We start from the raw sequence: 57671 nt of genomic DNA, 5'->3' as shown, positions 1-57671 counted from the left end.
CTATCCATAGAGGAGAGCGCATAGCTCTGATCGGGCACAATGGGGCTGGGAAATCCACCCTCTTCCTCCTGCTCTCTGGTCTTCAGCAGAGCTGGAGAGGAGAGCTCTATCTTCACGGGGAGATCATCACGCCACAGGAGCGAGTAGCCCTACGCCGTCGAGTCGCTCTTGTCCTACAGAACTCCAACTATCAGCTCTTCACTCCTTCCGTCGAAGATGAACTCTCCTTCGGACTGAAGAACATGGGATTGGAGGGAGAAGCGCTCCACCTGCGCCTTGAGGAGCTCCTCACCGAATACCAGCTCCTTGACCTGCGTCATAAAGCTCCCCATGAGCTCAGCGAAGGGCAGAAGAAATGGGTGGCTCTAGCCGCTGTCCTTGCTACAGATCCCGAGATCATCATCCTCGACGAACCGACAGCAGCACTTGATGCACTCTATACGGAGCGTGTACTGGAGCTCCTTGAGCGTCTCCACGAGCGGGGGAAGACGGTCATCGTCTCCACGCACGACATGGATCTAGGGTATCAGTTCGCAGACCGTGTACTCCTCCTCTCCAAGGGGAAACTCCTAGCTGACCGCCCTGCACTAGAGCTGTGGCAGGATAGAGAGCTACTAGCCTCGGCACACATTCCCCAGCCTTGGGCTCTACGTACGACAAAGCTATCGCAGCATCGCCCTGCGAGCTCCGCTCAAGGAGTGAAGCACTATCACCTCCCCCTCTTCCTCGCAGCAGAAGAGCTCCCCGTCCTATTCATCGGAGGGGGACAAGGTGTCTGGCGCAAGGCTCAGGGGCTCATCGACCGACACATCCCCTTCACTATACTCTCCCCCACCCTTTGTCCCGAGCTAGAGGCTTACGATGGTAAGGGAGTTTTTCGCTGGATACGTCAGCGATATACGGGGGAAGAAGATCTATCTCCTGCCCGAATCATCATCCTAGGGATAGGTGATCCCGAAGAGGAGCGACTGATCGCCGACCGACTAGCCTCGGGAGGGTACCTCTTCTCTGTGCTCAGTGATGCACAGAGGGGAAATATTCAATTCGGAGCTACTGCACACCGAGAGGGGATCACATTCTCTGTCCACAGCGATTACCGCTTACCCGAGATCACCCAGAGCCTGAAGGAGGCTTGGGTCAAAGATTTACCAGCAGGCATCGGAGCTCATCTAGAAGAACTGGCCGCACTAAGAGTCGCCATGCTCGAGGCTCCAGAGGGCGAGGCAAAAGATCGCCTTCGCAAAGCCTACACCGAAAAGAAAGAATCACTACTGCAAGATACGATCCATGATCGGACTCATTAGCATTAACCACAAGACCGCTTCACTATCCCGCCGAGAGCAATTCGCCCTCTGCGAAGAGGAGGCAGTACAACTCATCGATCTCTGGAAGAGAGAAGAGGGGCTCCTCGGAGGGCTCGTACTGTCTACATGCAATCGTCTAGAGATCTACTACGAAACTCCCTCTCGCATCACCTCAGAGCAAGAGACTCGACTCATCCGTAGCCTCTATCGCTTCAAGAAGGTACGCCACCTCGGTGATGAATCCATCTTCGAGACACGTCAGCATCAGGAGGCGATCAAGCACCTCTTTCGTCTGGCCTGTGGGCTCGAGTCCATGGTCCTAGGTGAGACACAGATCCTGGGGCAACTCAAGGAAGCCTTCCGCCTCGCTACGAGCCATAGTCAGAGCACCTCAGTCCTCTCCCGACTCTGTCACAAAGCCTTCGAGACAGCCAAGAAGGTACGTAGCGAATATCTACTCTCTGCTACCCCCATCTCCGCAGGTGCTGCAGCGGTAGACTACCTCCACCATAACGCCTCAGACTTTCTACAGCAGCCAGTGCTCATCCTCGGAGCAGGCCAGATGGCTGAAGCTATAGCTCAGCGCCTACAGGAGCTTCAGCACCCCGAGATCAGCATCTACAATCGCACAGGCTCACGTGCCGAGCTCTTTGCCACGAAGCATCACATCGCTCAGGTCTTCTCTGAGGATAGGCTCTCCGATGCTCTCCGATCAGCGACCATCATCTTCGTAGCTACCTCCTCTCTCACCCCCATCATCACTGAGGAGGTCGTCCCTCATACCCCTCTGGAGACAAGGCACTTCTTCGACATGGCTGTCCCCCGCAATGTCGATCCATCTCTAGAAGAGCTACCAAGCATCCGACTCTACACCATCGATGACCTCAGGGGCCAGCAGTACCTCTCTAGGGAGAAGGCTCATCAGGATGAAGAGATCCAGAGCTACCTCCAGACGATGACTCAAGACTTCATCGCTTGGTGCGACGCTGCCGAGGTTCGTGAAGTGATCGGGCTAGTCCAACAGGTCTCTCACCAGCTTCTCCAGAAGGAGCTCGCTAACCTACCCCACGAGCTGACCGAAGGCGAGCGAGAGCTCGTCTCCCGATGGGATGAGCACCTGCGCACGACCTATACCACAGCCATCGTCTCTGCTCTGCGTGAGCTCAGCGAAGAGACGGGGCTCAAGATCTACTCAGAAGCTACCCTACAGCTATTCTCTCATATCCAAAGCAAACTACCTCAGCATGACGCATAGGACGCTCATCTTAGGCTCTCGAGGAAGCCAACTAGCCCTACGCCAAAGCGAGCTCGTACGAGACGCTCTACTTAGTACCCACCCCGACCTCCAGATCGAGATCAAGATCATCAAGACCAAGGGGGATAAGCTCCAGCACCTCGCTCTAGATGCTTCTGGAGACAAGGGGCTCTTCACTGGGGAGCTAGAGGCCTCTCTCCGTCGAGGTGAGATCGACCTAGCAGTGCATAGCCTCAAGGACCTCCCTGTAGATCCAGCCGAAGGCACATGCCTCGCTGCTTACCTCCCTCGAGCAGTCACCCATGACACCCTCATCGGCCCCTGCCCCCTAGAGTCTCTACCCGAAGGGGCTGTCGTAGGTACCTCGAGTAAGCGTAGAGCCTACCAGATAGCCCTTCACTATCCACACCTACGTACCGAGCCCATCCGAGGCAATGTGGAGACACGCATCGGGAAGGTACACTCTGGGCTCTTCGATGCCACACTCCTTGCCGAAGCTGGTCTCTCCCGCCTAGGGATGAATGAGCTCGAGCGCTACCCCATCGAGGAGGCAGTCATCGTCCCTGCTCCAGGGCAAGCAGCCATCGCTGTACAAACCCGCCAGGATGACACAGAGCTATACAGCCTCCTAGAGAGCATCCATGATGCCAAGACTGAGCGAGAGGTGACGATCGAGCGGAGCCTACTGAAGCGACTAGGTGGTGGCTGTGCCCTTCCTCTAGGCTGTATCTGTCACATCACCGATAGACAAGCGGAGCTCCGAGTCTTCTATGCCAGTAGTTCGGGAGAGAAGCACTACAAGGCCAAGCACACCGTCCCTCTCTCCGAGATTGACCTCCTCCTTGATCGCCTCACCGACGAACTAAGAAGTATCACCACAGCATGAGCACAGTATACCTAGTAGGAGCAGGTCCTGGAGACCCCAAGCTCCTTACCCGTAGAGCCTATGAGCTCATCACCACCTCCGAAGTCATCGTCTATGATGCCCTCGTCTCACCCAGCATCTTAGCCCTCATTCCCGAGGGAACTAAGCTATACCATGTCGGTAAGCGCTATGGAGCCCACTCGCTCAAGCAGCCAGAGATCAATGAGCTACTAATCGAACTAGGAAAAGCCGACCTAGGTAAGGTCGTACGACTCAAGGGCGGAGACCCCTTCGTCTTTGCTCATGGAGGAGAAGAGATGGCAGCCCTTCGGGAAGCTGGCATAGCCTACGAGATCGTGCCTGGGATCACGGCAGGCCTTGCTGCTCCAGCCTACTTCGACATTCCCCTCACCCATCGGGGACTCAGTCGCTCCTTCACCTGCCTCACGGCGCACACTGAGGACGGAGAACTGCCCGACTTCGACTGGACCAGCCTAGCTCGACTCTCGGGGACGCTAGTCTTCTACATGGGAGTAAGGCAAGTGGCTCAGATCAGTGGGGCCCTTATCGCAGCAGGGATGTCCGCCTCTACCCCAGCAGCCCTACTAAGCCGAGGTACGACTCCCCAGCAAACCCTACTGGAGCGCACCCTAGGAGCGTTCACCGATGCATCGGAGGACTTCTCTGCGTACGCTCCTGCACTCTTCATGATCGGTCAAGTTCTGAGATTTGCTGAAGGGCGCACCTCTCGTCCGCTTTCGGGGAAGAAGATCATCGTGACTCGAGCCCGACACCAAGCCTCTGTCCTTCAGGAGGCGCTGGAAGAGAAGGGCGCAGAGGCTTACCTCCTTCCCACCATCCAGCTTACCCCTAATGAGGAAGTCGAGGCCGAACTTGACAGCACGCTCCAGAGCCTATCCAGCTATGACTGGATCCTCTTCACCTCGCCCAATGCCGTAGAGTTCTTCTTCTCGGCGCTTCACCAGCGTGGGAAGGATAGTCGACACCTAGCTCCCTGCAAGATCGGGGCACTAGGCCCTATGACTGCTCAGGCTCTTAGTGCGTATGGGATCACCGCAGACTTCATCCCTCAGGAATACTATGCCAAGGTCTTTGCCGAGGAATTCATCCAGCGAGCGAGGCTTGCCTCTGTCAAGCGTGTTCTCCTGCCCAACTCTGCTCTTGCGGGTGATGATCTCTCGGAGCTCCTCGCCGAAGCGGGTATCTCTTGCCATCGCCTTCCCCTCTATAAGAATATGCCCATCAGCTATACCGCTCGCGAACTAGAGGAGGCACTCGACTCGGCTGATTACCTTACGGCCTGTAGTTCCTCAGCCATCCATCATCTAGTGAACTTGCTACGGGTGCACGAGCTAGAGCACCTGCTGAAGGCGCTCCCTCTAGCTGTCCTCGGAGAGCAGACAGCTGAAGCCGCTCGGAGCTATGGCATTGAGCCAAAGCTCATCGCTGCTCAGCCTAGGATCACTTGTCTCGTAGAGGCTCTTGCGAAGGATGCTGAGCACTAGAGGCCTCACATCCATCATCTAAGAAGCTCCGCTTATTCAACCCGAGGGGGTATCTGCTGGTCAGATACCCCCTCTTTTTATGACTATAAGGTAGAGTAAAGAGCGAGCACTATCAATGAAGGCTCATCACTCTTCTACCCGCTCCACGTAGCATGCTTAGCCGAAGAAATAGGGGGGAGTCTACGGTACAAATTGCCGAAATACGTATAGAAAAGAGTATATTTGTAGGTGCACGACTCGCATAGGCTTCTCCTCCAGAGCGATATGATCTAGAGGAGTCCCTTGTCGAGGCATGCATCCATGCCGAGAGATATAGGCCTCGGCTCAAGCTGACAACAACACTACAGCAAATACACATACATACATGGAACAAGTCGATGTGCTCCTCGGCCTGCAATGGGGAGACGAAGGGAAGGGTAAGATCGTCGATGTCTTGACTCCTTCGTACGATATCATAGCACGCTTCCAAGGGGGGCCTAACGCTGGTCACACCCTAGAGTTCGAGGGGAAGAAGTACATCCTACGATCGATCCCCTCTGGGATCTTCCAAGGTGATAAGGTCAATGTCATAGGTAATGGGGTCGTACTTGATCCCATCCTCTTCGCCGACGAAGCTCGTGCGCTCTCCGAAAGTGGTCATGACCTACGTAAGCGTCTCGTGATCTCACGCAAGGCTCACCTCATCCTACCTACACACCGCTTCATCGATGCCGCCCAAGAGGCGATCAAGGGTGGAGCAAAGATCGGTACCACCGGTAAGGGCATCGGCCCTACCTACACCGACAAGATCGCCCGCACGGGGCTACGTGTCGGAGACATCCACTCTGACTTTGCCCGCAAGTATCAGGAGGCTAAGGAGCGTCATCTGACCCTCCTCGAGGCTTACCACTACCCTGTCGAAGGGCTTGCTGAGCTAGAGGCTAAGTGGATGGAAGCGATTAAGTACCTCGAAGAATTCACCTTTGTCGATAGCGAAGAGTACATCAACGATGCCCTTCGCTCCTCACGTCGTGTACTTGCCGAGGGAGCTCAAGGCTCACTCCTAGACATTGACTTCGGCTCCTATCCCTTCGTCACATCGAGCAACACGGTCTGTGCAGGATGCTGTACGGGGCTGGGTATAGCTCCACGCAGTATCGGCGAGGTTTACGGGATCTTCAAGGCCTACTGCACCCGTGTCGGTGCTGGTCCCTTCCCTACCGAGCTCTTTGATGAGACGGGAGAAAAACTCTGCTCTCTAGGTCATGAATTTGGCTCTGTCACGGGTCGTCGTCGTCGCTGTGGCTGGCTTGACCTCGTAGCCCTTCGCTACACGGTGATGCTCAGTGGGGTCACTCGCTTGATCATGATGAAGAGCGACGTGCTCGACACCTTTGAGACCATCCGCATCTGTACCGACTATGAGATCCGAGGCGAGAAGACGCGTCACTTCCCCTACGAACTCACCGAGGAAGTTCGTCCGGTCTATCAGGAACTCAAGGGCTGGCAGTGCGACACCACCAAGCTCACTGATCCCAAGGACTTCCCTCAAGAACTGAAGGACTACATCGCCTTCGTCGAACGGGAAATCGGAGTACCCATCTCGATCGTCTCTGTCGGTCCCGATAGAGCACAGACCATCGTCCTCCATCCTGAGCTCCTCCCTGAGGGGCACGCTTAGATCCCGATGACCTATCAGGAAGCCATTGAGTATCTCTATGCCAAGACTCCCGTCTTCCAGCAAGTAGGAGGCGCAGCTTACAAGCCTGGTCTAGAGACAACTCATTACCTGGATACACACTACCGCCATCCGCACCACTCCTACCGTACCATCCATGTAGGAGGGACGAATGGCAAGGGCTCAACTTCACACACGATAGCTGCCGTCCTAGAGGCGGCAGGCTATCGGGTGGGGCTCTTCACTTCACCTCATCTCCTCGACTTCCGTGAGCGTATCCGTGTGAACGGAGTGATGATCTCGGAGGACTTCGTATGTCGCTTCGTTGAAGGGGCTGAGGAACTCGTCAAGGAGGTATCACCCTCGTTCTTCGAGCTGACGACCATGATGGCCCTCGTCTACTTCCGTGAGCAGAAGGTCGATTTCGCAGTCATCGAGGTCGGGATGGGAGGAAGGCTCGACAGCACGAATATCATCCAGCCCATCCTCTCGATCATCACGAATATCAGTAAGGATCACACGCAGTACCTCGGAGATACCCTAGCGAAGATCGCCGTAGAGAAAGCAGGCATCATCAAGCCCTCGACACCGATCATCATCGGGCGAGCTGATGAGCCCGAGGTCCTAGAGGTCTTCAGAGAGCGAGCTACTCAACTATCTGCTCCCCTCACCCTCGCTAGCGAAGCAGTGCCTCTGGGCGCTATTCATAGCGAATCCAGGGGGCAGACCTTCGAGGTCACCGATCCTACTCTCATCACATCAGAGCCCCTCTACTTCGAGCTCGGAGGACTGGTACAAGCGGATAACCTGAGGACGATCCTTTCGGCTCTCCGTGTGCTCCGTGAGCAAGGGATAGCGATCCCCGAGGTAGCCATTCGCAAGGGCTTTAGCGAGGTCACCCGCATGACGGGTCTACGTGGCCGCTGGGAGACCCTCTCTGAGCGCCCCACTCTGATCTGTGACACGGCGCACAACGAAGATGGTATCCGCTATGTCGTCCGTCAGCTCGTGTCGCTGGATCGCCCCCTGCACCTCATCTTCGGGATGGTGAGTGACAAGGATGTCCGAGGTGTCCTCTCCCTGCTTCCTCACGAAGCTAAGTACTACTTCACCGCTGCCCGTGTGCCCCGTGCCTTAGCTCCCGAAGAGCTGAGGAAGCTCGCACAAGCCTACGACCTCCATGGGGAAGTCTATCCCTCCATCCGAGAGGCTCTAGCTGCTGCCCAGAGTGCAGCACAGCCCGAGACAGATGTGATCTTCGTCGGGGGGAGCAACTTCCTCATCGCCGATCTTCTAGCAATTCAATCAACTAACAACGATAAGTAACACTATGGAACAAGCAAAGCTGTCACTGCGTGACAAGCCACTCGCCCGCTGGGGTGCGCTGGCACTCATCTCGCTGACGATGTTCTTCGCCTACATGTTCGTAGACGTACTCTCCCCTGTGAAGACGCTCGTCGAGACCGAGCTCGGCTGGGACTCTACCATCTTCGGACTCTATGGCGGGAGTGAATTCTTCCTCAACGTCTTCATTGGTTTCCTCATCCTTGCGGGGATCATCCTCGACAAGATGGGGGTACGCTTCACCGCCCTTCTTGCGGGTAGCATGATGGTCATCGGAGCTCTTATCAAAGTCTATGCTCTGAGCGCTACCTTCCGCAATGGAGGTCCAGGCTACGATGCCATCAACAGCTTCAGTAGCTCCATCCACGGCATCACGGGCTGGAACCTTCCTCCTACAGCACTCTGTGCCTGCCTCGGCTTCATGCTCTTCGGCTGTGGTACTGAGATGGCTGGTGTGACGGTCTCTCGTGCGATCGTCAAGTGGTTCAAGGGCAGATCAATGGCACTCGCTATGGGTATCGAGATGGCTGTAGCACGCCTTGGGGTAGCTGGTGCCCTATGGCTCTCTCCTTGGCTATCTAAGAAGTTCGAAACAGTACAGGCTCCTGTCATCTTCTGCGCCCTGCTCCTTTGCATCGGTCTGATGCTGTATGTCGTCTACTTCTTCATGGATAAGGCTCTGGATAAGGATATCGAAGGTGAAGAAGAGGAAGAAGCAGAAGAACCCTTCAAGTTCTCTGACCTTGGTAAGGTCTTTGGCACAGGTGTCTTCTGGATTGTCGCTATCCTGTGTGCACTCTACTACTCGGCCATTTTCCCCTTCCAGAAGTTCGCAACCGAGATGCTACAGTACAAGGTAGGCTTTGATAACGAATTCGCATCTCGTATCTTCAGTACCTTCCCCTTTGGAGCTGCGCTCGTGACACCTTTACTAGGCTACTATCTCGACCGCAAGGGCAAGGGTGCAACGATGCTCATCATCGGTTCTATTCTGATGATTGTCTGCCACATGACCTTTGCTCTCTTCCCCTTCGTATACGATAGTCTTGGCAGTTCGATTGTCGCTATGACTGCAATAGTCATCCTCGGGATCTCCTTCTCGCTCGTACCCGCTACGCTGTGGCCAGCTGTCCCCAAGCTCATCGACAACAAGGTCCTAGGCTCGGCTTACTCGGCTATCTTCTGGATTCAGAATATCGGTCTGATGTCTGTGCCCATCATCGTAGGTAGCGTCCTTGATTCCTCTAATAAGGGCATACCCGAAGGTCAACCCAAGGACTACACGCTTGCCATGCTTGTCTTTGCTAGCTTCGGTGTCATCGCTCTACTAATGAGCCTCCTCCTCAAGGCTATCGACAAGAAGAAGCAGTACGGTCTTGAGCTCCCTAATGTCCAGAAGTAAGGACTAGACTCATCACTCATCCTGCCGAGGTGCTGATCCCTTCCGAGGGGTCAGCACCTCGGTCTTTTTACCCGTCCCCGCTCCACCGCTTTAGAGTAGCCATAGATACACCTCCCTAGTACCCCATTCATGGGTCGCCTCGGTACCCCATGAATGGGATACCCGATCGACCCATGAATGGGGTCCTTGAGAGGCTCATGAATGGCTACTATTCATCCCCAGACTCCGACCAGCTAGCTTTACGATCACGGAGCATGAAGCCTCCTTAGGGTGAACCGAATAGCTCGGAAGGTTTTCGGGTGAACTCCTTCGAGTCTTCCTTTTCAAGGGGCTTAGCTAGAGACAAGGAGCTAACATGCAGGGCATCTTAGCTTTTTGGAGTATCTTTGTGCACCATTGAATCAGCCTCTAGGGGCTATAGATACAACGAAAGAAATATGGCAGTCGAAATAAGACAGATCTCGGATAAGGCCGATCTGAGGAAGTTCGTCAAGTTCAACCTCAAGCTCTACAAGGGCAATCCGTATCACGTGCCTGGACTCGTAGAGGATGAACTCCTGACGCTGGATCCGACACGCAATCCCGCCTTCAAGTTCTGTGAAGCCGCTTACTTCCTAGCCTACAAGGATGGACGCATCGTCGGGCGTATCGCTGGGATCATCAACCATCGAGCCAACGAGACGTGGAATCAGAATAACGTTCGCTTCGGCTTCGTCGACTTCATCAACGATAACGAAGTCGTCGATGCCCTCTTCAAAGCCGTCATCGACTGGGGTAAGGCTCATGGTAAGGAGATGATCCAAGGGCCTATGGGCTTCTCCGACCTCGATCACGAGGGGATGCTCATCGAAGGCTTTGATCAGCTGGGTACCATGGCTACGATCTATAACTATGCCTACTATCCCAAGCAGATGCAGCGTATGGGCTTCGTCAAGGATCAGGACTGGCAGGAGTACAAGATCACCATCCCCGAAGATATCCCCGAGAAGCACAAGCGTATCGCTGAGATCGTCCGCACGAAGTATGGGCTGAAGACCCTGAAGTTCAAGAACCAGCAGGAGATCCTCCCCTACGCCCACCGTATCTTCGACACGCTGAACCAAGCCTACTCCGTCCTCTACGGTGTCTCAGAGCTCTCACGCGAGCAGATCGACTACTATGTGCGCATGTACATACCTATGCTACGCTATGACTATGTCACGGTCATCGTCCGTGAGGAGGATGACAAGGTCGTAGGCTTCGGGATCACCCTCCCGAACCTCAGTAGAGCCCTTCAAAAGGCTAAGGGTCGCCTCTTCCCCTTCGGATGGGCACACCTACTGCGTGCACTGAAGATGAAGAATCCCATCGTAGACCTCTACCTCATCGGGGTCATCCCAGAGTATCAGAACAAGGGGGTCAATGCCCTGCTCTTCGATGACCTCATCCCCATCTTCCAGAAGAATGGGGTGCGCTATGCCGAGAGCAATCCAGAGCTCGAGACCAACGCTGCCGTACAGATGCAGTGGAACTACTTCGAGCGCAAGCACCACAAGACCCGTCGTGCCTGGATCAAGAAAATAGATTAAACCATGCTTGTCGAATTACTTAAGTCCAAGATTCATAGAGTAACCGTCACCGAGGCTAACCTCTCCTACGTGGGGAGCATCACCATCGATGAAGACCTGATCGAAGCAGCCAACATCCTGCCAGGAGAGAAGGTACAGATCGTCAATAACAACAATGGAGCTCGCCTAGAGACCTACGTCATCGCTGGAGCACGTGGCTCAGGGGTCATCTGCCTCAATGGAGCTGCTGCACGCCTCGTACAGCCCGGTGATACCGTGATCATCATGGCCTACGCGTGGATGAGCTACGAAGAAGCACAGGGCTTCAAGCCTGCTGTCGTCTTCCCCGATACCGAAACAAATAGACTTGTATAAGAGCCCCTATGTTCGAAAACCTAAGTGAACGCCTCGAGCGGTCCTTTAAGATCCTCAAGGGTGAAGGTAAGATCACCGAACTCAACGTCGCCGAGACCCTCAAGGATGTACGCCGTGCCCTCCTAGAGGCCGACGTCAACTACAATGTAGCTAAGAAATTCACCGAAGAGGTCAAGGAGAAGGCCCTAGGACAGAACGTGCTCACCGCCGTACGTCCTGGTGAGCTGATGGTCAAGATCGTCCACGACGAGCTCGCTGAGCTCATGGGCGGGAAGGCTGCCAACCTCAACCTCACAGGCACACCTGCCATCATCCTCATGTCTGGGCTTCAGGGCTCGGGTAAGACCACCTTCTCTGGGAAGCTGGCCAACCTACTGAAGATCAAGCAGGGCAAGAAGCCCCTACTCGTCGCAGGTGACGTATATCGTCCCGCTGCTATCGAGCAGCTACGTGTGCTGGCCGAGCAGCTAGATGTCCCCGTCTTCTTCGACCTAGATAGCAAGGATCCTGTGAGCATCGCTCGCCGTGGGGTCGCCGAAGCTATGGGTAAGGGCTGTGATGTCGTCATCATCGACACCGCAGGGCGACTGGCCGTAGACGAGGAGATGATGCGTGAGATCGAGGAGATCAAGCGTGCGATCCGTCCCTCAGAGACCCTCTTCGTCGTCGACTCCATGACGGGGCAGGATGCTGTGAATACAGCTAAGACCTTCAACGAACGTCTAGACTTCGATGGGGTCGTCCTCACCAAGCTCGATGGGGATACCCGTGGTGGGGCTGCCCTCTCGATCCGTACCGTCGTCGACAAGCCTATTAAGTTCGTCGGGATGGGCGAGAAGATGGACGCTCTGGATGTCTTCCACCCCGAGCGTATGGCTGACCGTATCCTCGGCATGGGTGATATCGTCTCCCTCGTCGAGCGTGCACAGCAGCTCTATGACGAGCGTGAAGCTAAGCGCCTCGAGGAGCGTATCGCCAAGGATCAGTTTGACTTCAATGACTTCCTCGCCCAGATCCATCAGATCAAGAAGATGGGGAACATCAAGGATCTCGCAGCGATGATCCCAGGTGTAGGGAAGGCGCTGAAGGATATCGATATCAAGGATGATGCCTTCAAGAGTATCGAAGCCATCATCTACTCGATGACCCCCGAGGAGCGCTCCAAGCCACATATCCTCGACGGTCACCGCCGTAAGCGCATCGCTCAGGGTAGCGGCACGAGCGTGCAGGATGTCAATAAGCTCCTTACGCAGTTCGCCCAGACACGCAAGATGATGAAGACCCTCCAAGGCTTCAAGGGTGGTAAGATGCCCAAGATGCCTAAGATGCCTCTCATGGGTGGTGGTAAGTTCCGCTAGTCTTTCATTCCTCTCTGCCTCATGATGAGGCTTATATGAGATCATCCCTTGGATAATCATCATCCACGCTCCTCGGAGCCGTCCATGATCCTTATCCAAGGGATGATCTTTTTACCTGCTAGATACTTATACAGATACACGATATGAAGCTATCCAAACTACAGATCGTCTCTGCTCTCTCCCTCCTCTTACTGAGCACCAGCGTCTCAGCAGAGGCACAGAGAGCTAAGCGACTCATCGATGAAGTCAACCCCTTCATCGGCACATCTAACTTCGGGACGACCAACCCTGGGGCCGTCGTACCCAACGGCTTGATGAGCATCACTCCATTCAATGTATCAGGCTCAGCCGAACTCAATAAGTTCGACAAGGATAAGCGTTGGTGGAGTACTCCCTACACCGCTGACAACAAGTTCTTCTCGGGCTTCAGCCATGTCAATCTAAGTGGTGTAGGTTGCCCAGAGCTGGGGAGTATCATCGTATCAGCCTCATCAGGCGATCTCGATGTCGACTATACACACTACGGCTCTGCCATGAGCCACGAGCAGGCACACCCTGGCTACTACAGCGTCGAGCTTGACAAGCACAAGATCAAGGCTGAGGTGACCACTACGCAGCGCACAGCCGTATCTGCTTTCACCTTCGAGCGTGGAGGTAAGAGCAACATCCTCGTGAACCTTGGTCTAGGACTGACCAACGAGAGTGGTGCTACCGTGCGCTTCCTCAATGACTCAACCATCGTCGGCAGTAAGCTCATGGGGACCTTCTGCTACGCTCCTCAGGCAGTCTTCAACCAGTACTTCGCCATCCGCATCAGCCGTCGAGCTCCAGCCTCAGGCTACTGGAAGAAGCAGCCTCCTATGGAGGGTGTAGAGGCCGAGTGGGATAAGGACCAAGGTAAGTACAAGATCTATCCTACCTACCGCAAGGCGATCAGCGGAAATGATGTCGGGGTATGGTTCTCCTTCGACACCAAGCCTGGAGAGACGATCTACGTGCAGACGGGTGTCTCCTTCGTCAGCGAAGAGAATGCCCTGCTGAACCTCACTACCGAGCAGCCTACACTTGACTTCGCCGCCGTCCGTCGTGCCGCAGAGGATAGCTGGGAGAAGGCTCTGAGTGTCGTCGAGGTAGAGGGCGGTACAGCCGATGAGCGTACCATCTTCTATACGGCGCTCTACCACCTCTTGATCCACCCCAATATCCTTCAAGATGTCAATGGACAGTATCCCATGATGGGATCACTAGAGACAGGTACCACAAAGCACGACAGATATACCGTCTATTCGCTGTGGGATACCTACCGCAATGTCCATCCCCTGCTCTCCATCCTCTATCCACGCAAGCAGCTAGCCATGGTAGAGAGCATGCTCGATATGTACAAGGAAGGTGGCTGGCTCCCCAAGTGGGAGCTCTACGGGCAGGAGACCTTCACCATGGAGGGCGATCCCTCGATCATCGTCATCAACGATACGTGGCAGCGTGGTATCCGGGACTTCGACACGAAGCTCGCCTACGAAGCCATGCTCAAGGGGGCTACGACTCCCGGTAAGGACAACAAGCTCCGCCCCGACTTCGATGACTACGCCAGCCGTGGCTATGTACCCTTGAGAGAGAAGTTCGATAACTCCGTCTCTCATGCCCTAGAGTACTACATCGCCGACTGGAATCTCAGCCAGTTCGCCTCTGCTATGGGCAAGAAGAAGGATGCACAGCTCTTCGCTCGCCGTGCCCAAGGCTACAAGCACTACTATGACAAGGAGACGGGGCTTCTCCGCCCCATCCTTCCCAATGGGAAGTTCCTCACCCCCTTCCACCCCACCCTCGGTCGTGACTTCGAGCCTAACCCTGGCTTCCATGAAGGGAACTCTTGGAACTATAGCTTCTATGTCCCTCATGATATCCGTGGGCTTGCTAAGCTCATGGGAGGAGAGCGGAAGTTCGTAGACAAGCTGCAGAGCGTCTTCGACAAGGAGAACTACGATCCAGCTAACGAACCCGACATCGCCTATCCCTATCTCTTCACCTACTTCCCCAAGGAAGCATGGCGCACCCAGCGTATCACGAGCAAGCTCCTCGGGCTATATTACCTGAACGATCCCAGTGGTATCCCAGGCAATGATGATACGGGTGCGATGAGCGCATGGGCTATATTCACGATGCTTGGCTTCTATCCAGACTGCCCAGGATCGATGAGTTATGCCCTCACGACTCCTGTTTTTGATAAAGTTACCCTCCATCTTGATACGAAGTATTACAAGAATTCTACGCTCGTCATTGAGACGAGTCCAGTAGACTCTGAGACCAGCCGTCGTGGTATCTACTTCGATCAATTTAAGATAGGTAACAAGCTCTATAAGAACACCTACCGCATCAATCATGATGAGCTAATGAATGCCGGAAAGGTGACCTTCTTTACCAAGGTTATAGGGGGTACTCCAGAGGTTGTTGCATGCCAATAGAGGTAAGGCTATCAAATGTTTTTTGCAGGAAATGCCTCAGAGCCTTTATGTAAGCAAAAAAATCTGTACATTTGATCGAGAATAAAGGAGAGATCACACCTTACGATCTTCTAGGATCAAAGCCTATACTCTCCCCTTACAGATCAGCACATTGTACAACCCATATAACAAAGCTCATGAACAAGACAGAATTTATCGCTCGCGTAGCAGAGAAGGCAGACCTCACCAAGGTAGATGCTCGTGCTGCTGTAGAAGCCTTTGCTACCGTCGTAGCTGACGAACTAAAGAAGGGAGGCAAGGTTGCTCTCCTTGGTTTCGGGACTTTCTCTGTAACTGACAAGCCAGCTCGCGAAGGGATCAACCCACAGACCAAGAAGAAGATTCAGATCCCAGCTCGCAAGTCCGTTAAGTTTAAGGCTGGTGCAGCACTCAATCTGAATGCTCCTGCTAAGAAGGGCAAGAAGTAATCATCTTCCTCTTTAGGAATTTGTACAAAGAGAGGTCACTTCATCTGGAGATGAAGTGACCTCTCTCCCTATATAGCCTCCCAACACCCTATCCTGTGCGTATAAGGATAGGAGACTTTCCTTAGCCCGATTCTGCGAGCCTTCTCATGCTCCTTATCCCAGCCTCTGAAGGTGGATAGGGAGGTCATCCTTACCGCTCGCCAGATAGCCATCTCAAGCCATTCTACACGGGCTCTACGAGAGGATAAGGAGAGTAGCCTTACACAGATATTTCGACCTATCTCTCTCCCATTATCCAACCTTAGGATGAGGGGAGGGAAGTTTTCCCTTATCCTTATCCAGATGATCATCTCCCCTTTAATCCTTTCTTCATGGTCCACACCTCTATCTCCCCTCTAATCCGTACTTCTATCAACTCTGAAGGAGGACGCATCTCCCTAAAAGAGGGAGACGAAGAGCTGGGCTATATTTCCTTCAGCCTCACCTCTACTGGAGTTGCTGTCGCTGAACATACCTTCGTCCAACCAGAGCATGAAGGCAAGGGATATGCTGCTATGCTTGCTCAAGCCTTCTTCGCACTATGCGCTGAGCGCAGGCTTCAAGTTCGCCCCAGCTGCTCCTACATCAAGGCATACATGCTGCGTCACGCTGAGCTAAAGGCCTACTTAGAGGAATAGCCTACGCCTAGCCAAGAAAGAGCAAGGGCTCATCCAGCTATCTGAGGATCGCTGGATGGGCCCTTTGGCGCTCTACGTGGCGCTCTAACCCAAGGAGGGCTATAGACGATGGAAAGTCGGCCTTGAGCTTACTTAGTCTTCAAGACGAAGCTTAGCTCAATCTCATCATTGATGAACTTGTCTCCGAGCCCCGTGAAGAAGCTCTTCGAGCCATACTTCACATTCCAGTCGGCACGATTGATCGTGAAGGCCTTACTTTTGATCGTATAAGCACCCGTAACATCGTCAAGCGAAACAGACTCAACGGGGATCGTAATGTTCTTCGTCACATCCTTGAGGGTGAGGTTACCCTTCAGCTCTTGTAGCTCACTTAGGCGAATGCCCTCGGCAGGAAGACCCGTCAGTTCAAACTTCACCGCAGGATACTTAGCTACGTCAAAGAAGTCTTCGCTGAGGAGGTGTGTCTTAAGCTTATCTCCCCCTTCTTCGGGCTTCATGTCTTCGACCGTGAGAGCCTCAAGGTCGATCGTGACAGAGCCAGCCCGTAGGATACCATCCTTGAGATCAAGAGCACCCTCGCTTACGGGTAGCTTCCCGTAGTGCTCTCCGCCAGGCTTGAAGCCCTTCCAGGAGAGCGTAGAGGCGGTAGTATCCACTTCGACGGCCCGAGAGGCATCCATAGCACTAGCAGCGACCGAATCAGTAGCTGCGACACCATTCTGTCCCTTAGAGCCGGAGCAGGAGGCGATAAAGAGTCCCGAAGCAAGTATCCCTGCTAGGGCTAAGGTCATATTCTTCTTCATTTCCTTTGTAGATGAAATACTATGATGCTAGGATTTACTCATCTAAGCAGATAGACGGGAGATTGTTGCACTAGTGGGGAGGTATTAGCTGGTACAAATAAAGCAGAGCCTTGGTATCCATCTGATACCAAGGCTCTGCATATTTATGCTCGACTTTAGGGAGTAGCCTCTAGTGTATTAAGCTAAGAAGCTAAGGAGGATACCAGCTGCGACAGCTGATCCGATGACCCCTGCGACATTCGGACCCATGGCGTGCATGAGTAGATAGTTCGTAGGGTCATACTCCAGCCCTAGAGTCTGGGAGATACGAGCGGAGTCAGGCACAGCCGACACCCCAGCATTCCCGATGAGCGGATTGATCTTATTCTCTTTCTTGAGGAAGAGATTGAAGAACTTGACGAAGCATATCCCTGTCACCGTAGCGACGATGAAGGAGAAAGCGCCCAAGCCGAAGATCAGGACAGAGTTCCCAGTAAGGAATTCCGTAGCCTGTGTAGAAGCTCCTACTGTGACCCCGAGAAGGATGGTCACCGTATCGATGAGTGGACCCTTAGCTGTATCTGCCAGACGCTTGGTGACACCGCTCTCACGCAGGAGATTGCCGAAGAAGAGCATCCCAAGGAGAGGCAGAGCAGGGGGAACAAGCATCGTCGTCAAGAGTAGCCCAGCGATAGGGAAGAGGATCTTCTCCGTCTGAGATACCTGACGAGGACGTTTCATGCGCATCACACGCTCCTTCTTCGTCGTCAAGAGACGCATGAAGGGAGGCTGGATCACAGGTACCAGAGCCATGTACGAATAGGCCGACACAGCGATAGCACCTAGGAGGTGAGGAGCTAGACGGTTGGAGAGGAAGATAGCCGTAGGACCATCTGCCCCACCGATGATACCGATAGCACCAGCTTCAGGAGGCGTGAAGCCCAGCTGCAAGGCTGTCATGTAGGCGGCGAAGATACCGAACTGAGCAGCAGCCCCGACAAGCATGAGCTTGGGGTTAGAGATCAGAGCCGTGAAGTCCGTCATAGCCCCGATTCCAAGGAAGATCAAGGGCGGGTACCACCCTTGACGCACTCCTTGGTAGAGGATATTCAGTACGGATCCTTCTTCGTAGATACCTACCTGCAGACCGTTCATCATCGGGATATTGCCAATGAGCATACCGAATCCGATCGGGATCAGCAGGAGGGGCTCAAACTCATATTTGATAGCTAAGAAGATGAAGAGTAGCCCCACCAAGATCATGATAAGATGTCCAGGTGTAGCATTCGCCATTCCGGTGAAGGAATAGAACGTCTGCAGGTTCTCAGCTAAGAAGCCCCAGAAGGAGGACATAAGACTATCCGATGATTACAATATCCGAGCCTTCGAGGATGTTGTCTCCCTTAGCGACCTTGATCGCCGTGATGACCCCATCACACTCAGCGTTGATGTTGTTCTCCATCTTCATAGCTTCGAGGATGGCGACGGTCTGACCAGCCTTCACCTGATCCCCTACTGCTACCTTGATGTCGAGGATGACCCCAGGCAGAGGAGACTGTACGGCGGTACCCTTGCCAGCAGGAGCTGCGGGCTCAGCTGCAGGAGCAGCAGGAGCGATGGGCTGTGGAGCTACAGGAGCTGCGGCAGGAGCAGGTGCTGCTGCGGGAGCAGGCTGTGGGGCTGCGGCAGGCTTAGCGGCAGGGCGAGGAGCGGGAGCGGTATAGCCCTCGGTGAGGATATCTACCTGGTAGGAGACACCATTTACTTCAACGGCAGCCTTGTCGCCTTCGAGATCGATGATAGCGACGCTGTACTCGTTGCCATTGATCTTATACTTGTACTCTTTCATTGTGGATATGGAGTTGTTTGTGATTGCTTATTGTCGAGTGATAGTAGGAAGCTGACGCATCGTCAGACACTTGAGCGTCCAGGGTGATGGAGCGCTACGCTTGAAGGTAAGCACCAGAGACTCTTGGTCGTGAAGGTGCTTGCCTAGCTCTTCATGCAGTGCGTAAGAGATAGCGACGAAGACTTCCTTGAGATTCGTTTCCTGCGACATAGTGTGAGGATATCAATATTAGTGTTTGTATGCCCGTGTCCGAGTCTCCTGGATGCGTGCATTCCACTGGGTGGTGCGACGGCGGATCGTCAGGACATAGCTCTCGTGATCATGCTGTGTCTCGAGCTCTGCACGGAGAGCGAGAGAGATAGCAGCAGCTACTTCGTCGGGTCTCCCTGCTGCGCTCTGCAGAGCCAGAGAGATAGCGACCAAGGCTTCATCCGAAGGCTTCCCTGAGACGCTCGGTGCGGCGGTCTTCACTGCAGCAGGCTGGGTGGCCTTGGGAGCCGACCTCTTCTGGAAGAGGCTGCCTATGAACTGGAAGATGAAGACCAGCATCAGAAGAGCGAGGAAGACGACAAGCACGGCCGTGAGGGTCATGATCCCCCCTGCGGGGTCTCGCTCAGCGAGCTTCTGCACCTTCTCAGAGAGCTGGGGTGCATCCTGAGCCCATGCTCCCATCGGTGCTGCCACGAGAGGCAGACCGAGGAGAAACATGCGTAGTTGGCGAGCGGTATTCATAGCATCGAGTATGAATGACTGTGCACGGCTAAGGATAGACGCTTACAGAGGCAGATTATCGTGCTTCTTGGCGGGATTGATCTGCTTCTTCGTGCGGAGCTGTTCCAGAGCGCGGATGATACGGAAGCGGGTGTTGCGAGGCTCGATGACATCATCCATATAGCCGTACGAAGCGGCATTGTATGGATTAGCGAAGGCCTTGCGGTATTCTTCTTCCTTCTCAGCTGCAGCAGCTGCTGGATCTTCAGCGGCAGCTACGTCCTTAGCGAAGATGACTTCTACAGCGCCAGCAGGGCCCATGACAGCGATTTCAGCTGAAGGCCAAGCAAGGTTGACGTCGGAGCGTAGGTGCTTTGAGCTCATCACGATGTAAGCACCACCGTAAGACTTACGTAGCGTGACGGTGATCTTAGGTACAGTAGCTTCCCCGTAAGCATAGAGGAGCTTAGCACCATGGACGATGACACCATTGTATTCCTGACCCGTACCTGGGAGGAAGCCTGGTACGTCTACGAGGGTAACGAGAGGGATATTGAAGGCATCACAGAAACGGACGAAGCGAGCAGCCTTACGAGAAGCATTGCTGTCGAGGGCACCTGCCATGACCATAGGCTGGTTAGCTACGATACCGACGCTCTGACCATTGAAGCGAGCGAAGCCGATGATGATATTCTTAGCCCAGTCGCGGTGGATCTCGAGGAACTCACCATTGTCGACGATGGTACCGATGACATCATACATATTGTAGCTCTTGTTGGGCTGATCGGGGATGATGGTGTTGAGTACATCATCGACACGATCGACGGCATCCGTAGGCTCGACGCAGGGAGCATCCTCCATGTTGTTCTGGGGGATGAAGGAGAGGAGGTGGCGGATGAGGCGGATACCTTCCTCTTCATTGTCTACTGCGAAGTGAGCGACACCACTCTTAGAGGCGTGTACGCTAGCACCACCGAGCTGCTCCTGAGTCACATCTTCGCCCGTCACAGTCTTGACGACCTTAGGACCGGTGAGGAACATGTAGCTCGTGCCCTTGCTCATGATGTTGAAGTCCGTCAGAGCTGGAGAGTAAACAGCACCACCAGCACAAGGACCGAAGATGGCAGAGATCTGAGGGATGACACCAGAGGCAAGGATGTTGTTCTGGAAGATGTCACCATAGCCGCTCAGAGCGTTGATCCCTTCCTGGATACGTGCACCACCAGAGTCATTGAGACCGATGACAGGAGCACCCATCTTCATAGCCAGCTCCATGACCTTACAGATCTTAGAGGCAAGCATTTCGGAGAGAGCACCACCGAAGACGGTGAAGTCCTGTGCGAAGACATAGACCAGACGACCATCGATCGTACCGGAGCCAGTGACGACACCATCACCGAGGAACTTAGTCTTGTCGATACCGAAGTTCGTCGAGCGGTGCAGGACGAAGGTATCGATCTCATCGAAGCTCCCTTCGTCGAGGAGGAGGGCGATACGTTCACGAGCGGTGAACTTACCCTTCTGGTGCTGGCTGTCAATACGCTTCTGACCACCACCAAGGTGAGCCTTGGCACGAAGCTCTATGAGCTCCTTAATTTTCTCTAGTTGAACACTCATATTGGTTGCTGTTTAGTAGATACTATCTTTTCGTGTTTTGCTATTAAGAAGTCAGAATGGGATAACAGAGGAGCTTCCTTGTCCGACCTCCTAGGGTCGAGGGCTCTTCTATTATCCCATCCATACGTCGATTTACTCGGCGTCTCTATGGTCGCACAGCTCAGTGAGGACCCCGATCGTGCTCTTAGGGTGAAGGAAACCGATGTTGAGACCTTCTGCTCCCTTACGAGACTGCTTGTCGATCAGCTGGACACCCTTGTCTGCGAGCTCTTGAAGTGCTTCGTCTGCATTGGGTACAGCGAAGGCGATGTGATGGATGCCTTCCCCACGCTTCTCGATGAACTTTGCGATAGTGCTTTCAGGAGAGGTAGCTTCGAGCAGTTCGATCTTCGTCTGACCGACCTTGAAGAAGGCTGTCTTCACCTTCTGGTCAGCTACTTCTTCGATGTTGTAGCACTTCAGTCCGAGGATACCTTCGTAATAAGGCAGAGATGCTTCGATACTCTTTACGGCGATGCCAAGATGCTCGATGTGTGAGAGGTTCATAGCTTTTCTTACTTGCTTGATTTGATATGATAGGGGCTGTAGGACGCTCCTCCACCCCATGATTTCTGTACTGCAAATGTAAGAATAATCGCCTTCATTCCCTAACACTCCCAATACACTAGGAAATAAACGGCTTCCGAAGGTATCTCTAGCCCCCGCTAAGCCATTAAATCAGGCGCTAGGAGAAGGCTCTAGCCCCTTCCTCCTAACCTCTAAATCTCCAGCTCTAGGTCGAGAGCAAAGCACCCAACCCTATGTTTCCCGACGAAGAATAGCCATTCATACCTCTCGGAAGTACCCCATTCATGGGTCGCCCGAGTGACCCATGAATGGGGTACCTCTGCGACCCATACATGGGTCTCCTTGATCGGGTATGTATGCGCCCTGCCGAAGAGCTACGAATAAGGCTGCACCGCTTCATGTCAGCGGCACAGCCTTATTCTCTATATGTATGTCATTGGGTGGGCAAGCGATCGAGCCTCTTCCCCACCCTATTCGTCTAGAGCTTCACATCGGTATAGAGCTCTACATCGGAGCGATGGCGGAAGATATAGGTCGCAGGATAGCGATCGGCCTCGGGCATCGAGCTAGCGATAGCACGCAGGATAGGAGCCTTCTTCTGCCCCGTGGCATGGAAGAGGAGCTTCTTCGCCGCCAGGATCGTGGGCCCTGTCATCGCTACACGCTTCTGTCCTCGGGGGCTTACCCCGACAGCGTAGGGCTGATCGGCCTCTAGTAGCTCCATCTGATGGGGGAAGATCGAGGAGGTATGTCCATCATCTCCCAGCCCAAGGATCACCACATCGAAGATGGGATATTCTCCATCAAAGGGGAGTTCCGAGCCGACGAGCCAAGAGTAATCCTTGGCCTCACGCTCGGGATCCTTCTCCCCTGCTATGCGATGGATCTGATCGTGGGGGATGGGGACATGACGAAGGAGTGTCTCCTTGGTCATCCCATAGTTACTCTCGGGATCCGTAGGGGGCACGCACCGCTCATCCACCCAGTAGAGATGCACACGATCCCACTGGACAGAGCTGGCTAGCGGCTCCGAAGCTAGGAGCTCAAAGAGCAATCGGGGGGTCGAGCCTCCCGACACGGCTATATGCACCCACCCCTCACGAGAGGGACGGACGAAGGCTTCTTCGGCGACAGCCCGAGCGACGGCTTCGGGGGTCGAATAGTGACGGTAGATCATAGTTCGCAGTAGAGCTCAGAGTTAGTTAGATTTCGACAGGGGTTGGTCCAGCTATGCTCTCGATCGATGATCGTGTCACTTTGCTTGGGTCCCCAAGTGCCTGCTGGATAGCCGTAGAGCGGGAAGTCCTCTTCCTGCCAAGAGCTGAGGATGGGATCGAAGAAGCGCCAGCTCATCTCGACGGCATCGCTACGGGTGAAGAGCGTGGAATCCCCCAGCATGCAGTCCTCGAGGAGACGGGAGTAGGCATCGCCCGAGGCGATCCCTCCCAGCTGGTCGTAGGTGAAGTTCATAGATACCCGCTTCACCTCAAAGCCTGATCCAGGCACCTTAGCTGCGAACTTCAGGGAGATCCCCTCATTGGGCTGGATGCGGATGATGAGCTGATTGGGGATCGTCTCCCCATCGATCGTGGTGAACATGCGATGTGGGGTTGGTCTGAAGTGCACGACGATCTCCGTGACCTTGGTAGGCATCATCTTCCCCGTACGTATATAGAAGGGAACTCCCTGCCAGCGCCAGTTGTCGATGAAGAGCTTCATCGCTACGAAGGTCTCTGTACGACTGTCTGCGGGGATCTTGTCCTCCTCTCGGTAGGCTCGGTGGTGCTCCCCCTTCCACTGGCTCTCGGTGTACTGACCACGGATGACGCTCCCACGGATCTCCTCCTTCGTCATGGGACGGAAGGACTGATAGACCTTCACGACCTCGTTGCGGAAGAGATCGGCATTGAACTGCACAGGGGGCTCCATCGCCGTGAGGGCGACGAGCTGAGCTAGATGGTTCTGCACCATATCACGCAGAGCACCCGTCTGGTCATAGAAGCCTCCTCGGCTCTCGATGCCCATGTTCTCTACGGCGGTGATCTCGACTCGCTCGATGTAGTTGCGGTTCCAGAGGGGCTCGAAGATACCATTGGCGAAGCGAAGTGCCATGATATCCTGCACTGTCTCCTTCCCGAGGAAGTGGTCGATGCGGTAGAGTTGATGCTCATGGAAGGCCGATCGGTAGATCTCGTTCAACTCTAGGGCTGAGGCTAGGTCGTAGCCAAAGGGCTTCTCGATGACGATGCGACGAATAGCCTGAGCCTCACCGTCAGCACCTACCGCCTCCTCCTTATTCAGCCCGACATGAGCCAGATGCTGGGGGACTACCCCATAGAGCGAAGGAGGAGTAGAGAGATAATAGATGTAATTCCCTGGATTACCGATACGCTCATCCAGTCGAGCGAGCTGCTCCTTGAGCCTAGGATAGTCTGCTACCTCCGATGGATCCATGGAGAGGTAGTGGACGCTCGAGAGGAATTGCTCCGCCAGCGAAGGATCATATTCGCCCTCGGCTAGATAGCGCTGGAGTGAGCCATCGAGGTGCGGACGATAGGTCTCATCGGTATAGTCCGTACGCCCTAGAGCTAGGACAGCGAAGCGCTCGGGGAGCTTCCCCTGCTTGAAGAGCTGATAGAGCGAAGGGATGAGCTTGCGCTTAGTCAAGTCCCCCGAGCCCCCGAAGATCACGAGGATGAGACTCTGGGGCAAGCTCTGAGATGAAGTCTGCTGCATATCTAGATATTCCCTAAGCATTATATGAAGTGGAGGAGGTATCGCTACCTCGACCCGTCCAGTTCTCATGGAAGAACGTCCCTCTGGGCTGGTCTACACGCTCAAAGGTATGCGCCCCGAAGAAGTCTCGCTGAGCTTGAACGAGGTTGGCAGGCAGACGACGAGTCGTCAGCGAAGAGAAGTAGCTCAGAGCCGAGGCGAAGGCGGGCACGGAGCACTCCTGAAGGAAGGCATTAGCCACCGTCTGGCGCCAATCCTGTCGAGCCTCTTCGATCTCCTTGTGGAAGTAAGGCGCGAGGAGGAGGTTCTTCAGCTCGGGCTCAGCTTGGTAGGCAGCTGCGATGTCATTGAGGAAGGAGGAGCGGATGATACAACCATTGCGCCAAATCCGTGCGATCGAGGCAAGGTCGAGCCCCCAGCTATTCGCACGAGAGGCCTCAGAGAGGAGGGAGAAGCCCTGTGCATAGGAGACGATCTTGGAGGCATAGAGCGTGCGCTCGAGGGCGAGTACATCAGCCTCGGTGAAGTCGGACTGCAAGCAAGCCTCACGAGGATAGAGCTCAGAGGCCTCCCGACGAAGCTCCACACCCGAGGAGAGGCTACGCTCGTAGACAGCAGTAGCGATGAGTCCCAGAGGCTCTCCATACTCAAGAGAATTGATGACTGACCACTTCCCCGTACCCTTCTGACCAGCGGCATCGAGGATCTTGTCGATGAGGTAGTCCCCCGAGGGCTCCCGATGACGTAGGATCTCCGAGGTGATCTCTATGAGGTAGCTACTGAGCTTGCCTGCCCCCCATGAGGCGAAGATGGTGGCCATCTCTTCGTTCGACTTATCTGCTATCTGGCTGAGGACTGCATAGGCATCAGCGATGAGCTGCATATCGCCATACTCGATCCCGTTGTGTACCATCTTGACGAAGTGCCCTGAGCCTCCAGCTCCGATCCAAGCACAGCAGGGAGAGCCATCCTCAGCCTTCGCCGCTATCTTCGTGAAGATAGGCTCCAGCGTAGGCCAAGCCTCACGTGCTCCACCAGGCATGATCGCAGGACCATTGAGGGCACCCTCTTCACCGCCCGAGATACCACAGCCGACGAAGTAGATTCCTCGTGATCGGAGGGTAGCCTCCCGTCGCTCAGAGTCCTCCCAATTGGAGTTACCCCCATCGATGATGATGTCTCCGTCCTCTAGGTAAGGTAGGAGTGCATCGATCACGGAGTCTACGGGCTTACCCGCACGGATCATCATCATGATCTTGCGTGGACGCTCGATGCTCTCGACGAAGGGCTTGAGGTCAGTGAAGCCTAGGAAGCGCTTCCCCTCGGCACGCCCCGAGAGGAAATGCTCGACGACGTGTGCCTCTGCACCTTCGGCACGATTATATACGGATACTTGGAAGCCATTGCGCTCCATGTTCAGAGCGAGGTTCTCGCCCATGACAGCGAGACCTATGAGGCCAATGTCTGATTTTCTAGTCATTGATATAGGGAGATGGAAGAGTATGTACTAGGGTCTAGGGAACTCAATAGCTGAGGCTATCCAGCCCTACACTACTCTGATGTGAATTAGCGAAGCAGAAGAGCAAAAAGAGCAAGAATAGCGGGTAGCCCTTGCTTGAGGAGGATGCTCGGACTCGAGCGCATAGCCCCGTAGGTAGCAGCAGTCACGACACAGAGGAGGAAGAAGAGCTGCACACGGAGACTCCAGAGGGGTTCGGCGATCGTCAGCCCCCAGATCAGTCCCGCTGCTAGGAAGCCATTGTATAGACCTTGGTTAGCTGCCAAGCCTCGGGTGGACTCGAAGAGCTCATCGGGGAGCACTCCCTTGAAGACCTTTCGCCCCTTGGTCGTCCATGCAAACATCTCGATCCAGAGGATATACAGATGCTCCAGAGCCACCAGTGCTACTAGGATCGTCGCTACTATAGTCATTCTATTTATACGATTAGTATCGCCCCCTTAGTCTCATCATCACAAGGCTATCAGAGCGAGCATGTTATGTATCGTGAACAAGCCTATCTATCAAAAGGTTTGCTCCGAGCCCTTCGATAGACAGCTCACTACCTAGGGGAAGAGCGAAGATTCAAGGAGGAAGATATTCCTCCATCAAATCATCTTCAGACGAAGCAAGAGGATCCTTATCCCAGCTCTAGAACATTTAGCATTATCTTTGCATTGCAATAAGGGTAGAGGTGAGCTATATGTAGAAACATAGCATCTAAAATCTACCAAAGACTAGAAAATATTCACGAGGATAAAATACAATCTATATCTATCACGTTCTAGGGGTAGAAATAATCTCATTTCATAGAATAATAAAGTTCTTATGGCAAACCTATCACAGCTCATCGATGCACGACGTACCCTAGAAGCTCAAGGGATCTCTATCGCTAATGATGTAGACCGACAGATCAAGAAAGAAGAAGATCGTCTCATACAAGAAGAGCTCTACCGAGCTATGCGAAATGCACTAAGAGATACACTCTCTGTGCTCGATAAGCCTATCACTTTCACTCTAAACTATGATCCAGCTAACCCCAGCACCTATACGATCGAGCATCGTCGTGCAGGAGAGCTAAGTCCAGAAGAAGAGACTGCCAAAAGAGAAGCACTAGAAGCACGTCGCCTCAAGCGTAAAGCTAATGCTCTAGAGCACGCTCTCTCATCCTCCTCGATCACTCGCCTACGTGTCGTCTATGCTGACGGGACTAGCCTCGAGGAGAAGAGTGCAGCAGATACCTTCAGAGCCTTCATCCAGAAGGCTGGTGTAGATAAGGTGCTTGGCCTCGGGCTGAAGCTCAACAAGGAGCCCCTCATCATCGAATCAGACGGCCAAGAGCTAGGCGCTTCGTTCAAGCACCTAGAGGGTAACTATTACCTCCAGACCAGTTCGCCCACAGGGATCAAGAAGAAGTTCATCCAGCGCATCATCGATGGCCTAGGTATCGATGCTCATATCGAGATCGTCCCCATCCTCAAGCCTACGAAGAAAGGAAGCGCTCGAAGCTCTAAGAAGTAGCGTGCACAGCCGTGGGGCTCTAGCCTATACCCTCCGAAGGAGATCCCCACACGCATAGTATATACCTCATAGCCTACACCCTCTCCCAGCCCACGGCTCGGGAGGGGGTGTGTCGTATGAAGGAGGCTGCTATATTTTTCGTACATTCGCTAAAGAGACGAATCAAGAGTATTCGTCCGCATACTCCATCTTCCCTAGAAGAATTGCTTTATGGAACAGACCTTCAACATTCCCTATAAGACGCTCCTCAGGAGCGAACTCACTCCCGAAGAGCACCACCTCGAAGAGCTAGCCGTGCAGGCTGCCAAGAAGGCCTATGCTCCCTATAGTCGCTTCCTCGTCGGGGCTGCCGTACTCCTAGCTAATGGAGAGATCGTCACGGGATCAAACCAAGAGAATGCCGCCTATCCCTCGGGCACTTGTGCTGAACGTACTGCCCTCTTCTGGGCCGGTGCCCAATGGCCCGATGTCCCGGTAGAGAAGCTCCTCATCGTCGCCTTCAACGCCTCAGGTAGAGTCCCCTTCATCTCTCCCTGTGGGAGCTGTCGTCAGGTCATCATGGAGACGGCTACCCGCTTCCATCCCTTCCCCATCCTACTGGCGGGAGACGAGAAGACAGTCGTCTTAGAGGACTGCCGCTATCTGCTCCCCTTCGGCTTCGATGGGAGTAGCCTTTAGACATTAGAGCACTTGATATATCCATAGCTTATGCCTCATAGCCATCACCGAGGTCGCCTCCCCTATATCGAGCGAGATGAGAGCTGGATGTACTTCAATAAGCGCATCCTCCTCGAGGCTGTACGCACGGATCTCCCTCTACTGGAGCGCTTCAATTACCTCGGGATCTACTCCAATAACCTCGATGAGTTCTTCAGAGTACGTGTCGCCTCTCTTCGACGTATCGTAGGCTCTCCCGAAGCTATCCCATCGCACGAGCGCAGGAAGGCTAAGGAGACGCTACGCACCATCATACGGCTCAACAAAGAGTATTCTGAGCTCTTTGATCGGACGTTCGCAGATCTCCTCCGATGTCTCACCGAAGCTCATATCCACATCATCAATGAGCAGCAACTGACGACGGACCAAGAGGATGAAGTCCTCTCCTTCTTCATGGATAAGATCAATGGGATCACGAACCCGATCTTCATCAATAGCCCTACGTTCAGACCCGAGCAGCACCTCAAGGAAGCCCTCTATCTAGTCGTCGTCCTCTGGCATGAGCAGGGAGAGGCAGAGGAGGCACATGATGTAGCCCTGCTCGAAGTGCCGACAAAGGAACTAGGACGCTTCCTTCGCCTCCAAGACAAGGATGGGGAGAGCTACTTGATGTTCCTCGATGATGTGCTCCGCTACTGTCTCCCTTATATCTTCATCGGACGAGAGTATGCCCACTACGAGGCTTATACCTTCAAGTTCACCAAGGATGCAGAGTTTGAGATCGAGCAGGACCTTCGCTCTAGTGTCATCGAGATGGTCTCTCGTGGAGTCAAGCGACGTGGGCGAGGAGAAGCTGTGCGTGTCGTCTATGATGATGCCCTCTCCCCAGAGATCCTGCGTCGCCTGAGTGATATGGCCGAGCTTAACTACCGAGATATGCGTATCGGTGGTGGGCGCTATCACAACATGCGCGATCTGATGACGCTCCCCGACTGCGGACGGTCAGGGCTGCGCTTCCCTAAGCAAGTACCCCTGCAGATGGATGAGTTCCACTATGCTCAGAGCATCATCAGTCAAGTACTCCGCCGTGATCGGTGTATCCACTTCCCTTACTACAGTTTTGATCACTTCCTACGTCTACTCCAAGAGGCTGCCATCAGCGAAGATGTCACAGAGATACGCATCTCACTCTACCGGGTCGCTCAGAACTCCAAGGTCGTCAAGGCCCTAATGACCGCAGCGCAGAATGGTAAGCGAGTCACGGCCGTCGTTGAGCTCCTCGCTCGCTTCGACGAGCAGTCCAATATCAGCTGGGGTAAGAAGATGCAGGACTCAGGGATCAATGTCGTCCTTGGGCATGAGAAGCTCAAGGTACACTCCAAGCTCGTCTACATCGGTACCAAGCGTGGGAACATTGCTTGTATCGGATCGGGGAATCTTCACGAGGGGACAGCTTGCCTCTACACGGACTTGATGCTGATGACTGCTCATAAGGGGATCGTCCGAGATGTGGCTCAGGTCTTTGACTTCATCGAGCGACCCTTCATCAACACGCATTTCCATCATCTCCTTGTTGCCCCTAACGATATGCGTCAGCCACTCTACCAGATGATCAACAAGGAGATCCGTCTGGCACGAGCAGGCAAGGAGGCTTTCATCCGTCTCAAACTGAATCATGTCGTCGATGAGAAGATGGTAGCTAAGCTCTATGAGGCTTCTACCGCTGGGGTCCGTGTGGAGCTGTGCCTAAGAGGTAACTGCTCCCTCATCCCTGGTGTACCTGGCTACAGCGAAGATCTCTTCATCAATGCCATCATCTCCCGCTACCTAGAGCATTCACGTATCTACATCTTCGGCAATGGTGGCGAGCCAAAGTACTACATCGGATCTACCGACTGGATGACCCGCAACCTCGATCGACGCATCGAGGTGATGACCCCCGTCTATGATCCCGATATCCAGAGGGAGCTCGACTTCATCATCTCTGCGGGCCTAAGGGACACCGAGCAGGGCTACTATATCAATGCCGAGGAGGTTCGCCCTCGTAGAGAGGATATAGCCGACAAGACGGAGCTCTTCAACTCACAGCAAGCACTCTACCAATACTACCTAGCTAAGAAGAAAGAAGAAAATCATGGGTAAATCACACTACGCCGGTATAGATATAGGGTCGAACGCAGTACGTCTGCTCATCAAATGCCTCAATGAGCCAGGGAGTGCAGAGCCTCTGTCCAAGGTCCAGCTCGTGCGTGTCCCGCTCCGCCTCGGGGAAGATGCTTTCGTCGAAGGACATATCTCTAAGAAGAAGTCCAAGCAGCTAGTAAGCCTCATGAAGGCCTACCGTGAACTGATGGAGATCTACGAGGTATCTGCCTTCAGAGCATGTGCGACCTCGGCCATGCGAGACGCTGACAACGGCGAAGAGCTCGTGGAGAAGATCTACGAGAAGACCGGTATCAAGATCGAGATCATCGATGGCCGAGAGGAAGCTCAGCTGATCTCCTCTGATCTCATCCGCTCACTCTCTGGGGAGCATGAGGAGACCTTCCTCTATATCGACGTTGGGGGGGGGAGTACAGAGCTCAACCTCGTACGAGGCTCCCAGCTCATCGAGTCCCGTTCGTTCGATATCGGTACGATCCGTCAGCTCAGTGGGATGGTACGGGACGAAGTACGAGACTCCTTCAGAGCCTATGTCCAGCACCTCAAGGAAATCTATGGTACGCTCCGACTCGTTGGTACGGGGGGAAATATCAATAAGCTCCTTCGCCTAGGTGCTCCTTCCGAGCGAGCTAATATCTGCAGTCTTCCCGTCGCAAGCCTCCATGCTGTAGCAGACGAATTGCGCCAATACACTCCCGTGGAGCGCATGCTTATCTTCCGCCTCAAGCCAGACCGTGCAGAGGTCATAGTACCTGCCGCTGACATCTTCCTCCTCGTAGCCGATATCACAGAGGCTTCCGAGATCATAGTCCCCACCAAGGGGCTAGCGGACGGCATCGTCGACTCTATCTGTCCGATACAAGCGTGACCTTCTGCTGAATGCAAGGCTCTCCGAAGTCTAGATCAAGGAGTAAAGTAAAAGCCCCCTTATCCCAAAGCGGATAAGGGGGCTTTACATATATGATGAGTCAGATTAGATGCCTTTGATTAAAGCTAGGAGTCCTGCTCTAGGGCTCGACGGATCTTGGCTGTAAACTCATGGTTCTTCCATCCCCATCGAGGAGCAAGGAGAAGCTCCGGAGGAGACTGCGAGACAAAGCGCTCAAGCACTATATCGGAGCGCAGTCGATGTACGAAGTCCACGATGAGCTCGATATATTCCTCTTCGGTGAAGAGGTGGAAGTCTTCGGGGTTACGCAGATATTCACCTGCCATGATCGTACCACGGATGATCTGTAACTGATGGATCTTGAGCGTCGTGATCGGGAGGGATGAGAGACGCTCTGCATGCTGGAGCATCTCCTCCCTACTCTCCCCTGGGAGCCCTAGGATGAGATGAGCCCCCACCAAGATACCCGCCTCATGTGTGCGCTGGATCGTATCGACACTACACTGCCATGAATGCCCGCGCTGGATACGCTCTAGGCTCCTATCGTAGGTACTCTCCACTCCATACTCTACGAGGAGGAAGGTACGCTTAGCGAGCTCACTGAGGTAATCAAGTAGAGGCTGAGGCATACAGTCGGGACGCGTACCAATGATGAGACCCACGACATCGGGATGGCGAAGAGCTTCCTCGTACTTAGCGATGCAGTCTGCTACCTCTCCATACGTATTCGTGTAGGACTGGAAGTAGGCCAAATAGCGCATCTCTGGATACTTGCGACGGAAGAAGGCTATCCCTTCATCGATCTGCTCAGTGATGCTTTTGAGCTTGACGGCATAGTTAGGGCTGAAGCTCTTGTTATTGCAGTACGTACAGCCCCCCTTACCCATCGAGCCATCTCTCGTAGGACAAGAGAAGCCCGCCGTAAGGGTGATCTTCTGTACCTTCTGCTCTGGGAAGTAGCGCCTAAGGAAGGAAGCAAAGTCAATGTAGGGAAGTGATGGTCCTTGTTCGTTCATCGTCCTTATTTAGCCTTGCCAACAGGTGAATGGATCCAGTCTGGATGCTCGAAGTGCTCGGCTCGCTCTCGACGGATATACTCCTCGACAGTCGAATTGAACTGGAGGGGGAAGAGGCCTTCATGCTCCTCTGCTAGGGCACTCAGTATATCCTCCTGAAGATCAGCGATCGTGTAGTCGGGAGGGAGTGCAGGGCGGAGGTTCGTGACTTGAGAGCGTACGGAGGCAACACGTGAGCTCACTGTGACCGAAGGATCTACAGTGAGGATACGCTCCAGCTCCTCCAGATCGGTATCGAAGAGGAGACAGATATGGTAGAGCATGCGGGAACGACTGACCGCCTCAGCTGCTCCCCCTACCTTCCGACCATCCAGACGAAGATCTCCCCGAGGAGATCGCTCTACAGCTACGCCATGACGGGCTAAAGCTCGCTGCACGGGCTGAGGGAAAGCCTTCAGATCAAAGCCTTGACTCGAATGATCGTTCTTGATCGCCGTGAAGTTCAGATTGCCCAGATCATGATAGACTGTGCCTCCCCCAGAGGTACGGCGAAGGAGTGCGATCTGCTTCTCCTCCAGATAGCGCATATCGAGCTCTGCATCTGCCCACTGATAGCGCCCCATGAAGACCGAGGGGCGATTGATCCAGAGGAAGTAGATCGTATCTAGGGGGCGCAGCTGGCGATAGAGGTAGTCCTCCAGTGCGATGTTGTAGTACGGATCGGTGGAAGGACTGATATAGTAGTAAGCGTTCGTCTTAGCTTGATCTTGTGTCATAGCAAGGAGAGGAGAAGGCTATCCCCTCGGCACATCCATGCCGTGAGGATAGCCTTCGCTTATATCAGGTATAGAGGACTCTTAAGCGTCGATACGAGCGTAAGTAGCGTTGGCTTCGATGAACTCACGGCGAGGAGCTACATCGTCCCCCATGAGCATCGAGAAGATCGCATCAGCTTCGGCAGCATTCTCGATGGTGATCTTACGAAGCGTACGATTCTCTGGGTTCATCGTCGTCTCCCAGAGCTGCTCTTCGTTCATCTCCCCAAGACCCTTGTAGCGCTGCACACGGACACGGTTCTCATCACCACCACCGACACGGTCGATGAAGGCCTGACGCTGCTGCTCTGTCCAGCAGTATTCACGCTCCTTACCACGTGTACAGAGATAGAGAGGCGGCGTAGCGATGTAGACGTAGCCATTCTCGATGAGCGAACGCATGTTGCGGAAGAAGAAGGTCAGGATGAGCGTGGCGATATGGCTACCGTCCACGTCAGCATCGGTCATGATGATCACCTTGTGGTAGCGGAGCTTGGTGAGGTTCAGCGCCATGCTATCTTCCTCAGTGCCGATGGTCACACCCAGGGCGGTGTAGATATTGCGGATCTCTTCGCTCTCGAGGACCTTGTGCTGCATGGCCTTCTCTACGTTGAGGATCTTACCACGCAGGGGCAGGATAGCTTGGAACTCTCGGTCACGGCCCTGCTTAGCGGTACCACCTGCAGAGTCACCCTCGACGAGGAAGAGCTCAGAGAGGACAGGATCCTTAGAGGAGCAGTCTGCGAGCTTACCAGGGAGGCCACCACCAGAGAGGGGCGACTTACGCTGCACCATCTCACGAGCCTTGCGAGCAGCCTGACGTGCGGTAGCAGCAAGGATAACCTTATCGACGATGACCTTGGCTTCCTTGGGATGCTCTTCGAGGTAGATCTCGAGGGCTTCGCTGACAGCGATGTCTACGGCCCCCATGACTTCGTTGTTCCCGAGCTTGGTCTTGGTCTGTCCTTCGAACTGAGGTTCGGCGACCTTGATACTTACGACAGCTGTCAAGCCTTCACGGAAGTCATCCCCCGTGATCTCGACCTTGACCTTGTCGAGGAGCTTGGAGTCGGTAGCATACTTCTTCAGCGTACGAGTAAGCCCACGGCGGAAGCCTGCTAGGTGCGTACCCCCCTCGATGGTGTTGATATTATTGACGTAGCTGTAGACATTCTCATTGTATGAGGTGTTGTAAGTCATCGCTACCTCTACGGGGATGCCTTGCTTCTCGGTGATGATGTGGATGACATCATCGACGAGGTGCTCCTTGGAGCGGTCGATGTACTTGACGAATTCCTCCAGTCCCTTCTCTGAATAGTAGGACTCGACAAGGGGTTCTCCTGCCTCGTTTCGCTGACGCTCATCGATGAGGGAGAGGGTGATACCTGCATTGAGGAAGGCAAGTTCACGAAGGCGAGTAGAGAGGATCTTGAACTGATATTCGGTGACAGCGAAGATCGTATCATCGGGCTTGAAGATGACCGTCGTACCCGTCCGATCCGTTGTGCCGATGGTCAGCAGTTCGGTCGTAGGTACACCTCGGCTGAACTCCTGAGAGTACACCTTGCCGTCACGCTCTACGATGGCCTTGAGATAGGTAGAGAGGGCATTGACACAAGAGACCCCGACACCATGCAGACCACCAGAGACCTTATAGGAGCCTTTATCGAACTTACCCCCAGCGTGCAGGACGGTCAGCACGACTTCCAGCGCACTCTTACCTTCCTTCTCATGAATATCTACAGGGATCCCACGACCATTATCTCGGACTTCGATAGAGTTGTCTTCGTGGATGATGACCTTGACGTCATTACAATAGCCTGCCAGGGCTTCGTCGATCGAGTTATCTACGACTTCGTAGACCAAGTGATGCAGTCCCTTTTCGCCGATATCACCGATATACATGGCAGGGCGCTTACGCACGGCCTCTAGACCTTCTAGGACCTGTATACTACTGGCTGAGTATTCCTTTTCGCTTGCTTGGGCTTGGTCGAATAGCTCTTCGCTCATTATTGTCGCAATATGAAGTTAATAGATAGACAAAGATACGAAAAATGCGCATCCCTTGTACCATCTTTGGCTCTTTGACGAGGGAAAATCTGCTCCGTCTTCGGGGTCAAGAATCCTCCTTTTGGACCGAGGTGCAGAGCCCTTCAGAAAGTGGCTTCACCAGCGGGTTTGAGCGCCTTGCTCCAGAAGGGGCAAAAACGACCTACTGTAGGTCGCCGATAAAACCTACTGTGGGTCGCATCGACGACCTACCGTGGGTCGCTTGACCGACCTACCGTAGGTTCCCCAAAGGGGGTGCAAATGAGCCTGCCGAGAAGGCTCTCCTAATTAGTATCAGGTAGAGGGGATCGAGCAAATCACTACTAGAGGGGATAGCCTCCTTGAGGGGATACCCGTATCTTTGCCCCACTTCATCATTTCCCTTATCAAAGAACCCTATCACGGAATGGTCTATCGCCCCCTTCTGATCCTCTTCGCCCTACTCTGGAGCTTTACCCCAAGTCTTAGCGCTCAAAGCAAGATGCCCGACAGCATCGCCCACGACCACACCCTCGAGGATGTCGTCGTCACAGGGACGCAAACACCCCGCACCCTGAAGAAACTCCCGATCATCACCCAAGTGATCTCTAGGAAGGATCTAGAGCGCCTCAACCCTCGCTCGGCTACAGATGCACTACAGATGAGCATGCCCGGGATCAATGTCACGACCCACGGGGCCCAGTCTCGAGTGACCGTACAAGGCTTCTCGGGAGACCACATCCTCTTCCTCGTTGATGGCGAGCGTCTCACATCGGAGGGGAACGGAGTCGTCGACCTTAACCGCATTGATCTCTCAAGCATCGAGCGCATCGAAGTGGTCCGAGGGGCAGCGTCCGCCCTCTACGGGTCGAACGCTATCGGAGGTGTCATCAACTTCATCACCAAGAGAGCCAGAGCCCCGCACGAATACAACCTCAGCTACGACTACAGTGGCGAAGGGATCAGTAGATACAACGGCTCGGCACAACTGAGACGAGGAGGCTTTAGCTCGCTGACTTCAGCGAACTACACCGACCAGTCCGCTTACCATATCGGCACATCGAGCCTCCGCCGAGAGTCTACGCCCGTTCTAGGGAGCAAGTCACTCAACCTAACACAGACCCTTCGCTACCGCTCGAGCGATCTAAGCAACGAGCTCTATGGCTACCTTCGCTACGGTCACCGAGATCAAGATGGGAATGAAGTGAGTCGCAACCAGTACCGAAGTCATTCCTTCGGGGGAAGGGCTTACCATGCCTTCAGCGACCTGCATAACCTTCGCCTTGACTACAACCACGAGCTTTACCATCGCTATCGGGACAGCATCCATTCGGGCAAGCAAGTACCGATCTTCGACTTCACGGGACAGACCATACGCTTGCAATACAACTACGGAGCGGAGGGAAGATCTCCCGTCCTCGTCAATACCGGTGTGGAGGTACTCCTCGAAGAGCTAAGAGGGGACAAGTTCAGCTCTGCTACGACAAGACACCGAGCTCAGTTCTACACGCTCTATGGGCAGGGAGAGTGGCACATACTCCCCCAGCTCTCCGCCGTCGGGGGCTTCCGCATGGATGTACACTCGACCTTTGGAAGCCACTTCTCTCCTCGAGCCTCCCTACTCTACAGTCTGAAGAATGTTCGCCTACGAGCCTCCTACTCCGAAGGCTTCCGTTCTCCCTCGATCAAAGAGCAGTACATGGACTGGGATCACCTCGGTATGTTCTTCATCAAGGGAACGAAGGGCCTGCGCCCCGAAGTCAGTCGTATGATCAGCCTATCTCCTGAATGGCAAACATCCCACTTCAACCTCACGGGGATCGCTTCCTACAGTTTGATCTACAATCAGATCGGCTCGCTCTTTGTACAGGACGAGAATGCCTACCACTATACGAACATCGGTACTACGACCCGCCTACTGAACCTACAGACGAGCCTACGTGCCCAGCTCCCTTGGGGCTTTGCCTTCAATGGTGATTACAGCTACATACACGACTTCTCTAAGGCGGAGGACCGAGCTAATGGACAGCCCTTTGCCCCTCTTCGCCCACACAACTACACCGCCAACCTCAGCTACGAGCGAAAGGCTAGTTCCTCCCTTCGACTATCGGCGACCTACAGTCTGAGAGGAGCGGGCGGAGTCACACTCAGCGAGTACAATAGCCTCTCCCAAGCCTATACTTATGTCCAGCATGAAGGCTTCCTCCTCAGTCGGATCAGCCTCGCTGGTCAGTACAAGGGTCGACTACGTCTGACTCTCGGGCTCGACAACCTCTTCGATCACCACCCCGACCAAGTCAATATCACGGGAAGCCTCTCTCCTGGGAGGACCTTCTTCGGCTCCATCAGCTACACCCTCTAGGAGGCATCGATCACATCTAGAGTGAGAAGAGACCTTTATCTCTATCTTTGCTCTTGATATGATCGCCTATCCCGCCTCCATACCCCGCCTCTGGGTCTTCAACCCCGGCCACGAGGAAGCGCTTAGCTTCCCCCAGCATCAGCACCTTACGCTCTCCAAGGAGATCCGCTGGATGCGCTACGAGCTAGCTCCACTGCTACGCCTCTTAGCCTCGGGCGAAGATCTCATCTATGCTCCTGCCTCTCCCGAAGGAGCACCAGCACGCCTGCTGAATGCCGAAGGCGAGACCCTCCCCAAGGATGCGATCCTTCCCCCAGAACTACTCGTCACGATCTGGGGTGTAGAAGCTCATATCCTACGAGAACTGAAGAATAGTCCGCTCCTCAGTCGTACCACCCTACATCTCCCGAAGTTCACCGATGCCTATCTCCAGCTCAGCCACCGCAGAGCGAGCGCAGAGCTTCTCCAGTACTTAGCCGACGAACTAGGTTATCCCTCCGGTATTCTCCCTCTTTGGATCGAAGCACAAGAGACAAAGGAGGAGACCCAGCAGCTCCTCCTCGAAGGGATCAGCGAAGTCACCCAGCGAGCCCTTGGTTCGCCTCGGGAGCTCATCGTCAAGCGCCCTTACAGCTCCTCGGGTAGAGGTGTCCAGCCCCTCCCCCTTCCCGTACAAGAGAAGCACTTAGAAGCTCTCGTCGGGAGCTGTATGCGTAGTGGGAGCGTGAGCTTAGAGCCCTACCTCGAAGTCATCGACAACTGGGCCATCGAATACACACGTGATGAAGCGGGGAAGGTTCGCTTCTTCGACCTCTCCCACTTCGATACCTTCCCCTCGGGAAGAGCCTACCGAGGCAACACCCTCGCTTCTCCTATGATGCTCTGGGAAGGGCTCACTCAGCTCATCGGTGAGGAGTCCCTAGAGCGACTCATCGAGGCGCATACTAGGTGGCTCGAAGAGCGCCTCCGAAGCTCAGAATATATCGGCTACATCGGGGTAGACCTCTTCCTCTACCGAGAGAAGGGGCAGCTCTGCCTACACCCTTGCGTCGAGATCAACCTACGGACGACAATGGGTGTCCTAGCCCACTTCGCCTACGAGCAGTATGTACCCGAAGGTAAGACGGGGATCTTCCGCCTAGAGCGAGGGCGAGGCTCGGCTACGGGTGAGCGAGTCATCCCGCTCCTACTGACAGGAGAGGATTCCCGCTTCACCGCCTTCGTAGAGCTCGATAAGTAAGGGCTCCGACCTATAAGCAAGCTCCCCCTTGATCGCCAGTGCACGATCAAGGGGGAGCTTCTTATCTAGTGGACGCTTGAGCCCGTAGCAGAGGCTAGTAGTCGATCTCGACAGCAGCTGGGAAAAGGCGCAGAGGATCGAAGAAGAGCGCACAGCTCGAGGTGAGGTGCTTCCAGTCGGCTTTCACTTCGCCCGAGTAGACCTCCCGACCATTGACTCGTATGTGTACGGGTCTAGAGAGATCAACGAGCTCGGGGCTGAGGTAGACGCGTAGCTTCCCGCCCGTAGCATCGGTGTAGATCTTATCGTAGAGCAGTACCAGACGGAAGCTCGTATAGTAGGCACTGACCTGCTTGTCTTGGTACTTCACCGAGCGGATCTTGAGGTCCACCGTATTGTCCTTGATTTCCTCTTCGTAGTAGATACGATCTGTCCCCTGAGGACGGGTCAGTGGTGCAAGGTTGTAGAAGCCCTTACGATAGAGCCCATCGACAGGGAAGTCCTCCCAGTGGACGCTCTTAGGAAGGGCGGTACGCTGGTGCTGGGCGAGGTAAGGTGTCGTCGGGCCGTAAGGGATCGCATGACCATACTTAGGGATGATGTCGATGAAGTGCTTGTAGTAGCCAGGATGCGCTGCTGCCATCTTCTGAAGAGCATCGCGCGTGTAGCCCGTCAGTTCGTTTCGGTGGAACGTCCTATCATCGGCACCCGTACGCAGGGAGAAGGCGATGTGCTGGAGGTTCTCCACGGGCGCATTGATCAGCGGTTCACCGCCAGCCATAGGGCCTGCCCCAGCCAGATAGTCGGCATAGTACGAGGCTAAGCGCTGGGAGCCATACCCGCCCTCGGAGATCCCGAAGAAGTAGATACGCTGGGGATCAATAGAGCCCGAGAGGAAGGAGAGACGAAGGAGCTTCTCCCAAGCCTCCAGCTTAGAGCGCTGCCACCAGCGGTAGAGCTGGCCACCAGCGGCCTCTTCTCCATTGGGGATCTGAGGAATGAAGTACACCGAGGGGGAGTCTTGGAAGGAGAGGGATAGAGCTAGGCCAGTCTTCCACTCATGCTCCTTGGGCCCCGACCCATGAAGGTAAAGGAAGAGCGGATAGCCAGCACTGGGCTTATCTCCCTTCGCCCCATAGTAGTAGGGCATGATCGCTGGGATGCGGTCGTTCCCATAGCTCTCGGGGCTGAGTACCCAGCTACGAGGGGTAGATCTTTCGGTTAGCGGGGAGAGCGCAGGAAGGCCCGTCTCTTTGGGGTCATTGGACTGAGCCCACAGAGTCCAGATCTCCTTGCGTGCCTGCTCTAGGCTGCTAAGCTCAAGAGCTTTTTCCAGGAGTGCTGGAGCTGTCCCTCCAGAGAGACTAGCCTTGAAGTAGGAGACCACAGCTTGGCTCTCAGAGCCAGCTAGCTTCTTCTCTGGTTCGATGGGCTTATTGTCGGGGCGATCAGGTTTCTGCTCCGTCCCATTAGGTTTCTTGGGCGCTGCTTGGCAACTCGTGATGGAGAGAGCACCGAGGAGGGCAAGAGAGATGAGATACTTCATCAGAGATAAGTATAGTATATGAGGATTGGAGAATGCGATCAATAGACCCCTTTGCAGCGACAGGGCGTAAGACGCTTGTCGTAGAACCACAGCTGTAGATCGATGAGATCGATCTGCTGGCGGGGGCGGGTGGAGGGTGCTAGCTGAACTAATCCCTCTCTGCTCTTAGAGGTCGGCACATAGAGAGCAACTGCTAGCTGAGGAGCTACAGAAGCTCCCCTTTCGAGGAGCCCCTCAAGCAGGCTGGCGGTAGGAACAGCCTCTAGAAGGATCAGGTCATAGGAAGCCGAAGGATCAAGCCCCGCAAGTTTGGGTCGCACCAGAGTGATCTCCTCGGTATATCCCGTACGCTGCATGTAGTCAGGGAGTAGGCTCTCTTCGGGCTCGGAAGTGACGATAAGGATCCGCCTTGCCTCTAGCTCGTGGGCGGTACGGAAGAGGAGTTCTAGCGTCCGAGGGCGATGGATGGGAGGGAGTGTTCTCCCTGCCCGCTTACACTCATCCAACAGAGCTCTTAGTTCCTCGAAGCAGTAGTAAGGCCTCCGATTGCGCACAACACGGGAGATGAAGTGGAAGGCAAAAGGCGAGTGCACACCATCGCCCCGTCGGTTCACGATGAGGCGCTTGGAGTACTGGAGACGGCGGATGACTCCGTGCAGGGAAACAAAGGTCTTCATCACTTAGCGCAGAGGAAGAGTATCCTGAGGGACTTCGAGAAGATAGCGGTAGAGGATACAGCTATAGATAAGCCCCAAGGGGAGCAAAGGGATGAGCCCCAGCCCTAAAGTCACGGAGACTCCCAAAGAGAAAAGAAGGGTAAAGCCCCATACTGGAAGGAGCACATAGAAGTGCCTCGAGGTGCGCTGCCACGAGAGCTTGAAGGATCCCCAGAAGCCTGCTTTCCCATCCAAATACAGCCAAGGCGCAAGTAAGAGGCGCATGGCTAGATAGAATCCAGGGAGAATGAAGAAGAGGAAGCCAAGAGCTATGAGGAGGGAGAGGACGAGTGCTTGGAGCAAGAAGAGAAGTCCCTCTCGGATGCGCCTTCTGATAGGGAGTTCTTCGGGCTCCTCTTCACTAAAGAGACCAAGGATCCGCTTATGAAGGCCATAGGCTAAGAAGAAGTCTAGAAGCCCTACCCCAAAGCCCAAGGCACCGAGAAGCCCAAGCTGCTTGATAGAAGACGTAGCATCTACTCCAGATGCTGATCCAGCCACAATCGCCCCGACCTGTATCCACAAGTAGATCGATAGGCCACAACCCAATAGGAAGATGATCGATGAATAGATGAAAAACTGAGGATGCGAACGAAGGATCGTCCAGGCATGGCTCAACGCTCGTGTATGTCGAAAGCGAGGAAGGGGATACTGCATAGATACTAGGTGCTGACTGGGTAGCTCCCACAGTGGTCACTCCTTGTCAGCGAAGTCAATATTTGAATGACAAATATACATATTCTATAGGGATGATTGAGCTCCTTCTTTTGACCCTTGCCCACTGTGCTCTTGGCATAGAGCTCCGCACCTCAATGCGATCACTAGTGCAGGGGAAATTCAGGCATCCCGCTCCCTACATCGAGGTCAAAGTAGCGATGCAGAGGAAGCACTACTAGCGCCTCCGAGGAGGTACCCGTAGTGCCTCCGAAGAGGTAGCAGTAGCGCCTCTAGGGAAATAAAAGTAGTCCCTCTCATGAACTTTTCGGCTAACCTACCTTTTAGTTATTCCGAGGAGAGAATCTCTGAGACACCCCGTCTTGTAGGGTCCTTTCGCTAACTTTACTTCACGGGAGTCCCGACTTCCACCCTCAGAATAACAACATTAACAACCTAACACAAACAATCATGAAGAGATTCATTTTCGCCGTAGCATGCCTCTTTGCCCTCGGCGTAAGCGCTTCGGCACAAACCCCAGAGAAGAAGGACGTAGTCAAGAAGGAAGCACAGGCGAAGACCGATAGCACCAAGAAGGCCACTTGCTGCTCGGGTAAGACCAAGGAGTGCGACTGCAAGGAAGGCTCCCTCTGCTCTACCCCCGAAGGAGCAAAGAAGTGCAAGGGCAAGCAGGTAGCAGCCGGCAAGGATGCAGCTAAGAGCTGTGACAAGAAGGATGCCAAGGCCTGCGACAAGAAGGAAGCTAAGAAGTGCGAAAAGAAGTGCACTAAGACTTCTGAATCCTGCGAGCAGGGTAACTGCCAGGAGCAGGCAGGCAAGAAGGGCTGCTGCAAGGATAAGAAGAAGTAAGGCCCTAGCCTTAGGAGCTACATCCTAACAAAAGAGGCCCCGCCGTAAGATCAGACTTACGGTGGGGCCTCTTCGCTTGTAGCAGGGCGATGGATTCGCCCTCGTCGGGAACTACTCGTCGACGACGAGGTTATCGATGATGAAGTTCTGGCGCTCGGGGGTATTCTTCCCCATGTAGAACATCAGGAGGCTACTCAGATTGTCCTCCTTGCGTATGCGTATCGGGTCAAGCTTGATATTCTCTTCACTGATCCAGTCCTTGAACTGATCGGGAGAGATCTCCCCAAGCCCCTTGAATCGGGTGACTAGGGCTCGCTTGCCGAGCTTACGCAGGGCTTCCTGCTTCTGTGCCTCGTTGTAGCAGTAGATATTCGTCACCAGTTCCTCCGCAGGCTCAGCCTCTTCCTTCTCCTTCTTCTTACCTCGTCCCTTCTTCTTAGCCGCAGGCGAAGAGGTCATGAAGTTATCCGACTTCTTATGCTCCTTCGGCAGGAAGACACGGAAGAGAGGTGTCTCTAGGATGAAGACGTGACCTCTACGTACCAGCTCGGGGAAGAACTGCAGGAAGAAGGTAATCAGTAGTAGGCGAATGTGCATCCCGTCATCATCGGCATCGGTAGCGATGATGATACGGTTGTAGCGAAGCCCATCTAGGCCATCCTCGATATTGAGTGCAGCTTGTAGGAGGTTGAATTCCTCGTTCTCATAGACGACCTTCTTGCTCTGTCCGTAGCAGTTCAGAGGCTTACCACGAAGGCTGAAGACGGCTTGATATTTGGGGTCACGACAAGTGGTGATCGATCCACTCGCTGAGTTACCCTCGGTGATGAAGAGACTGGTACGTTCGGGCTCTTTGGCTTTAGGGTCATTGAAGTGAATAGTGCAGTCTCGGAGCTTCTTGTTGTGTAGGCTGGCTTTCTTTGCCCGTTCACGAGCAAGTTTGGCGACACCGCTGAGGCTCTTGCGCTCGCGTTCGCTCTCCTGGATCTTCTGCAGCATGATCCCAGCGTCTTCTGGGTGGATGTGCAGATAGTTATCTAGTTCTTTGCCGAGGAAGTCATTGAGGAACTTCTGGATACTTCGCCCATCGGGCTCCATATCCTTCGATCCTAGCTTCGTCTTGGTCTGGCTCTCGAAGACGGGCTCTTCGATCTTGATGCTGATGGCTGCAGCCATCCCGTATCGTATATCACGGTAATCAAAGTTCTTCCCGAAGAAGTCCTTGATAACACGGGCTACCGCTTCCTTGAATGCCGAGAGATGAGTACCTCCTTGGGTCGTGTTCTGTCCATTGACGAAACTGTAGAAGTCTTCCCCTACCTGTGTCGTATGGGTAAGTACGATCTCGACATCGTCTTCCTTGAGGTGGATGAGGGGGTAGAGTGCTTCCTCGGTCATATTCTCCTCTAGGAGGTCGGCTAGGCCTCTCTTGGAGAGGTAGCGTCGTCCATTATAGATGAGGGCAAGACCTGCATTGAGGAACGAGTAGTTCTTCACCATAGTCTCGACGAACTCATCCTTGTACTCGTAGCCACGGAAGAGCTCGCTATCGGGACGGAAGACCACTCGTGTCCCCGAAGGCTCTGTCGAGGGCACTGCCTCCGTCTCCTCAAGGAGCTTGGCATGCGAATAGCGTACTGTCTTCGTCAGGCCTTCACGCCAGACGGTGATCTCGCAGTGAATGGAAAGGGCATTGACCGCCTTGATCCCTACCCCGTTAAGACCAACGGACTTCTTGAAGGCTTTAGAGTCAATCTTCCCCCCCGTATTCATCTTGCTCGTCGCATCGATGAGCTTACCCAAGGGAATGCCTCGGCCATAGTCACGGACCGTCACTTCTCCTTCATGGATCGTGATCTCGACCTTCTTGCCAGCACCCATGACATACTCGTCGATGGAGTTGTCGAGCACCTCTTTGAGCAGGACATATATCCCGTCATCGGCATGAGTACCATCACCGAGCTTCCCGATGTACATCCCCGGGCGGCGACGGATATGCTCATCCCATTCTAGGGTCTTGATATCACTATCGCTATAGTCTACTGTCTTCTGTTCTAAAAGATCCATGAATTGTACGTCCTTCTTGTTTTTGCACACCAAAGATAGTGAAAAGCACCCAGCATTCCTCAGTCTACAAGGCATAATAAGCTCTGAAATAGGCTCATCCTCTTCGGCATCTCTCTTCCCCCACTCCCTCCAAGTAGCATCTAAGAGAAGTAAGGGAAGGTATGCAGGGGAAATAAAAAAGGTAGAGCACGATCGCTCGTGCTCTACCTTGATTATGAAGCGGTATGGACGGGACTCGAACCCGCGACCCCCTGCGTGACAGGCAGGTATTCTAACCAGCTGAACTACCACACCGTTTTGTTCACTGCAAAGGTAGTATAAGTTTCATTACGTTCCAAATAGAACCCCTAGGGAATATCGCAGGTCTCCCCTATAAAAGGTACCCCTAGAGCAAAGTAAGCGCCGACCCTATAGAGCATATGAAAGAGGGAAAAGTATTGATGTATATTTGCATAGCACCTCCTAGGGTAAGAGGAGCCGACCCTCAAGAGCAGGGGGCACCCTCGCCTCAGTAGAGCCAACAAATACGAACTACATATAAGTATGAAGCGACTATTCATCTTGATCCTCTGCCTCTCCCCTATCCTCGGGATCCAGGCACAAAGTCTCTTCGTAGGGAGCTACAACATCCGCTACGACAACCCTGACGATGCTAAGCGAGGCAATGGCTGGGCGCAACGCTGCCCCCTCATCTGTGATCTCATCAACTTCGAAGAACCAGACATCTTTGGCACTCAGGAAGCTAAGGTGCATCAGCTTGGCGACCTAACGAAAGGCCTTCCAGACTATGACTATATCGGAGTCGGTCGTGATGATGGTAAGCAGGCAGGCGAATACTCGGCGATCTTCTACCGGAAGGACCGCCTCACGAAGATCCGCAGTGGCAACTTCTGGCTCAGCGAGACACCTGACCGCCCACAGCTCGGGTGGGATGCCGCCTGCATCCGTATCTGCTCGTGGGGAGAGTTCGTAGACAAGCGTACCCAGCTACGCTTCTACTTCTTCAACCTCCACCTTGATCACGTGGGCAAGACTGCACGCCGTGAGTCAGCCAAGCTCGTCCTTCAGAAGATCCAAGAGATCGCTCCTCCCTGCAGCCCTGTGATACTTACGGGTGACTTCAACGTGGATCAGACAGATGAGATCTTCGCCATCCTATCCACCTCGGGGCTTCAAGATGCGTACACACAGGCTGAGCGACGCTTAGCCCCTAATGGCACCTTCAATGACTTCGATACGGAGCTGAAGACGGAGAGCCGCATCGACCACATCTTCGTCTCTAAAGACTTCCGTGTACGACGCTATGCCATCCTCACCGATAGCTACTGGACAGAGAAGCCTCTGGCAACCACCCAAGGCAGTGGTAATGCTCCCGAGGAACTGAAGCTCAAGAAGCACGTCCGCCGTGCTCCCTCTGACCACTATCCCGTGCTGGCTAAGCTCATCTACCAAGGGAAGTAGCCTTCCCTCACCCTCAATTACATAGAGTTTCATCTAGAGATACCTAAAGTCATGAACTACTGCAATGATGATGTCCGACGACGTGATCGACTCCTCGACGAAGCACGAGCCCTCGAGCTCCTCCAGCAAGAGGAATACGGAGTCCTCTCCATGATCGACGAGGAAGGAGCACCCTATGGCATCCCCATCAACCACATCTGGGACGGAGCAAGCTGTATCTATATCCATTGTGCTCCCGAAGGCAAGAAGCTCCGAGCCCTTGCCAAGAATAGTCTGGTCTCCCTCTGTATCGTAGGACGGGTGAATCTACTTCCTAGTAAGTTCACCACCGAATATGAGAGCGTGATCCTCCGAGGTCATGCTCATATCGACCTATCTGAAGAGGAGCGAAGGCATGCCCTCCACCTGCTCTTGGAGAAGCTCTGCCCCAATGATATGGAGCAGGGGAAGATCTATGTCGAGAAGTCCTTCCACCGCACCGCCATCATCCGGATCGATGTAGAGAGCTTCAGCGGGAAACGCAAGTACGTCCCCCACGGGCACTAGTCCCCGACCCGAGGAACCAGCATACATTGCCTACTCCGAGGAAGCAAGTACCACCTACGTAGCAAGGCAAACAGCTTCCGCCGTACAAGGTAAATAGCCACCACCGAACAAAGCGAGTAGCTCTCCCCTAGCAGGTCAAGTAGCATCCAACAACAAATCCCCCGCCCCTTCATCCAGCGAGATGAGGGGGCGGGGGATTTACTTATGGGAAAACTTCTCCCCTAGAGGTAAAAGAATCACACAGAGCAGGGAGGCAAAGCTTCCCCTCCCATAGCCCCATAAACGAACTTAGCTTGGAAGTCTGCTCTGCGCAGTCTCCAAGCTAAGCGAACGTTGAGGATGTGAACCAGCTGGGGTTCGAACCCAGGACCCCATCCTTAAAAGGGATGTGCTCTACCTACTGAGCTACTAGTTCTACCTAAAAGCATTCAAAGCAGGCGAAGCCCACTCTAAAGCGATGCAAAGATAGTCAAGATATGTGATACTTCCAATACGAGAAGTGATAGCCTCAGTGCACTCGCTGCCCCCACGAGCCTCGGTCGAGACTGCGGTAGCGAATGGCTTCGGCTATATGCTCTCGGCGGATCTGCTCCGATCCCGAGAGATCGGCAATGGTACGAGCGACCTTGAGGATGCGATCATAGGCACGTGCTGAGAGGTCTAGTCGCTCCATGGCTAGGCGAAGCTTCTCCAGCCCCTCAGCATCAGGGCGAGCGAAGAGCTCCATGAGGCGTGGAGTCATCTGAGCATTGCAGTGTACCCCTGGGTAGGGAGCAAAGCGAGCGATCTGGATCTCCCGAGCTCGGAGGACACGCTCCCTGATCTTCTCACTACTCTCTGAGGGCTGTATATCGGAGAGCTTATCGAAGTCTACGGGTACGATCTCTACCTGCAAGTCGATGCGGTCGAGCAGTGGCCCAGAGACCTTACCTAGGTAGCGCTGTACTTGCTGAGGAGTGCATTCGCAGGCATGAGTAGGATGATTGTAGTAGCCACAGGGACAAGGGTTCATAGCAGCTACGAGCATGAAGCTAGCGGGATAGTCCACCGTGTAGCGTGCCCGAGCGACGGTGACTACTCGCTCCTCCAGAGGCTGGCGCATGACCTCAAGGACACCACGACTGAACTCAGGGAGCTCATCGAGGAAGAGCACCCCATTGTGCGCAAGACTGATCTCTCCAGGCTGAGGGTTAGCTCCCCCTCCGACTAGAGCCACAGGAGAGATGGAGTGATGAGGTGAGCGAAAGGGGCGAGCGGTCATCAGGGTGACATCCCGAGCGAGCTTCCCTGCCACCGAATAGATCTTCGTTGTCTCCAGACTCTCCTCGAGCGTGAAGGGAGGCAAGATGCTCGGAAGGCGCTTAGCCATCATGGACTTCCCACTCCCTGGAGGGCCTATCATCAGTAGGTTGTGCCCGCCAGCTGCAGCTACCTCTAGGGCTCGCTTCACTGTCTCTTGTCCCTTGACCTCTGAGAAGTCAAAGAAGTCCTGCCGTAGTCCTCGGTAGAACTCCCCACGGGTATCGACCTCGACCTTCGGAAGGGGCTCTTCACCCGAGAGCATAGCTATCACCTCACGGAGCGACCGTGCTGCATGCACCTCGAGTCGATTGACGACAGCTGCCTCCCGAGCATTAGCCTCGGGGAGGATGAAGCCTCGGAAGCCTTCACTACGCGCTTGTATCGCTATGGGGAGAGCGCCATGAATGGGGCGAACAGATCCATCAAGAGAGAGCTCTCCCATGATCATATAGTGCTCCAAGAGGTCCGCTGGTATCTGCCCATCTGCCGCTAGAAGACCAATAGCCAGAGGGAGGTCATAGGCCGCTCCCTCCTTCCTCAGGTCTGCGGGGCTCATATTGATGACGATGCGCTTCCCGGGGAACTTATATCCCGAACTCTCGATCGCAGAGATGATCCTGTCTTGGCTCTCTTTGATCGCTGTGTCGGGTAGTCCTACAAGCTGGAAGTAGGAGCCCCGTGTACAGTTGACTTCGATCGTGACGGTCTGCGCTTGGATGCTCTGTAGAGCTGCTGCATAGGTCTTGACAAGCATGGTCGTGTGTAGTGTGTAGTAGAGGTAAGGTGGGGAGAGGGGATCAGCGTTTGATCTTGCCTAAGGTATCGATACGGAAGCGTACGGGTTGGTCTTTCCCTTGGACCCCGTAGTCTCGGCGAAGTCTCGTGACAAGGCCTAGACTATCAGAGAAGGCAATCCCTTGGAGGCTATCCCTGCGTAGCTGGGCTCGTACTGTGGAGTCTGATAGCGAAGGATAGAGGAAGACGAACTGCAGGCTGTCGGGGTGAGCCTTCAGCTTCAGCTGCGCTTGCTCCTGCTTAGTGATGCTCTGCATACGCTCGGGGGAGACAAAGACCAACTCCACAGGCTGCTTGCGATAGAGCTCCGAGAGGCTTCGCTCCTTCCCTTGGATGTCTCGGCCTCGGAAGTCATAGGCTTCGGAGAGCTCTGTGAAGGGGGCTTCTTCCTTAGCAGGAGCTTTCTCTCTCTTCCATTCCTTACCATTCCAAGCATAGAGGAGTACTTCGTCCCCCGAGGCATGGACAAAGGAGATCCTGCGGAAGCGTGCTGTATCTGGGCTCAGCGAGATCTTCTCGGAGAAGTGAACTAAGGTATCAGTCTCTTGCATCCCCTCACCTATGTAGGTCACATAGGCTAGGGTATCACTGGGAGCTAACTTACCAAGCTCGATGGTAAGTTTGGGTAGTGAGGAGGAGCAAGAGATGCTACCTACTGAGAGGGCTACGCCTAGGAAGGCGAGTGAAAGGATGGATCTATTGAGCGCCATGAGCGTGGGTCTTGATATCTATGGAGAAGGTACCTACGGGCAGGCCCGTAGCTCCTGTGAGGTTGGCATCGGTGTAGGGGCGGAAGGCATAGCGTAGTAGCCAGAGCGCTTGCCCAGAGAGTGAAGCGGGGAGACGAAGTGTGACAGTCTGACCCTTGATCGTGCCCGTGAGCGGGTAAGTATTCCCCCCTTCGGTGACGAGCTCGAAGCCTCTAAGGTCAGCTCGGTCAGAGGTACGTAGCAGAGAGGTCCCCGAGAAGGAGAGCTGGAGCGCATGAGGCTGTAGGGTGAGGTGCTGTAGCTCAGGGCTACGAGCCTCCAGCGAGCTGTACCCATACTGTCTCGATAGTGCTAGCAGTGCTAGGCGATGCCCGATGGGATACTTAACTCGAGGATGCACATCTGTCTTGAGGCCATGATCTAGAGATACCACCATCTCTACCCCCTCTGCGGGACGGGCTAGGCGACGCTGACTGTCTCGGAAGGCGGGCCAAGAGGGACGATTGAGGGAGGAGAGCTGTACATAATAGAAGGGAAGAGTAGCACCGAAGGTCTTCCTCCAGCTCTCGATGAGGAGGGGGAAGAGCTGTTCGTGCGCCTCTACGTTGTGCGCATTAGACTCCCCTTGATACCAGAGTGCCCCACGGAAGGCAAAGTCCTTGAGCGGGCGTATGCCCGTATCGTAGAGATAAGTGGGAGCATAGGGGTGACGAGCTAGCGGTGTGCTACGAGCCTCTAGATTCTGCCCTGCACGCTCCCTCACCCACGGCATGATGAAGTCATTCGTTCGCCAATGACGGAGGATAGCAGGGAGCTTCATCTCTAGAGTCGCTCGATCGATCCAAGCCTCCGTAGGAGATCCCCCCACAGCGTTGACTACGATCCCGACGGGTATCTTGAGGCTATCCCTCAGCTCACGAGCAAAGTGGTAGGCTATGGCTGAGATATTCGTTCGACTAGGGGTCGCTCCCTCCCAAGAAGTGGGGCGATAGTAGCGAAGCTGATCTAGGGAGTCGAGGAAGCTAAGAGGCCAAGCTGTAGCCGTCGTCTCATGAGCGGGCTGCATGCTGTAGATACGCAGGAGGCTATCGGACTGGATGGGGCGATGCTCCTCATCACTACTCTCCCCGAGGGTGAAGGCCATATTGGACTGTCCTGAGCATAGCCAGACCTCACCGACATAGACCTCATGGAGCTTGATCTTGCGGTGTGATGTACTCACCTCGAGGGTATAGGGGCCTCCTGCCGACTGAGCTGGGAGGGTGATCGTCCACTCCCCTAGCCCGTTTGCCTTAGCCCGACCTCGCCAGCCACGGAAGGAGAGCGAGACCTTCTCCCCAGCATCTGCAGTACCCCTCAGGACGAGGGGACGCTCACGCTGGAGCACCATCCCCTCTGAATAGATCGCAGGGAGCTGTAGTCCGCCATAGTTCCCCGAGACAGCTCGGTAAGCTGTCTCGGCTAGGATGCGAGTCCCAGGAGCTGTAGGGTGCACGGCATCTGGGAAGTAATGAGGGAAGGGATAAAGCGGAGCATGGAAGTCAATAAGCTCGACACCTGCACTCGTAGCTACACGCTCGATGGCCTGCTGGATCTGTAGCTGCCAATCCCGAGTCCCCGACTCGAAGCGATGATGCTCCACACCTATCGGAGTCGTGCGAGCGATGAGGATGCGCACCCGAGGGGAGATGGAGCGTAGCGTGTCGATCAGATGGCGGTAGTCGGGGATGAACTCATCCCGATAGTTGGGCCAATTGCGAGGATCAGTATCGTTCACCCCGAGATGGATCACAGCGATGTCGGGGCGGAAGGCTAAGGCTCGACGATACTCCTCTTGCTCGAAGTAGGGGCGATGCCCACGAGAGAGCAGGGTGGCACCCGACTTCCCGAAGTTCTCTACCTGATACTTAGCTCCGAGGAACTGCTGTAGCAGGACGGGATAGGCCTCCCGATCACGATCTTGGAGCCCATAGCCGTAGGTGATACTATTTCCGATACAAGCTACACGGATGGGAGCTTTCGTTCGCCCCTCCGCAGAGAGGCTCACACCTAAGAGGAGTAAGAGATAGAGATAAAGTCGCTTTCTCATTGTGCTCGGTCTAGTCTTCAGAGTATATGCTGATCATAGAGGCGGACGATACGCTCGGTCAGTGCATCATCGGGATTGGTTTCGGGGGAGTAGGTGGACTTGAGGTTCGCCCCCGTGATGCGAGCGAAGATCTGCCAACTCCAGGCCTTGAAGCTTCCAAGGAAGGCTTGGACCAGCTCGTAGCCTGTCATCCCACACTGGCGATTGATGAGCTTGATGAGGAGCTTGCCTTGCCCTAGGGTGAGGTCCTTCATCTTAGGCTCCATATCTCGCTTGAGCTCGACCTCGACACGCTTCAGATGGGGCTCTTGCTCCTTCTCTGGGAGGGTCTGCATGTACTCGTAGGTCTCGATGATGGTGGCGGCTACGTACTTGGCATAGGGGTAGACCTTCTTGACATCTCGTATGCGTCGCCAGAGTTGCTGGCGCTCCAGGGGGGTGAGTGGTCGTACCGTGCGATGAGCCGAGACGTAGATATTAGCTAGATTGATCTCGATCAAGCTATCGTTGAGCATACGGATCGCTGGGATCGTGTCAGGGGTCTGGGCATGAAGTCCCCCACTGGGGCTACCCAGAGTGAAGAGGACGAGGCCAAGGATCGTGAGGAGTGATGCTCTAAGATTCATAGATCAAGCTCTTGACTAAGTGGTTACCAAGGGCGAGGAGGCTTCTTGGCAGAGTAAGCGCTGGCTAGCCCCCCTGTCGAAGTCTCACGATAGAGACTGGGCAGGTCGTGTCCCGTCTTGCGCATCACCTCGACGACTTGGTCGAAGCTCACTCGATGTCGTCCATCGCTGAAGGTCCCATAGGTATTGGCATCAAGGGCTCGTGCTGCTGCAAAGGCATTGCGCTCGATGCAGGGGATCTGTACCAGCCCACAGACGGGGTCGCAGGTGAGGCCTAGATGGTGCTCGAGGCCCATCTCTGCCGAGTACTCGATCTGGAGGTTGGATCCACCGAAGAGCTGACTAGCAGCCGCTGCGCCCATGGCACAAGCTACCCCCACCTCGCCCTGACACCCTACCTCAGCTCCTGAGATCGAGGCATTGGTGCGTACGACATTGGCGAAGAGCCCCGCCGTGGCTAGTGCTCTCAGGATGCTCTGATCAGGGAACTCTCGGCTGGTCTTCAGATGATAGAGCACAGCGGGGACGACCCCACAGCTTCCGCAGGTAGGGGCGGTGACGACTTGTCCGCCAGAGGCATTGTGCTCACTGACGGCGAGCGCATAGGCATAGACGAGCCCTCTATTCTTGATGCTCGCCGAGCCATAGCCTTCGGCCTTGACCTTGTATAGAGCCGCCTTACGACGCAGCCCCAAGCCTCCTGGGAGCACCCCTTCAGCGGAAAGCCCCGCATGGATAGCACGCTGCATCACCTGCCAGATCTCTGCCAGATAGTCCCAGATCTCCCTACCCTCATAGTGCTCGACATATTCCCAGAAGGTAGCATCCTCTTCGTGGATACGATGCATGATATCGATGATCCGACTATCGGGATAGATGGTAGCGGACTTCTGCTCATTGAACTGCTCATTGGCCAGCGTCCCCCCTCCGATACTAAAGACTGTGTAGGTATCTAGGAGTCGCCCCTCAGCATCGAAGCCCTCGAACTTCATTCCATTGGGGTGAAACGGTAGGGTAATATCGGGCTTCCAGTGGATCTCCGTTGGGGCCACTGGGATAAGAGTCTCAAGGATGGCAACATCAGTCATGTGTCCCTTACCCGTAGCAGCCAAGCTCCCATAGAGCGTGACATCATATCTACGAGCTTCGGGACAGCGGGCACGGAACTGCTCTGCGGCCCGACGTGGACCCATCGTGTGGCTACTGCTGGGGCCACTCCCTATGCGGAATATCTGCTTGATTGTCTCCATTGATGCTATAACGATTCGTGCCGCCTACATAGGTATGCGACACGGGATTGAGGCTACCCTCCTATTCAAAGATACAAAATCCTCAGCCTCGGCGTACATTTCTCGCCATTATCCGCCTTGGGGTAGACATGCCCCTACCCGATCCACTCCAGAGACACCCATGCATGCCTCCCCAGAGGGACCCATACATGGGTCACCCGACCGACCCATTCATGGGGTACTCGAGTGACCCATGAATGGGGTGCTAGGATGAAGGATAATACCCCACCCCAGAGGGCAAATCTAGGCTGAGCACGACGAGGCATTAAACCTTCCCCTCTGCTGGAGCTCTAAGGGACAATAAGTGCCTCTCTGATCGAGCACTTCGCTATCCATCACGATTCACTCACTAAGATCAACGTGCAGAAGATGAAAAAGTCCCTCTTCGTACTGCTTGGTGCCCTCTGCTCCATGGGGCTCTCTGCCAAGACTAAGACCGCCACTCCCCTTAGCTTCGATCGCACCAAGGGGGTGAAGACCCAGCTCACGATGCCCGATGGGCACAGCGTGAGCTACACCGCCTATACCCAGCTCTACTATGTCTCTCACGTAGAGGACTCCACCTATCAGTACCTCAATATCTTCATCCCCGATGGGGCTACGGAGCGTACCCCTATCTTCCTACGCACCTATGTAGGAGGCTACATGGAGAGCCGAGCAGGTGAGCCTCAGGCAGACGATGCCTCTGGACGAGCCTTGGCCGAGGGCTATGTCCTCGTGATCCCAGGTAGCCGTGGGCGTCGATCGACGGTGCCACAGGGCAAGAAGACCCTCTACACGGGTCGAGCACCCAAGGGTCTACTCGACCTCAAGGCCGCCGTACGCTACCTCCGCCACTTCGATAGGGAGATCCCAGGGGACAAGGAGCGTATCATCACTGATGGTACCAGCGCTGGAGGAGCGATGTCCGCCCTGCTCGGTGCTACGGGCAATCATCCGAGCTATGCCCCAGCGCTCAAAGCAATGGGGGCAGCCGAAGAGCGTGATGATGTCTTCGCCTCGGTATGCTACTGCCCTATCATCGACCTAGATCATGCCGACATGGCCTATGAGTGGCTCTACGGGCAGACGGCGAGTAGGCAGTCCCTCAGCGAGGATAAGCGAGCCCTCACGACAGCGCTAGCGAGCCAGTTCCCCGCCTATCAAGCCTCACTTGGGCTGAGCCTCCCTGACGGCACACCTCTGACAGCAGAGACCTACCCCTCCTACCTCAAGAAGCTCCTCATCACGAGTGCTCAGGAGGCCAAGGATGCTGGGGCTACTATCCCCGACAGCATCGGATTCTCCTTCTCCCAGCAGGCCCATGGGCAGGCTCCTATCAACGGCGGTGTCAGCGCACCTCCCACCCCCAACAGAGGTGCAGGCATGCCCCCTCAGGGTATGGGTCCCCGTCAGCGACAGCAGGGAGAGTACATCACCGACCTCGACCTCTCGAAGTACCTCGACTATGTCGTCTCCACCCAGCCACTGAAGGGGGTACCCGCCTTCGACAGCTATGGCATCGATGGTGCGACAGCCAGCGGAGAGAATGGACTCTTCGGAGACGATGCGGGGAGCGATGCTAACTTCACCCCATGGGCTGCGACTCAGACGGGTAGACACCTTAGCCCCGTCCTCAAGGAGCGAGTTCGACTGATGAACCCCATGAACTATATCGGAGACCCCAAGGCCTCTACCGCTCCCCACTGGTACATCCGACACGGAGCGAGAGACCGAGATACAGCCTTCCCAGTCATCATCAACCTAGCTACCAAGCTGGAGAACGTAGGCAAGGAGGTGAACTTCAAGCTCCCTTGGAACCGTCCTCACAGCGGAGACTATGCCCTCGGTGAGCTCTTCGCTTGGATCCGCTCCATCGTCCGATAGCGGGAATCGGACTGCCATATTGTCGTAGAGTCATAGAGTGGCATCCCCTTTGCGTGAAGGGGAGAGATAACACGCATATCCATCATACAAGATCAACTATAGACTCTATGAGTAAGCAAGGTAAGATCGGGGTAACGAGTGAGAATATCTTCCCCGTCATCAAGAAGTTCCTCTACAGTGAGCATGATATCTTCCTTCGGGAACTTGTCTCCAATGCAGTAGATGCTACGCAGAAGCTCCGTGCCCTAGCCTCCGCAGGGGAGTTCAAGGGCGAGCTCGGAGAGCTACAGGTATCTGTCAGCTTCGACCCCGAGCAGAAGACCATCACCGTCAGCGACCGAGGTATAGGGATGACTGCTGATGAGGTAGAGAAGTACATCAACCAGATCGCCTTCTCTGGGGCAGAGGAATTCCTCGACAAGTACAAGGATGACAAGGTAGCCATCATCGGTCACTTCGGCCTAGGCTTCTACTCCTCCTTCATGGTCTCCTCTCGTGTAGAGATCCAGTCCCTCTCCTATCGTGAAGGTGCTGAGCCTATCCACTGGAGCTGTGAGGGTAGCCCCGAATATACCCTTGAGAAGGGCGAGCGCACCGAGCGAGGTACGGACATCATCCTACATATCGACAGCGAGAGCGAAGAGTTCCTAAGCAAGGATCGCCTCTCTACCCTGCTGAACAAGTACTGCAAGTTCCTCCCCGTCCCCATCGTCTTCGGCAAGAAGCAGGAGTGGAAGGACGGTGCCTATGTAGACACCGAAGAGGACAACCAGATCAACGATATTCACCCTACTTGGACGAAGAAGCCCTCCGAGCTCAAGGATGAAGACTACATCGCCTTCTACCACCAGCTCTACCCTCAGACCTTCGAAGAGCCCCTCTTCTGGATCCATCTCAATGTAGACTACCCCTTCAACCTCACGGGGATCCTCTACTTCCCCAAGGTGAAGAACCAGATGGAGCTGCAGCGCAATAAGATCCAGCTCTATGCTAATCAAGTCTTCGTCACCGAGGAGGTCGAGGGTATCGTCCCCGAGTACCTCACCCTCTTACATGGGGTGCTTGACTCGCCAGACATTCCTCTGAACGTCTCTCGCTCCTACCTCCAGAGCGATGCTCAGGTCAAGAAGATCTCCAACCACATCTCTAAGAAGGTCGCAGACCGACTCGATGAACTCTTCCGCAATGAGCGCCCCCTCTTCGAGGAGAAGTGGGAGAGCCTGAAGGTCTTCATCCAGTATGGGATGCTCTCCGATGAAAAGTTCTATGACCGTGCCGTGAAGTTCGACCTCGTGACAGATCTCGAGGGTAAGCACTTCACCCTAGAGGAATACCGTACCCTCACCGAGAGCAACCAGACGGATAAGGATGGTCAGCTCGTCTGGCTCTACACCAACGACCGTGAAGGGCAGTATGCCGCCATCGAGCGTGCTCAGGCGAAGGGCTACTCCGTGCTCCTGCTGGATGGGCCACTCGACGTACATGCCGTCTCTCAGCTAGAGCAGAAGCTCGAGAAGACTCGCTTCGTACGTGTCGACTCCGACTCTATCGAGAAGCTGATCGCCAAGGAAGAGCAGCGTGCCGTAGCACTCTCTGAGACGGAGCAGGGTACACTGAAGGCGATCTTCGAAGGGCGACTACCTCGTGAAGAGAAGCGCAACTACAGCGTGACCCTTGAGGCTCTTGGCTCTGATGCCGATGCTGTACTCATTACCCAAGGTGAGTTCATGCGTCGTATGCAGGAGATGGCTCGCTTGCAGCCTGGAATGAACTTCTATGGCGACCTCCCCGAGGGCTACAATGTCGTACTCAATACCGAGCACCCACTCATCCAGCGCCTCCTCTCTGAGGAGGCAAAGGTGGTCGAACCTAAGCTCACCGCACTACGTGCAGAGCTCAAGGAGCAGACCTCACTCGTAGAAGCTGCTCAGACGGTACAGTCGGCTAAGAAGCCCGAGGAAGTCACCACTGCAGAGCGTGAAGAGCTAGAGGCTCTCCGGAGCAAGAAGTTAGAGATCGAGGGTAAGATCAAGTCCGAACTCCAGAGCTTCGGTGCGAGCGAACTGCTCGTAGGTCAGCTCATCGACCTCGCTCTCCTAGGCAATGGTCTCCTCTCGGGTGAGGCGCTCGCCTCCTTCATCCGCCGTAGCCACCAGCTCCTCTAGTAGGCTACCCTATACGCTTAGGCCGTGCCTCCAGTCTTCCCCGCCCACTCCAGTGGCTTGGGAGCTGGAGGCACGGCCTTCTTTTGGACGCAGGCCTTATCTTTGCCTCTGGGCACATCATATTGAGACCATTGCACGGCATTTCCAAGGTGTACAGGGTTTTAACCATTTCATATATCGTTGACATTTAGTGTCTTCATAGCCAAAACAGTCGTATGGCTATCCCTACCAAACAAACCGAATCCGCTCCGAGCTTCCTGCAAGTCTATACGCAGGTGC

48 protein-coding genes and 2 tRNA genes (1 of these 50 running past the window's edge) are annotated in these 57671 nt (G+C 54.5%); 24 read left to right on the top strand and 26 right to left on the bottom strand.

Annotation, left to right across the window (positions count from 1 at the left end; all coding sequences use genetic code 11):
* The 12 genes from Q0336_RS00490 to Q0336_RS00435 all read left to right on the top strand — a co-directional run.
* A protein-coding gene (locus Q0336_RS00490) for an ATP-binding cassette domain-containing protein (RefSeq protein ID WP_298524179.1) crosses the window boundary here: on the top strand, nt 1–1304 show its 3' portion. The gene continues 769 nt to the left of window position 1, outside the view; only the last 1304 of its 2073 coding nucleotides appear in the window; the start codon falls outside the window, past its left edge; it ends in the stop codon at nt 1302–1304.
* Nucleotides 1288–2559, top strand: a complete 1272-nt coding sequence (gene hemA, locus Q0336_RS00485; RefSeq protein ID WP_298524176.1) for a glutamyl-tRNA reductase — start codon at nt 1288–1290, stop codon at nt 2557–2559. The genes Q0336_RS00490 and hemA overlap by 17 nt, the downstream gene beginning before the upstream one ends.
* The gene (hemC, locus tag Q0336_RS00480) at nt 2549–3445 is read left to right on the top strand and encodes a hydroxymethylbilane synthase (RefSeq protein WP_298524172.1); all 897 of its coding nucleotides are present in this window, start codon (nt 2549–2551) and stop codon (nt 3443–3445) included. Before hemA ends, hemC begins: the two co-directional genes overlap by 11 nt.
* Nucleotides 3442–4950, top strand: a complete 1509-nt coding sequence (gene cobA, locus Q0336_RS00475) for a uroporphyrinogen-III C-methyltransferase (RefSeq protein ID WP_298524169.1) — start codon at nt 3442–3444, stop codon at nt 4948–4950. Before hemC ends, cobA begins: the two co-directional genes overlap by 4 nt.
* Before the next feature lie 364 nt (nt 4951–5314).
* Entirely contained in the window at nt 5315–6610 is a 1296-nt protein-coding gene (locus Q0336_RS00470) for an adenylosuccinate synthase (protein ID WP_298524166.1), read from the top strand.
* Nucleotides 6611–6616: 6 nt separating this feature from the next.
* Nucleotides 6617–7933: a folylpolyglutamate synthase/dihydrofolate synthase family protein gene (locus Q0336_RS00465; RefSeq protein WP_298524165.1), complete on the top strand. Its 1317-nt coding sequence runs from the start codon at nt 6617–6619 to the stop codon at nt 7931–7933.
* A gap of 4 nt (nt 7934–7937) precedes the next feature.
* Entirely contained in the window at nt 7938–9353 is a 1416-nt protein-coding gene (locus Q0336_RS00460) for an MFS transporter (protein ID WP_298524162.1), read from the top strand.
* A gap of 437 nt (nt 9354–9790) precedes the next feature.
* The gene (locus tag Q0336_RS00455; RefSeq protein WP_298524160.1) at nt 9791–10921 is read left to right on the top strand and encodes a GNAT family N-acetyltransferase; all 1131 of its coding nucleotides are present in this window, start codon (nt 9791–9793) and stop codon (nt 10919–10921) included.
* A 3-nt stretch (nt 10922–10924) separates the two neighbouring features.
* Entirely contained in the window at nt 10925–11275 is a 351-nt protein-coding gene (gene panD, locus Q0336_RS00450; protein WP_298524157.1) for an aspartate 1-decarboxylase, read from the top strand.
* Between the two features lie 8 nt (nt 11276–11283).
* A complete protein-coding gene (gene ffh / locus Q0336_RS00445; protein ID WP_298524154.1) occupies nt 11284–12633 on the top strand; it encodes a signal recognition particle protein in 1350 nt (449 codons plus the stop codon).
* 143 nt (nt 12634–12776) lie between these two features.
* On the top strand, nt 12777–15095 hold the full coding sequence (locus Q0336_RS00440; RefSeq protein ID WP_298524151.1) for a GH92 family glycosyl hydrolase: 2319 nt from the start codon (nt 12777–12779) through the stop codon (nt 15093–15095).
* 125 nt (nt 15096–15220) lie between these two features.
* Nucleotides 15221–15562, top strand: a complete 342-nt coding sequence (locus tag Q0336_RS00435) for an HU family DNA-binding protein (RefSeq protein WP_298524227.1) — start codon at nt 15221–15223, stop codon at nt 15560–15562.
* 68 nt (nt 15563–15630) lie between these two features.
* Here Q0336_RS00435 and Q0336_RS00430 read toward each other — a convergent pair whose 3' ends face one another.
* The gene (locus Q0336_RS00430; protein WP_298524148.1) at nt 15631–15942 is read right to left on the bottom strand and encodes a hypothetical protein; all 312 of its coding nucleotides are present in this window, start codon (nt 15940–15942) and stop codon (nt 15631–15633) included.
* On the opposite strand from Q0336_RS00430, the gene Q0336_RS00425 reads away from it, so the two are divergent.
* The gene (locus Q0336_RS00425; protein WP_298524145.1) at nt 15934–16239 is read left to right on the top strand and encodes a GNAT family N-acetyltransferase; all 306 of its coding nucleotides are present in this window, start codon (nt 15934–15936) and stop codon (nt 16237–16239) included. The genes Q0336_RS00430 and Q0336_RS00425 overlap by 9 nt on opposite strands.
* A 128-nt stretch (nt 16240–16367) precedes the next feature.
* Here the strand turns inward: Q0336_RS00425 and Q0336_RS00420 are convergent, their stop codons facing one another.
* The 11 genes from Q0336_RS00420 to Q0336_RS00370 all read right to left on the bottom strand — a co-directional run bounded on the left by Q0336_RS00420 (nt 16368) and on the right by Q0336_RS00370 (nt 26433).
* The gene (locus tag Q0336_RS00420) at nt 16368–17042 is read right to left on the bottom strand and encodes a YceI family protein (RefSeq protein ID WP_298524142.1); all 675 of its coding nucleotides are present in this window, start codon (nt 17040–17042) and stop codon (nt 16368–16370) included.
* Between the two features lie 177 nt (nt 17043–17219).
* A complete protein-coding gene (locus Q0336_RS00415; protein ID WP_298524139.1) occupies nt 17220–18374 on the bottom strand; it encodes a sodium ion-translocating decarboxylase subunit beta in 1155 nt (384 codons plus the stop codon).
* Nucleotides 18375–18378: 4 nt separating this feature from the next.
* The gene (locus tag Q0336_RS00410; protein WP_298524137.1) at nt 18379–18870 is read right to left on the bottom strand and encodes an acetyl-CoA carboxylase biotin carboxyl carrier protein subunit; all 492 of its coding nucleotides are present in this window, start codon (nt 18868–18870) and stop codon (nt 18379–18381) included.
* A 27-nt stretch (nt 18871–18897) separates the two neighbouring features.
* Entirely contained in the window at nt 18898–19080 is a 183-nt protein-coding gene (locus Q0336_RS00405; protein WP_298524134.1) for a hypothetical protein, read from the bottom strand.
* A gap of 18 nt (nt 19081–19098) precedes the next feature.
* Nucleotides 19099–19602, bottom strand: a complete 504-nt coding sequence (locus Q0336_RS00400; protein WP_298524131.1) for an OadG family protein — start codon at nt 19600–19602, stop codon at nt 19099–19101.
* A gap of 42 nt (nt 19603–19644) precedes the next feature.
* Nucleotides 19645–21198: an acyl-CoA carboxylase subunit beta gene (locus Q0336_RS00395; RefSeq protein WP_298524128.1), complete on the bottom strand. Its 1554-nt coding sequence runs from the start codon at nt 21196–21198 to the stop codon at nt 19645–19647.
* A gap of 132 nt (nt 21199–21330) precedes the next feature.
* A complete protein-coding gene (gene mce / locus Q0336_RS00390; RefSeq protein WP_298524125.1) occupies nt 21331–21744 on the bottom strand; it encodes a methylmalonyl-CoA epimerase in 414 nt (137 codons plus the stop codon).
* 499 nt (nt 21745–22243) lie between these two features.
* On the bottom strand, nt 22244–22942 hold the full coding sequence (pgl, locus tag Q0336_RS00385) for a 6-phosphogluconolactonase (protein ID WP_298524122.1): 699 nt from the start codon (nt 22940–22942) through the stop codon (nt 22244–22246).
* Entirely contained in the window at nt 22939–24501 is a 1563-nt protein-coding gene (zwf, locus tag Q0336_RS00380; protein ID WP_298524120.1) for a glucose-6-phosphate dehydrogenase, read from the bottom strand. The genes pgl and zwf overlap by 4 nt, the downstream gene beginning before the upstream one ends.
* 13 nt (nt 24502–24514) lie before the next feature.
* Nucleotides 24515–25987: a decarboxylating NADP(+)-dependent phosphogluconate dehydrogenase gene (gene gnd, locus Q0336_RS00375; protein WP_298524223.1), complete on the bottom strand. Its 1473-nt coding sequence runs from the start codon at nt 25985–25987 to the stop codon at nt 24515–24517.
* An 80-nt stretch (nt 25988–26067) separates the two neighbouring features.
* Nucleotides 26068–26433: a DUF1304 domain-containing protein gene (locus tag Q0336_RS00370; protein WP_298524117.1), complete on the bottom strand. Its 366-nt coding sequence runs from the start codon at nt 26431–26433 to the stop codon at nt 26068–26070.
* A gap of 394 nt (nt 26434–26827) precedes the next feature.
* On the opposite strand from Q0336_RS00370, the gene Q0336_RS00365 reads away from it, so the two are divergent.
* The 4 genes from Q0336_RS00365 to Q0336_RS00350 all read left to right on the top strand — a co-directional run bounded on the left by Q0336_RS00365 (nt 26828) and on the right by Q0336_RS00350 (nt 31208).
* Nucleotides 26828–27520 carry a hypothetical protein gene (locus Q0336_RS00365; protein WP_298524114.1) on the top strand — a complete coding sequence of 231 codons (693 nt, stop codon included), beginning with the start codon at nt 26828–26830 and terminating at the stop codon, nt 27518–27520.
* A gap of 210 nt (nt 27521–27730) precedes the next feature.
* Entirely contained in the window at nt 27731–28198 is a 468-nt protein-coding gene (gene cdd / locus Q0336_RS00360; RefSeq protein ID WP_298524111.1) for a cytidine deaminase, read from the top strand.
* 30 nt (nt 28199–28228) lie between these two features.
* The gene (locus Q0336_RS00355) at nt 28229–30319 is read left to right on the top strand and encodes an RNA degradosome polyphosphate kinase (protein ID WP_298524108.1); all 2091 of its coding nucleotides are present in this window, start codon (nt 28229–28231) and stop codon (nt 30317–30319) included.
* Nucleotides 30312–31208 (top strand): Ppx/GppA family phosphatase, encoded by an 897-nt coding sequence (locus Q0336_RS00350; RefSeq protein WP_298524104.1) that lies wholly within the window; start codon nt 30312–30314, stop codon nt 31206–31208. The genes Q0336_RS00355 and Q0336_RS00350 overlap by 8 nt, the downstream gene beginning before the upstream one ends.
* A gap of 125 nt (nt 31209–31333) precedes the next feature.
* Here Q0336_RS00350 and Q0336_RS00345 read toward each other — a convergent pair whose 3' ends face one another.
* The 3 genes from Q0336_RS00345 to gyrB all read right to left on the bottom strand — a co-directional run bounded on the left by Q0336_RS00345 (nt 31334) and on the right by gyrB (nt 35070).
* Nucleotides 31334–32245 carry a TIGR01212 family radical SAM protein gene (locus Q0336_RS00345; protein ID WP_298524101.1) on the bottom strand — a complete coding sequence of 304 codons (912 nt, stop codon included), beginning with the start codon at nt 32243–32245 and terminating at the stop codon, nt 31334–31336.
* A gap of 5 nt (nt 32246–32250) precedes the next feature.
* Nucleotides 32251–33021: a biotin/lipoate A/B protein ligase family protein gene (locus Q0336_RS00340; protein WP_298524098.1), complete on the bottom strand. Its 771-nt coding sequence runs from the start codon at nt 33019–33021 to the stop codon at nt 32251–32253.
* Nucleotides 33022–33102: 81 nt separating this feature from the next.
* Nucleotides 33103–35070, bottom strand: coding sequence for a DNA topoisomerase (ATP-hydrolyzing) subunit B (gene gyrB / locus Q0336_RS00335; protein WP_298524095.1), 1968 nt, complete (start codon nt 35068–35070; stop codon nt 33103–33105).
* A gap of 445 nt (nt 35071–35515) precedes the next feature.
* On the opposite strand from gyrB, the gene Q0336_RS00330 reads away from it, so the two are divergent.
* Together Q0336_RS00330 and Q0336_RS00325 are read left to right on the top strand one after the other, a co-directional pair.
* Nucleotides 35516–37450 carry a TonB-dependent receptor gene (locus Q0336_RS00330; RefSeq protein WP_298524091.1) on the top strand — a complete coding sequence of 645 codons (1935 nt, stop codon included), beginning with the start codon at nt 35516–35518 and terminating at the stop codon, nt 37448–37450.
* A 58-nt stretch (nt 37451–37508) separates the two neighbouring features.
* Nucleotides 37509–38690: a hypothetical protein gene (locus Q0336_RS00325; protein WP_298524088.1), complete on the top strand. Its 1182-nt coding sequence runs from the start codon at nt 37509–37511 to the stop codon at nt 38688–38690.
* A 94-nt stretch (nt 38691–38784) separates the two neighbouring features.
* Here Q0336_RS00325 and Q0336_RS00320 read toward each other — a convergent pair whose 3' ends face one another.
* Genes Q0336_RS00320 through Q0336_RS00310 form a run of 3 tightly spaced genes read right to left on the bottom strand, consistent with a single transcriptional unit; the run spans nt 38785 to nt 41453 of the window.
* Nucleotides 38785–40236 (bottom strand): hypothetical protein, encoded by a 1452-nt coding sequence (locus tag Q0336_RS00320; RefSeq protein ID WP_298524085.1) that lies wholly within the window; start codon nt 40234–40236, stop codon nt 38785–38787.
* Nucleotides 40237–40274: 38 nt separating this feature from the next.
* Complete coding sequence (locus Q0336_RS00315) at nt 40275–40913, bottom strand: hypothetical protein (RefSeq protein WP_298524083.1); 639 nt, start codon at nt 40911–40913, stop codon at nt 40275–40277.
* Between the two features lie 3 nt (nt 40914–40916).
* The gene (locus Q0336_RS00310; protein WP_298524081.1) at nt 40917–41453 is read right to left on the bottom strand and encodes a hypothetical protein; all 537 of its coding nucleotides are present in this window, start codon (nt 41451–41453) and stop codon (nt 40917–40919) included.
* A gap of 624 nt (nt 41454–42077) precedes the next feature.
* Here Q0336_RS00310 and Q0336_RS00305 point away from each other — a divergent pair.
* Nucleotides 42078–42476, top strand: a complete 399-nt coding sequence (locus Q0336_RS00305; RefSeq protein WP_298524078.1) for a hypothetical protein — start codon at nt 42078–42080, stop codon at nt 42474–42476.
* Between the two features lie 111 nt (nt 42477–42587).
* Here Q0336_RS00305 and Q0336_RS00300 read toward each other — a convergent pair whose 3' ends face one another.
* Together Q0336_RS00300 and Q0336_RS00295 are read right to left on the bottom strand one after the other, a co-directional pair.
* Nucleotides 42588–44543: a DNA topoisomerase IV subunit B gene (locus Q0336_RS00300; RefSeq protein WP_298524076.1), complete on the bottom strand. Its 1956-nt coding sequence runs from the start codon at nt 44541–44543 to the stop codon at nt 42588–42590.
* Nucleotides 44544–44763: 220 nt separating this feature from the next.
* Nucleotides 44764–44837, bottom strand: a tRNA-Asp gene (locus Q0336_RS00295).
* A 249-nt stretch (nt 44838–45086) separates the two neighbouring features.
* Between Q0336_RS00295 and Q0336_RS00290 the strand changes: the two genes are divergently transcribed.
* Together Q0336_RS00290 and Q0336_RS00285 are read left to right on the top strand one after the other, a co-directional pair.
* Complete coding sequence (locus tag Q0336_RS00290) at nt 45087–46004, top strand: endonuclease/exonuclease/phosphatase family protein (RefSeq protein ID WP_298524074.1); 918 nt, start codon at nt 45087–45089, stop codon at nt 46002–46004.
* Between the two features lie 51 nt (nt 46005–46055).
* Nucleotides 46056–46550 carry a pyridoxamine 5'-phosphate oxidase family protein gene (locus tag Q0336_RS00285; RefSeq protein WP_298524072.1) on the top strand — a complete coding sequence of 165 codons (495 nt, stop codon included), beginning with the start codon at nt 46056–46058 and terminating at the stop codon, nt 46548–46550.
* Between the two features lie 342 nt (nt 46551–46892).
* Here the strand turns inward: Q0336_RS00285 and Q0336_RS00280 are convergent.
* The 6 genes from Q0336_RS00280 to Q0336_RS00255 all read right to left on the bottom strand — a co-directional run bounded on the left by Q0336_RS00280 (nt 46893) and on the right by Q0336_RS00255 (nt 53322).
* A tRNA-Lys gene (locus Q0336_RS00280) sits at nt 46893–46965 on the bottom strand.
* A 93-nt stretch (nt 46966–47058) separates the two neighbouring features.
* On the bottom strand, nt 47059–48606 hold the full coding sequence (locus Q0336_RS00275; protein ID WP_298524069.1) for a YifB family Mg chelatase-like AAA ATPase: 1548 nt from the start codon (nt 48604–48606) through the stop codon (nt 47059–47061).
* A gap of 43 nt (nt 48607–48649) precedes the next feature.
* Nucleotides 48650–49357, bottom strand: coding sequence for a hypothetical protein (locus tag Q0336_RS00270; protein ID WP_298524066.1), 708 nt, complete (start codon nt 49355–49357; stop codon nt 48650–48652).
* Nucleotides 49344–51446 carry a GDSL-type esterase/lipase family protein gene (locus tag Q0336_RS00265; protein ID WP_298524063.1) on the bottom strand — a complete coding sequence of 701 codons (2103 nt, stop codon included), beginning with the start codon at nt 51444–51446 and terminating at the stop codon, nt 49344–49346. Before Q0336_RS00265 ends, Q0336_RS00270 begins: the two co-directional genes overlap by 14 nt.
* A 17-nt stretch (nt 51447–51463) precedes the next feature.
* Entirely contained in the window at nt 51464–52072 is a 609-nt protein-coding gene (locus tag Q0336_RS00260) for a DUF4294 domain-containing protein (RefSeq protein WP_298524060.1), read from the bottom strand.
* Between the two features lie 23 nt (nt 52073–52095).
* Nucleotides 52096–53322: an L-serine ammonia-lyase, iron-sulfur-dependent, subunit alpha gene (locus Q0336_RS00255; protein WP_298524058.1), complete on the bottom strand. Its 1227-nt coding sequence runs from the start codon at nt 53320–53322 to the stop codon at nt 52096–52098.
* Between the two features lie 408 nt (nt 53323–53730).
* Here Q0336_RS00255 and Q0336_RS00250 point away from each other — a divergent pair, with 408 nt between their 5' ends.
* Together Q0336_RS00250 and htpG are read left to right on the top strand one after the other, a co-directional pair.
* Nucleotides 53731–55227, top strand: a complete 1497-nt coding sequence (locus tag Q0336_RS00250; RefSeq protein WP_298524220.1) for an alpha/beta hydrolase — start codon at nt 53731–53733, stop codon at nt 55225–55227.
* 107 nt (nt 55228–55334) lie between these two features.
* A complete protein-coding gene (gene htpG / locus Q0336_RS00245) occupies nt 55335–57392 on the top strand; it encodes a molecular chaperone HtpG (protein ID WP_298524055.1) in 2058 nt (685 codons plus the stop codon).
* Nucleotides 57393–57671: the final 279 nt, after the last annotated feature.

Source organism: uncultured Porphyromonas sp., assembly GCF_938039215.1.
GTDB lineage: Bacteria > Bacteroidota > Bacteroidia > Bacteroidales > Porphyromonadaceae > Porphyromonas.
The sequence above is the reverse complement of the archived record's forward strand: the minus strand, read 5'-3'. Positions and strand labels throughout refer to the sequence as shown.

Coding starts and splice junctions, on each gene's coding strand:
- hemA (WP_298524176.1), top strand. CDS start 1,288: ATGATCGGACTCATTAGCATTAACCACAAGACCGCTTCACTATCCCGC.
- hemC (WP_298524172.1), top strand. CDS start 2,549: ATGACGCATAGGACGCTCATCTTAGGCTCTCGAGGAAGCCAACTAGCC.
- cobA (WP_298524169.1), top strand. CDS start 3,442: ATGAGCACAGTATACCTAGTAGGAGCAGGTCCTGGAGACCCCAAGCTC.
- Q0336_RS00470 (WP_298524166.1), top strand. CDS start 5,315: ATGGAACAAGTCGATGTGCTCCTCGGCCTGCAATGGGGAGACGAAGGG.
- Q0336_RS00465 (WP_298524165.1), top strand. CDS start 6,617: ATGACCTATCAGGAAGCCATTGAGTATCTCTATGCCAAGACTCCCGTC.
- Q0336_RS00460 (WP_298524162.1), top strand. CDS start 7,938: ATGGAACAAGCAAAGCTGTCACTGCGTGACAAGCCACTCGCCCGCTGG.
- Q0336_RS00455 (WP_298524160.1), top strand. CDS start 9,791: ATGGCAGTCGAAATAAGACAGATCTCGGATAAGGCCGATCTGAGGAAG.
- panD (WP_298524157.1), top strand. CDS start 10,925: ATGCTTGTCGAATTACTTAAGTCCAAGATTCATAGAGTAACCGTCACC.
- ffh (WP_298524154.1), top strand. CDS start 11,284: ATGTTCGAAAACCTAAGTGAACGCCTCGAGCGGTCCTTTAAGATCCTC.
- Q0336_RS00440 (WP_298524151.1), top strand. CDS start 12,777: ATGAAGCTATCCAAACTACAGATCGTCTCTGCTCTCTCCCTCCTCTTA.
- Q0336_RS00425 (WP_298524145.1), top strand. CDS start 15,934: ATGGTCCACACCTCTATCTCCCCTCTAATCCGTACTTCTATCAACTCT.
- Q0336_RS00420 (WP_298524142.1), bottom strand. CDS start 17,042: ATGAAGAAGAATATGACCTTAGCCCTAGCAGGGATACTTGCTTCGGGA.
- Q0336_RS00415 (WP_298524139.1), bottom strand. CDS start 18,374: ATGTCCTCCTTCTGGGGCTTCTTAGCTGAGAACCTGCAGACGTTCTAT.
- Q0336_RS00410 (WP_298524137.1), bottom strand. CDS start 18,870: ATGAAAGAGTACAAGTATAAGATCAATGGCAACGAGTACAGCGTCGCT.
- Q0336_RS00405 (WP_298524134.1), bottom strand. CDS start 19,080: ATGTCGCAGGAAACGAATCTCAAGGAAGTCTTCGTCGCTATCTCTTAC.
- Q0336_RS00400 (WP_298524131.1), bottom strand. CDS start 19,602: ATGAATACCGCTCGCCAACTACGCATGTTTCTCCTCGGTCTGCCTCTC.
- Q0336_RS00395 (WP_298524128.1), bottom strand. CDS start 21,198: ATGAGTGTTCAACTAGAGAAAATTAAGGAGCTCATAGAGCTTCGTGCC.
- mce (WP_298524125.1), bottom strand. CDS start 21,744: ATGAACCTCTCACACATCGAGCATCTTGGCATCGCCGTAAAGAGTATC.
- pgl (WP_298524122.1), bottom strand. CDS start 22,942: ATGATCTACCGTCACTATTCGACCCCCGAAGCCGTCGCTCGGGCTGTC.
- zwf (WP_298524120.1), bottom strand. CDS start 24,501: ATGCAGCAGACTTCATCTCAGAGCTTGCCCCAGAGTCTCATCCTCGTG.
- Q0336_RS00370 (WP_298524117.1), bottom strand. CDS start 26,433: ATGACTATAGTAGCGACGATCCTAGTAGCACTGGTGGCTCTGGAGCAT.
- Q0336_RS00365 (WP_298524114.1), top strand. CDS start 26,828: ATGGCAAACCTATCACAGCTCATCGATGCACGACGTACCCTAGAAGCT.
- cdd (WP_298524111.1), top strand. CDS start 27,731: ATGGAACAGACCTTCAACATTCCCTATAAGACGCTCCTCAGGAGCGAA.
- Q0336_RS00355 (WP_298524108.1), top strand. CDS start 28,229: ATGCCTCATAGCCATCACCGAGGTCGCCTCCCCTATATCGAGCGAGAT.
- Q0336_RS00350 (WP_298524104.1), top strand. CDS start 30,312: ATGGGTAAATCACACTACGCCGGTATAGATATAGGGTCGAACGCAGTA.
- Q0336_RS00345 (WP_298524101.1), bottom strand. CDS start 32,245: ATGAACGAACAAGGACCATCACTTCCCTACATTGACTTTGCTTCCTTC.
- Q0336_RS00340 (WP_298524098.1), bottom strand. CDS start 33,021: ATGACACAAGATCAAGCTAAGACGAACGCTTACTACTATATCAGTCCT.
- gyrB (WP_298524095.1), bottom strand. CDS start 35,070: ATGAGCGAAGAGCTATTCGACCAAGCCCAAGCAAGCGAAAAGGAATAC.
- Q0336_RS00330 (WP_298524091.1), top strand. CDS start 35,516: ATGGTCTATCGCCCCCTTCTGATCCTCTTCGCCCTACTCTGGAGCTTT.
- Q0336_RS00325 (WP_298524088.1), top strand. CDS start 37,509: ATGATCGCCTATCCCGCCTCCATACCCCGCCTCTGGGTCTTCAACCCC.
- Q0336_RS00320 (WP_298524085.1), bottom strand. CDS start 40,236: ATGAAGTATCTCATCTCTCTTGCCCTCCTCGGTGCTCTCTCCATCACG.
- Q0336_RS00315 (WP_298524083.1), bottom strand. CDS start 40,913: ATGAAGACCTTTGTTTCCCTGCACGGAGTCATCCGCCGTCTCCAGTAC.
- Q0336_RS00305 (WP_298524078.1), top strand. CDS start 42,078: ATGAAGAGATTCATTTTCGCCGTAGCATGCCTCTTTGCCCTCGGCGTA.
- Q0336_RS00300 (WP_298524076.1), bottom strand. CDS start 44,543: ATGGATCTTTTAGAACAGAAGACAGTAGACTATAGCGATAGTGATATC.
- Q0336_RS00290 (WP_298524074.1), top strand. CDS start 45,087: ATGAAGCGACTATTCATCTTGATCCTCTGCCTCTCCCCTATCCTCGGG.
- Q0336_RS00285 (WP_298524072.1), top strand. CDS start 46,056: ATGAACTACTGCAATGATGATGTCCGACGACGTGATCGACTCCTCGAC.
- Q0336_RS00275 (WP_298524069.1), bottom strand. CDS start 48,606: ATGCTTGTCAAGACCTATGCAGCAGCTCTACAGAGCATCCAAGCGCAG.
- Q0336_RS00270 (WP_298524066.1), bottom strand. CDS start 49,357: ATGGCGCTCAATAGATCCATCCTTTCACTCGCCTTCCTAGGCGTAGCC.
- Q0336_RS00265 (WP_298524063.1), bottom strand. CDS start 51,446: ATGAGAAAGCGACTTTATCTCTATCTCTTACTCCTCTTAGGTGTGAGC.
- Q0336_RS00260 (WP_298524060.1), bottom strand. CDS start 52,072: ATGAATCTTAGAGCATCACTCCTCACGATCCTTGGCCTCGTCCTCTTC.
- Q0336_RS00255 (WP_298524058.1), bottom strand. CDS start 53,322: ATGGAGACAATCAAGCAGATATTCCGCATAGGGAGTGGCCCCAGCAGT.
- Q0336_RS00250 (WP_298524220.1), top strand. CDS start 53,731: ATGAAAAAGTCCCTCTTCGTACTGCTTGGTGCCCTCTGCTCCATGGGG.
- htpG (WP_298524055.1), top strand. CDS start 55,335: ATGAGTAAGCAAGGTAAGATCGGGGTAACGAGTGAGAATATCTTCCCC.